This is a genomic window from Zobellella iuensis, assembly GCF_016746085.1.
Lineage (GTDB): Bacteria > Pseudomonadota > Gammaproteobacteria > Enterobacterales > Aeromonadaceae > Oceanimonas > Oceanimonas iuensis.
Window position 1 is genome coordinate 397,186 of the sequence record NZ_JAERTZ010000026.1, and the last position, 55,614, is coordinate 452,799.

General features: G+C 63.4%; 57 protein-coding genes (2 of these 57 cut by a window edge). 21 read left to right on the top strand and 36 right to left on the bottom strand.

Going from position 1 to position 55,614, the window contains the following annotated elements; genetic code table 11:
- Positions 1-665, top strand: partial view of a nucleoside-specific channel-forming Tsx family protein gene (locus JKV55_RS15840; protein ID WP_202087750.1) — the 3' portion only. 184 nt of this gene lie to the left of the window's left edge; only the last 665 of its 849 coding nucleotides appear in the window; the start codon falls outside the window, past its left edge; it ends in the stop codon at positions 663-665.
- 32 nt (positions 666-697) lie between these two features.
- Here the strand turns inward: JKV55_RS15840 and JKV55_RS15845 are convergent, their stop codons facing one another.
- The gene (locus JKV55_RS15845; RefSeq protein ID WP_202087753.1) at positions 698-1,180 is read right to left on the bottom strand and encodes a YajQ family cyclic di-GMP-binding protein; all 483 of its coding nucleotides are present in this window, start codon (positions 1,178-1,180) and stop codon (positions 698-700) included.
- A gap of 128 nt (positions 1,181-1,308) precedes the next feature.
- Here JKV55_RS15845 and JKV55_RS15850 point away from each other — a divergent pair, with 128 nt between their 5' ends.
- The gene (locus JKV55_RS15850; RefSeq protein ID WP_202087755.1) at positions 1,309-2,229 is read left to right on the top strand and encodes a ketopantoate reductase family protein; all 921 of its coding nucleotides are present in this window, start codon (positions 1,309-1,311) and stop codon (positions 2,227-2,229) included.
- A gap of 5 nt (positions 2,230-2,234) precedes the next feature.
- Here JKV55_RS15850 and thiI read toward each other — a convergent pair whose 3' ends face one another.
- The 3 genes from thiI to pomA all read right to left on the bottom strand — a co-directional run bounded on the left by thiI (position 2,235) and on the right by pomA (position 5,440).
- The gene (gene thiI / locus JKV55_RS15855) at positions 2,235-3,683 is read right to left on the bottom strand and encodes a tRNA uracil 4-sulfurtransferase ThiI (RefSeq protein WP_202087756.1); all 1,449 of its coding nucleotides are present in this window, start codon (positions 3,681-3,683) and stop codon (positions 2,235-2,237) included.
- 108 nt (positions 3,684-3,791) lie between these two features.
- Positions 3,792-4,637 carry a flagellar motor protein MotB gene (locus tag JKV55_RS15860; protein WP_237332938.1) on the bottom strand — a complete coding sequence of 282 codons (846 nt, stop codon included), beginning with the start codon at positions 4,635-4,637 and terminating at the stop codon, positions 3,792-3,794.
- 47 nt (positions 4,638-4,684) lie between these two features.
- The gene (pomA, locus tag JKV55_RS15865) at positions 4,685-5,440 is read right to left on the bottom strand and encodes a flagellar motor protein PomA (RefSeq protein ID WP_202087758.1); all 756 of its coding nucleotides are present in this window, start codon (positions 5,438-5,440) and stop codon (positions 4,685-4,687) included.
- A gap of 216 nt (positions 5,441-5,656) precedes the next feature.
- Between pomA and xseB the strand changes: the two genes are divergently transcribed.
- The 3 genes from xseB to dxs are packed head-to-tail and all read left to right on the top strand — an operon-like array spanning position 5,657 to position 8,682.
- The gene (xseB, locus tag JKV55_RS15870; protein WP_202087759.1) at positions 5,657-5,905 is read left to right on the top strand and encodes an exodeoxyribonuclease VII small subunit; all 249 of its coding nucleotides are present in this window, start codon (positions 5,657-5,659) and stop codon (positions 5,903-5,905) included.
- Entirely contained in the window at positions 5,902-6,795 is an 894-nt protein-coding gene (gene ispA / locus JKV55_RS15875; RefSeq protein WP_202087760.1) for a (2E,6E)-farnesyl diphosphate synthase, read from the top strand. The genes xseB and ispA overlap by 4 nt, the downstream gene beginning before the upstream one ends.
- A gap of 21 nt (positions 6,796-6,816) precedes the next feature.
- Positions 6,817-8,682 (top strand): 1-deoxy-D-xylulose-5-phosphate synthase, encoded by a 1,866-nt coding sequence (gene dxs / locus JKV55_RS15880; protein ID WP_202087761.1) that lies wholly within the window; start codon positions 6,817-6,819, stop codon positions 8,680-8,682.
- A gap of 65 nt (positions 8,683-8,747) precedes the next feature.
- On the opposite strand, the gene JKV55_RS15885 is transcribed toward dxs, so the two are convergent.
- The 4 genes from JKV55_RS15885 to kynA are packed head-to-tail and all read right to left on the bottom strand — an operon-like array spanning position 8,748 to position 12,927.
- Positions 8,748-10,148 (bottom strand): sodium-dependent transporter, encoded by a 1,401-nt coding sequence (locus JKV55_RS15885; RefSeq protein ID WP_202087762.1) that lies wholly within the window; start codon positions 10,146-10,148, stop codon positions 8,748-8,750.
- A gap of 41 nt (positions 10,149-10,189) precedes the next feature.
- Positions 10,190-11,428 carry a kynureninase gene (kynU, locus tag JKV55_RS15890; RefSeq protein ID WP_202087763.1) on the bottom strand — a complete coding sequence of 413 codons (1,239 nt, stop codon included), beginning with the start codon at positions 11,426-11,428 and terminating at the stop codon, positions 10,190-10,192.
- Positions 11,425-12,057, bottom strand: a complete 633-nt coding sequence (gene kynB / locus JKV55_RS15895; protein ID WP_202087764.1) for an arylformamidase — start codon at positions 12,055-12,057, stop codon at positions 11,425-11,427. The genes kynU and kynB overlap by 4 nt, the downstream gene beginning before the upstream one ends.
- A 12-nt stretch (positions 12,058-12,069) precedes the next feature.
- A complete protein-coding gene (kynA, locus tag JKV55_RS15900) occupies positions 12,070-12,927 on the bottom strand; it encodes a tryptophan 2,3-dioxygenase (protein ID WP_202087771.1) in 858 nt (285 codons plus the stop codon).
- Between the two features lie 104 nt (positions 12,928-13,031).
- Here kynA and JKV55_RS15905 point away from each other — a divergent pair, with 104 nt between their 5' ends.
- Positions 13,032-13,934, top strand: a complete 903-nt coding sequence (locus JKV55_RS15905; RefSeq protein ID WP_202087772.1) for a LysR family transcriptional regulator — start codon at positions 13,032-13,034, stop codon at positions 13,932-13,934.
- Here the strand turns inward: JKV55_RS15905 and JKV55_RS15910 are convergent, their stop codons facing one another.
- From JKV55_RS15910 to JKV55_RS15930, 5 genes are read right to left on the bottom strand one after another with little or no spacing between them, the layout of a single operon-like run.
- The gene (locus JKV55_RS15910; RefSeq protein WP_202087773.1) at positions 13,935-14,846 is read right to left on the bottom strand and encodes a SphA family protein; all 912 of its coding nucleotides are present in this window, start codon (positions 14,844-14,846) and stop codon (positions 13,935-13,937) included. It abuts the gene before it with no gap.
- A 58-nt stretch (positions 14,847-14,904) separates the two neighbouring features.
- Entirely contained in the window at positions 14,905-15,435 is a 531-nt protein-coding gene (locus JKV55_RS15915) for a flavin reductase family protein (protein ID WP_202087774.1), read from the bottom strand.
- A 1-nt stretch (position 15,436) separates the two neighbouring features.
- Positions 15,437-16,678 (bottom strand): styrene monooxygenase/indole monooxygenase family protein, encoded by a 1,242-nt coding sequence (locus tag JKV55_RS15920; RefSeq protein WP_202087775.1) that lies wholly within the window; start codon positions 16,676-16,678, stop codon positions 15,437-15,439.
- Positions 16,679-16,713: 35 nt separating this feature from the next.
- On the bottom strand, positions 16,714-17,502 hold the full coding sequence (locus tag JKV55_RS15925; RefSeq protein WP_202087776.1) for an SDR family oxidoreductase: 789 nt from the start codon (positions 17,500-17,502) through the stop codon (positions 16,714-16,716).
- Positions 17,503-17,516: 14 nt separating this feature from the next.
- The gene (locus tag JKV55_RS15930) at positions 17,517-18,752 is read right to left on the bottom strand and encodes a dienelactone hydrolase family protein (protein WP_202087778.1); all 1,236 of its coding nucleotides are present in this window, start codon (positions 18,750-18,752) and stop codon (positions 17,517-17,519) included.
- 310 nt (positions 18,753-19,062) lie between these two features.
- Between JKV55_RS15930 and JKV55_RS15935 the strand changes: the two genes are divergently transcribed.
- On the top strand, positions 19,063-20,043 hold the full coding sequence (locus JKV55_RS15935; RefSeq protein ID WP_202087781.1) for an AraC family transcriptional regulator: 981 nt from the start codon (positions 19,063-19,065) through the stop codon (positions 20,041-20,043).
- Positions 20,044-20,101: 58 nt separating this feature from the next.
- On the opposite strand, the gene JKV55_RS15940 is transcribed toward JKV55_RS15935, so the two are convergent.
- The 14 genes from JKV55_RS15940 to antA all read right to left on the bottom strand — a co-directional run bounded on the left by JKV55_RS15940 (position 20,102) and on the right by antA (position 32,812).
- Positions 20,102-21,361, bottom strand: coding sequence for a TRAP transporter large permease (locus JKV55_RS15940; RefSeq protein ID WP_202087783.1), 1,260 nt, complete (start codon positions 21,359-21,361; stop codon positions 20,102-20,104).
- On the bottom strand, positions 21,358-21,909 hold the full coding sequence (locus JKV55_RS15945) for a TRAP transporter small permease (RefSeq protein WP_202087785.1): 552 nt from the start codon (positions 21,907-21,909) through the stop codon (positions 21,358-21,360). Before JKV55_RS15945 ends, JKV55_RS15940 begins: the two co-directional genes overlap by 4 nt.
- Positions 21,910-21,968: 59 nt before the next feature.
- Positions 21,969-22,955, bottom strand: a complete 987-nt coding sequence (locus tag JKV55_RS15950) for a TRAP transporter substrate-binding protein (protein WP_202087787.1) — start codon at positions 22,953-22,955, stop codon at positions 21,969-21,971.
- Positions 22,956-23,042: 87 nt separating this feature from the next.
- Positions 23,043-23,828, bottom strand: a complete 786-nt coding sequence (gene dmpE, locus JKV55_RS15955) for a 2-oxopent-4-enoate hydratase (protein ID WP_202087788.1) — start codon at positions 23,826-23,828, stop codon at positions 23,043-23,045.
- Between the two features lie 9 nt (positions 23,829-23,837).
- The gene (locus tag JKV55_RS15960) at positions 23,838-25,298 is read right to left on the bottom strand and encodes a 2-hydroxymuconic semialdehyde dehydrogenase (RefSeq protein ID WP_202087789.1); all 1,461 of its coding nucleotides are present in this window, start codon (positions 25,296-25,298) and stop codon (positions 23,838-23,840) included.
- A gap of 115 nt (positions 25,299-25,413) precedes the next feature.
- A complete protein-coding gene (locus tag JKV55_RS15965) occupies positions 25,414-26,337 on the bottom strand; it encodes a catechol 2,3-dioxygenase (protein ID WP_202087790.1) in 924 nt (307 codons plus the stop codon).
- A gap of 5 nt (positions 26,338-26,342) precedes the next feature.
- Entirely contained in the window at positions 26,343-26,684 is a 342-nt protein-coding gene (locus JKV55_RS15970) for a 2Fe-2S iron-sulfur cluster-binding protein (RefSeq protein WP_202087791.1), read from the bottom strand.
- Between the two features lie 179 nt (positions 26,685-26,863).
- Positions 26,864-27,055, bottom strand: coding sequence for a 2-hydroxymuconate tautomerase (gene thmT, locus JKV55_RS15975; RefSeq protein ID WP_202087792.1), 192 nt, complete (start codon positions 27,053-27,055; stop codon positions 26,864-26,866).
- Between the two features lie 67 nt (positions 27,056-27,122).
- Complete coding sequence (dmpH, locus tag JKV55_RS15980) at positions 27,123-27,914, bottom strand: 2-oxo-3-hexenedioate decarboxylase (protein ID WP_096779772.1); 792 nt, start codon at positions 27,912-27,914, stop codon at positions 27,123-27,125.
- Positions 27,911-28,942, bottom strand: a complete 1,032-nt coding sequence (gene dmpG / locus JKV55_RS15985; RefSeq protein ID WP_202087798.1) for a 4-hydroxy-2-oxovalerate aldolase — start codon at positions 28,940-28,942, stop codon at positions 27,911-27,913. The genes dmpH and dmpG overlap by 4 nt, the downstream gene beginning before the upstream one ends.
- A gap of 13 nt (positions 28,943-28,955) precedes the next feature.
- A complete protein-coding gene (locus JKV55_RS15990) occupies positions 28,956-29,864 on the bottom strand; it encodes an acetaldehyde dehydrogenase (acetylating) (RefSeq protein ID WP_202087800.1) in 909 nt (302 codons plus the stop codon).
- A gap of 39 nt (positions 29,865-29,903) precedes the next feature.
- Complete coding sequence (gene antC / locus JKV55_RS15995; RefSeq protein ID WP_202087802.1) at positions 29,904-30,917, bottom strand: anthranilate 1,2-dioxygenase electron transfer component AntC; 1,014 nt, start codon at positions 30,915-30,917, stop codon at positions 29,904-29,906.
- Between the two features lie 17 nt (positions 30,918-30,934).
- Positions 30,935-31,420 carry an anthranilate 1,2-dioxygenase small subunit gene (antB, locus tag JKV55_RS16000; RefSeq protein ID WP_202087805.1) on the bottom strand — a complete coding sequence of 162 codons (486 nt, stop codon included), beginning with the start codon at positions 31,418-31,420 and terminating at the stop codon, positions 30,935-30,937.
- Between the two features lie 3 nt (positions 31,421-31,423).
- Entirely contained in the window at positions 31,424-32,812 is a 1,389-nt protein-coding gene (gene antA / locus JKV55_RS16005) for an anthranilate 1,2-dioxygenase large subunit (protein ID WP_202087806.1), read from the bottom strand.
- 300 nt (positions 32,813-33,112) lie between these two features.
- Between antA and JKV55_RS16010 the strand changes: the two genes are divergently transcribed.
- Positions 33,113-34,093, top strand: a complete 981-nt coding sequence (locus JKV55_RS16010; RefSeq protein ID WP_202087807.1) for an AraC family transcriptional regulator — start codon at positions 33,113-33,115, stop codon at positions 34,091-34,093.
- A gap of 9 nt (positions 34,094-34,102) precedes the next feature.
- Here JKV55_RS16010 and JKV55_RS16015 read toward each other — a convergent pair whose 3' ends face one another.
- Positions 34,103-34,693: a DUF4202 domain-containing protein gene (locus tag JKV55_RS16015; RefSeq protein WP_202087808.1), complete on the bottom strand. Its 591-nt coding sequence runs from the start codon at positions 34,691-34,693 to the stop codon at positions 34,103-34,105.
- 206 nt (positions 34,694-34,899) lie between these two features.
- Here JKV55_RS16015 and hmpA point away from each other — a divergent pair, with 206 nt between their 5' ends.
- Together hmpA and JKV55_RS16025 are read left to right on the top strand one after the other, a co-directional pair.
- The gene (hmpA, locus tag JKV55_RS16020) at positions 34,900-36,096 is read left to right on the top strand and encodes an NO-inducible flavohemoprotein (RefSeq protein ID WP_202087809.1); all 1,197 of its coding nucleotides are present in this window, start codon (positions 34,900-34,902) and stop codon (positions 36,094-36,096) included.
- 279 nt (positions 36,097-36,375) lie between these two features.
- Positions 36,376-37,278 carry a SphA family protein gene (locus JKV55_RS16025; RefSeq protein WP_202087810.1) on the top strand — a complete coding sequence of 301 codons (903 nt, stop codon included), beginning with the start codon at positions 36,376-36,378 and terminating at the stop codon, positions 37,276-37,278.
- A 30-nt stretch (positions 37,279-37,308) separates the two neighbouring features.
- Here JKV55_RS16025 and JKV55_RS16030 read toward each other — a convergent pair whose 3' ends face one another.
- Positions 37,309-39,012, bottom strand: coding sequence for a sigma-54-dependent Fis family transcriptional regulator (locus tag JKV55_RS16030; RefSeq protein ID WP_202087811.1), 1,704 nt, complete (start codon positions 39,010-39,012; stop codon positions 37,309-37,311).
- Positions 39,013-39,350: 338 nt separating this feature from the next.
- On the opposite strand from JKV55_RS16030, the gene JKV55_RS16035 reads away from it, so the two are divergent.
- The 10 genes from JKV55_RS16035 to JKV55_RS16080 all read left to right on the top strand — a co-directional run bounded on the left by JKV55_RS16035 (position 39,351) and on the right by JKV55_RS16080 (position 47,642).
- A complete protein-coding gene (locus tag JKV55_RS16035) occupies positions 39,351-39,650 on the top strand; it encodes a phenol hydroxylase subunit (RefSeq protein ID WP_202087812.1) in 300 nt (99 codons plus the stop codon).
- Between the two features lie 26 nt (positions 39,651-39,676).
- Positions 39,677-40,663 carry an aromatic/alkene monooxygenase hydroxylase subunit beta gene (locus tag JKV55_RS16040; RefSeq protein ID WP_202087813.1) on the top strand — a complete coding sequence of 329 codons (987 nt, stop codon included), beginning with the start codon at positions 39,677-39,679 and terminating at the stop codon, positions 40,661-40,663.
- A gap of 13 nt (positions 40,664-40,676) precedes the next feature.
- Positions 40,677-40,946: an MmoB/DmpM family protein gene (locus tag JKV55_RS16045; RefSeq protein ID WP_202087814.1), complete on the top strand. Its 270-nt coding sequence runs from the start codon at positions 40,677-40,679 to the stop codon at positions 40,944-40,946.
- 14 nt (positions 40,947-40,960) lie between these two features.
- A complete protein-coding gene (locus JKV55_RS16050) occupies positions 40,961-42,466 on the top strand; it encodes an aromatic/alkene/methane monooxygenase hydroxylase/oxygenase subunit alpha (RefSeq protein ID WP_202087815.1) in 1,506 nt (501 codons plus the stop codon).
- Between the two features lie 54 nt (positions 42,467-42,520).
- Positions 42,521-42,883, top strand: coding sequence for a phenol hydroxylase subunit P4 (locus JKV55_RS16055; RefSeq protein ID WP_202087816.1), 363 nt, complete (start codon positions 42,521-42,523; stop codon positions 42,881-42,883).
- A gap of 9 nt (positions 42,884-42,892) precedes the next feature.
- On the top strand, positions 42,893-43,954 hold the full coding sequence (locus JKV55_RS16060; RefSeq protein WP_202087817.1) for an NADH:ubiquinone reductase (Na(+)-transporting) subunit F: 1,062 nt from the start codon (positions 42,893-42,895) through the stop codon (positions 43,952-43,954).
- Positions 43,955-44,000: 46 nt separating this feature from the next.
- A complete protein-coding gene (locus JKV55_RS16065) occupies positions 44,001-45,137 on the top strand; it encodes a muconate/chloromuconate family cycloisomerase (protein ID WP_202087818.1) in 1,137 nt (378 codons plus the stop codon).
- Positions 45,138-45,173: 36 nt separating this feature from the next.
- A complete protein-coding gene (catC, locus tag JKV55_RS16070; RefSeq protein WP_202087819.1) occupies positions 45,174-45,464 on the top strand; it encodes a muconolactone Delta-isomerase in 291 nt (96 codons plus the stop codon).
- 55 nt (positions 45,465-45,519) lie between these two features.
- Positions 45,520-46,461, top strand: a complete 942-nt coding sequence (gene catA / locus JKV55_RS16075) for a catechol 1,2-dioxygenase (RefSeq protein WP_202087820.1) — start codon at positions 45,520-45,522, stop codon at positions 46,459-46,461.
- Positions 46,462-46,805: 344 nt separating this feature from the next.
- A complete protein-coding gene (locus JKV55_RS16080) occupies positions 46,806-47,642 on the top strand; it encodes an HpcH/HpaI aldolase/citrate lyase family protein (RefSeq protein ID WP_202087821.1) in 837 nt (278 codons plus the stop codon).
- Positions 47,643-47,675: 33 nt separating this feature from the next.
- Here JKV55_RS16080 and JKV55_RS16085 read toward each other — a convergent pair whose 3' ends face one another.
- Together JKV55_RS16085 and JKV55_RS16090 are read right to left on the bottom strand one after the other, a co-directional pair.
- Complete coding sequence (locus JKV55_RS16085; RefSeq protein ID WP_202087822.1) at positions 47,676-50,249, bottom strand: putative bifunctional diguanylate cyclase/phosphodiesterase; 2,574 nt, start codon at positions 50,247-50,249, stop codon at positions 47,676-47,678.
- A gap of 140 nt (positions 50,250-50,389) precedes the next feature.
- Positions 50,390-50,683 carry a hypothetical protein gene (locus JKV55_RS16090; RefSeq protein ID WP_202087823.1) on the bottom strand — a complete coding sequence of 98 codons (294 nt, stop codon included), beginning with the start codon at positions 50,681-50,683 and terminating at the stop codon, positions 50,390-50,392.
- A 101-nt stretch (positions 50,684-50,784) separates the two neighbouring features.
- Here JKV55_RS16090 and JKV55_RS16095 point away from each other — a divergent pair, with 101 nt between their 5' ends.
- Positions 50,785-51,708, top strand: a complete 924-nt coding sequence (locus JKV55_RS16095; RefSeq protein ID WP_202087824.1) for a lytic transglycosylase domain-containing protein — start codon at positions 50,785-50,787, stop codon at positions 51,706-51,708.
- Between the two features lie 32 nt (positions 51,709-51,740).
- Here JKV55_RS16095 and JKV55_RS16100 read toward each other — a convergent pair whose 3' ends face one another.
- The 5 genes in view from JKV55_RS16100 to JKV55_RS20170 are tightly spaced (at most 14 nt apart) and all read right to left on the bottom strand, a layout consistent with a single transcriptional unit that may run on beyond the window.
- The gene (locus JKV55_RS16100) at positions 51,741-52,682 is read right to left on the bottom strand and encodes a flagellar motor protein MotB (RefSeq protein WP_202087825.1); all 942 of its coding nucleotides are present in this window, start codon (positions 52,680-52,682) and stop codon (positions 51,741-51,743) included.
- A complete protein-coding gene (motA, locus tag JKV55_RS16105) occupies positions 52,682-53,542 on the bottom strand; it encodes a flagellar motor stator protein MotA (protein WP_202087826.1) in 861 nt (286 codons plus the stop codon). The genes JKV55_RS16100 and motA overlap by 1 nt, the downstream gene beginning before the upstream one ends.
- Positions 53,542-54,264, bottom strand: coding sequence for a FliA/WhiG family RNA polymerase sigma factor (locus tag JKV55_RS16110; protein WP_202087827.1), 723 nt, complete (start codon positions 54,262-54,264; stop codon positions 53,542-53,544). The genes motA and JKV55_RS16110 overlap by 1 nt, the downstream gene beginning before the upstream one ends.
- 8 nt (positions 54,265-54,272) lie before the next feature.
- Entirely contained in the window at positions 54,273-54,764 is a 492-nt protein-coding gene (locus JKV55_RS16115; protein WP_202087828.1) for a flagellar basal body-associated FliL family protein, read from the bottom strand.
- A gap of 14 nt (positions 54,765-54,778) precedes the next feature.
- Positions 54,779-55,614, bottom strand: partial view of a flagellar hook-length control protein FliK gene (locus tag JKV55_RS20170; protein ID WP_202087829.1) — the 3' portion only. The gene runs 199 nt beyond the window's last position; 836 of the gene's 1,035 nt are visible here — the last part of the coding sequence; the start codon falls outside the window, past its right edge; the stop codon is at positions 54,779-54,781.

A 55,614-nucleotide genomic window follows, 5' to 3' on the forward strand; every position in this document is an offset into this window, starting at 1 on the left:
AAATGGAATTCGGCGGCCGCTCGGGCCTGTTCGATCTCTACGGTTACCTGGATGTGTTCGACATCTTCGACAGCAAGGGCGACGACCGCTACGGCGGCGACAACTTCTTCTTCAAGTTCGCGCCCCGCCTGTCCCTCGATGCCCTGACCAAGACCGATCTGTCCTTCGGCCCGGTGCAGGAACTTTACATCGCCACCGTCACCAACGTGGCCGACAGCGGTGCCTTCGGTGGCCTGTTCGAACATTACGTGGGCCTGGGCTCCGATATCCAGATGCCCTGGTTCGGCAAGATGGGGCTGAACCTCTACGGCCGCTATGTGCGCGAAAACTACGGCGCCCCGGACGAGGGCAAGTGGGACGGCTACATGCTGTCCACCAACTGGTTCAAGCCCTTCTACCATTTCGACAACGGCAGCTTCGTGGCCTACCAGGGCTACCTGGACTACAAATTCGGCGCCAGCACCATAGGTGCCGAGGCGGGCCGCACCAAGGACGCCCTGGAATGGTTCAACGGCATCTACTGGCATTCCGACCGCTACGCCGTGGGCTACGGCCTCAAGGCCTACAACAACATGGCCTTCTTCAAGGACGGCAGCGACGGCACCGGCTTCACCCAGGATACCTCAGGCGTGGGCCACTACTTCGCCGTCACCTACAAGTTCTGATAAGACAAAGGGGCCATTCGGCCCCTTCCCATTCAATCCCGGAAATTGTTGAACTGCAGCGGCTGCTCCAGCTCGCTCTGGCGCAGCAGGGCGATGACCTCCTGCAGTTCGTCGCGCTTCTTGCCGTTGACCCGCACCTGATCGCCCTGAATGGACGCCTGCACCTTGATCTTACTGTCCTTGATAAGCTTCACCAGCTTCTTGGCGAAGGCGCTGTCGATGCCCTGCTTGAACTCCACATCGAGGAAGTAGCGCTTGCCCGAATGTACCACCTTCCCTTCTTCCATCACATTGGTGTCCACATTACGCTTGATCAGCTTGGCGCGCAGTATGTCCAGCATCTGCTGCAGCTGGAACTCCGCATCGGCACCCAATTTGACCTTGCCGTCGTTCAGTTCAAAACTGGCTTCCACCCCGCGGAAATCGAAGCGGGTTTCCAGCTCGCGGTTGGCATTGTCCACCGCGTTACGGACCTCGTTCATCTCTACTTCAGAGACAATATCAAAAGACGGCATCTTGGCTCCTTTACTGCACTGTGGCGGCCGGTAAGGCCACAAAAAAAGTCGCTGGCATCGGCGGCGCTTCACGGCTACCGTATAGCTTCAAGTAGAAAGTGATAATAACAAATATCAGGGGAAGAGCGATGACAGAGTGGACCATTCTGGGGGCCGGCGCCTTGGGCTGCGTCATGGCCGGGCTGCTGCGCCGGCAGGGCGAGCCGGTCTCCTTGCTGTTGTCCGAGCGCCATCGCGGACACCTGCATCCCAGCCTGGACCTGATCACCCTGAGCGGTCGCCATCAACTCATCCACACCCGGCCGTGCTTCGCCGAGCAGGCCGGGCAGATCCGCTGCCTGCTGGTGGTGACCAAAGCCTACCAGGTGGTGGAAGCCCTGCAGGGATTGCACAAGTTACCGGAAAGCACCCCCATCATACTGCTGCACAATGGCCTGGGCGTGGCCGCGCAGGTACAGGCGCTGTATCCGCGCAACCCGCTGATTGCCGCTGTCAGCAGCCACGGCGCCATGAAAGAAGGCGACTGGCTGGTCCGCCATACCGGCAAGGGCGAAACCTGGCTGGGGCCCATCAATGCCGCGGCCGCCGGCCACGCCGGCCTGGTCTCGCCGCTGGCCGCCGCCCTGGGTCACGCCCAATGGAGTGAAGACATACTTCGCTTACAACACCAAAAACTCGCCATTAATGCCGTCATCAACCCGCTCACCGCCTGCCACAACATCCGCAACGGTCAGCTGCTGGAGCCGCGCTTTGCCGATGTGCTGGAACAATTGAGCGAAGAGGTGCATCAGGTGATGCTGAAACTGGGCGGGCAGGAGCAGCTGGACGATTTTCGGCGGCGCCTGCACAAGGTCATCGAGCTGACCGCCACCAACTACTCTTCCATGCACCAGGATCTGGCCCACGGCCGACGCACCGAAATCGACTACATCACCGGTTACGTGATCAACAACGCGAACGAACTTCCGGTCCCCGTGTGCCGGCAGCTGTATCGGGAAATACAGCGCCGCAGCGGCAAGCCTCCCCGGCGGCGAACCTCAAACGGATAAAGCCCTTACGGGCGATACACCTTCACATTGTCAAACCCCTGCTCCTTCAGGTGGATCGCCTGCAACCGGCTCATCACCCCCCGGGCGCAGTAGAGCAGATAGGTCTTGCCGGGATCCAGCTCGGAGAAATGATGCGCCAGTTTGAAGAACGGCATATGCACCACCTGGTGACCGGCCACCGCCAGCGGCGCATCTTCCTCTTCTTCCGGCGCACGGATATCGAGGATCACCTCTTCGGCATCCTCGCCCTTGCTGAACTCCACCTCCGGCAGCACCCAGGCCTTGGCCAGCTCGCGCACATCTTCCACGAAAGACGCCTGGATGGCGGTGTCGAGCACCCCGAAGTCGAAATTCGCCTCTTCCTGCTCCACCTTGGCCAAATCCGCCTTGATGGTCGGTTTTTGCGAAATCACGCCGCAATATTCCGGCATTTTTTCGGCATAGGCGGCAGTGCCTATCTGCCGGGCCACATCGATGATGTCCTGCTTGTCGGCGGCGATCAGCGGTCGCAGGATCAGGGTGTCGGTCACCCGGTCAATCACATTGAGGTTGGTCACCGTCTGGCTGGACACCTGGCCCATGGACTCGCCCGTTACCAGGGCGCCAATCGCCAGCTTCTCGGCCACGGCGGCGCCGGCACGCATCATCATGCGCTTGAGCACCACCCCCATATGGCCCTTGTCGATTTTCTCGAGGATTTCCGCTACCACCCCTTCGAAGGGCACGGAAATAAACTTAACCCGGTGTGAAGAGCCGTACTTCTGCCACAGGTAGTGCACCACTTCGCGCACCCCCGCCTCGTGCTCCTGCCCTCCCAGGTTGAAGAAGCAGTAATGCACCCGGCTGCCACGCTTGATGAACTGGTAGGAGGCCACCCCGGAGTCATAGCCACCGGACATCAGGCTGAGCACGCTCTCCTGGGTGGCAATCGGGAAACCGCCGAGCCCGGCGTGCTGTTCGCTCACCAGGAACAGACGATCACCGTCCAGCTCCAGGTTGACCTGCACCTCCGGATTCTTGAGGCGCACCCCGCCGGTTTCACACCGCTGGTTCAGGCCACCGCCCACATAGCGCTCTACATCCAGCGAACTGAACGGCTGCTGACCGCGACGCTTGGTCCGCACACAGAAGGTTTTGCCGGCCAGCTTGTCGCCGAACATCTCCACGGTCAGGGCCAGAATGTCATCCAGGGACTCGACCTTGCATTCCTTGACTTCCAGAAACCACTGAATGCCAGGGATGCAGGCCAGCGCCGACACCATGGCCTGGCGGTGCTCTTCGGTCATGATATTGGTGCGCACGATCAGCTTGTCCCAGTCGGCGCGGATCTTGACGTGCTCATCCACCGGCTTGAGCACATTGCGGATATTGCCCTGCAAGATCTTGCTCATGCGCTGACGCACCGACTTGCTCTTGATGGTGATTTCTGGGTGCAGCTTGATAATAAATTTCATAGTTCGGTACGTCCGGGACAACACAAAAACGAAAGCCCGGCATTATACAACAAAGCCGGGCTTTCGCTTAAAAAATAGCGGGAGCGCATCAATTCGCGGCGGGAGCCGTCAGGGGGCGTTCAACTCCAGCGGCGAGGTGAACTTGGGTTTGCCCTGGGAGATGGTGATTTCCACCCGCCGGTTGCGCCGCCGGTTTTCCGCCGAATCGTTGGGCTCCAGCGGGCGGGAATCCGCCAGGCCGATCACCGCCATGCGGCCATCGTCGAAGCCCTCCACCCGCAGCAGTTGATCCGCCACCGCCAGGGCCCGCTGGGCAGACAGCTCCCAGTTGGAGCGAAACAGCTCGTTGCTGGTCCGGATGTCATCGGTATGGCCGGACACCAGTATTTCGCCGGGCAGGTCATTGACCAGGCTGCCAATTTTGCGCACCACCGGCCAGAACTGGGGCTGCAAAAAGGCGGAGCCGGCCGGGAAAGAGGCATTTTCCTTGATGCGGATAATCACCTGCTGGCCCAGGGCTTCGATTTCAATGGCATCCTGCTCTATCGATGAACTCAGCTGTTCGGCCAGCTCCCGGGCCAGGGCCATGGTTTGCGGATCCGTCTGGGGAATGTCGGGGTCATCGCTGCCGCTCAGGTTGCCGCTTTCCCGACTTTGCCCGGCCGCCCTGTCCGACTCCCCGGGCTGAAAGTCCAGCTCGGCCAGGGTAGAGTCGGTCGTGTGCTGCATGATCACATCAATGGGGGTAGGTTGGGGCTGGCCCGGACGAAACTCGAGGGCGATCACCGAGGTGCCCTTGGGGATCTCGGACACCTCCAACTGGTTCTGTACCCCGAAAGCAAATTTCATGCTGCCGGCAATCTGCTTGAACTTGAGCACGTCCATTTCGGCAAAGGCCAGCAACAGCACGAAGAAGCTCATCAGAATGGTGGCCAGGTCGGCGAAGGTGGCCATCCAGGCCGGGGCGCCGGCCGGTCCCGCTTTTTTTTTCTTGCCGGCCACTATTCCTCCCTGGGCCGCTTGCTGTCGGCCAGGTAATTCTCCAGCAGGCTCTGCAATACCCGCGGATTCTGCCCGTCCTGGATGCCCAGGATGGCGTCGAGGATCAGGGTGCGGTTAAGGCGTTCTTCGCCCGAGCGCAGCTCGAGCTTGTCGGCGATCGGCAAGGCCACCATATTGGCCAGCATGGCGCCATACAGGGTGGTCAGCAGGGCAATCGCCATGGCCGGGCCTATGGCCTTGGGATCGTCCATATTGGCCAGCATGGCGACCAGGCCGATCAGGGTGCCTATCATCCCCATGGCCGGCGCCACATCGCCCAGTGACCGGAAAATACGCGCCCCTTCGGTTTGCCGTTCGGCGGTCAGATCGATGTCTTTTTCCAGCGCCGCCTTGACCACATTCTGCTCATGGCCATCCACCAGCATGTCCACGGCTTTTTGCAAAAACGGATTGGTGATGTTCGCCTCTTCCAATGCCAGGAATCCGCCCTTGCGCGCGGAGTCGGCCAGTTGCACCACCCGCTCGATCAGGTCTTCGGGCTTTTCCAGCTTGAACATGAACGCCTTGGCCGCCACCTTGGCCGCGCCCAGAAACTGGCCCAGGTTGAACTTCATCATCACCACGAACAGGGAGCCGACAAGCACAATAAAAATCGACGGCACGTCCACATACATGGTCATGCCGCCCCCCAGCACCATCGCCATGGCGATAAAGGCCATGGCACCGATCAATCCGATTAGTGTCGCCAGATCCAAAGCAGGGTCCTCATTGAGTGGTTGCGGGCATTAAAGGGCGCCAATATTACCCTGTCAGGACGCGCCTTGTCGCTTCCGTTGTTATCGGCCGGCTCAAAATTTCTTTAGCTCAAAACCCCGCCCGGGCCTCGCAGAGTATCTATATCTTTCGCCAAACCCCGAACGGGAATGTTACTATTGCCGACAATTTTGCTAGCCGAACCACAGAGGATCCCCGTGGCCACCAAAAAACCGGAAAACATGGATTTTGAAAGCGCCCTCACGGAACTGGAAAGCCTGGTCAACCAGCTGGAAGAGGGAGAGCTGAGCCTGGAGCAGGCCCTTAAGTCCTTCGAGCGGGGCATCCAGTTGGTACGGGCGGGTCAGCAGCGGCTGAGCCAGGCCGAGCAGCAGGTACAGATACTGCTGCAGCAGGAAGAAGAGCAACTGGTTGCGTTCAACCCCGGCCAGGAGGACATCAGGTGAGCTTTACCCTGCTGCAACAGCAATACGGCGAGCGGATATCGGGGGTATTGAGCCATGCCGTCGCAAGCCTGGACGACCTGGCGCCGGAGCTGAAGGCCGCCATGGAATACGGCCTGCTGCAGGGCGGCAAACGGGTGCGCCCCATGCTGGTGTATGCCAGCGGCGAACTGTTCGGCCATGTCAGTGCACCGGCCCTGGACGCCGCCGCCGCCGCCGTGGAATGCATCCACGCCTATTCGCTGATCCACGACGATCTGCCGGCCATGGACAACGACGACCTGCGCCGGGGCAAGCCCACGGTGCACAAGGCCTTCAACGAGGCCACCGCCATCCTCGCCGGCGACGCCCTGCAAACCCTGGCCTTTGAACTGCTCAGTAGTCACGGCGGCCACCAGCTCGGCGCCGAGCGCCGGCTGCGCATGGTGCAGGAGCTGGCCCGCGCGAGCGGCTATGGCGGCATGTGCGGTGGCCAGGCCCTGGACATCCGGTGTGAAGGCAAGGCCATTGACCAGGCTACACTTGAAACCCTGCATCGCCATAAAACCGGGGCCCTGATCCGCGCCGCGGTGCGCCTGGGGGCGCTCTGTGCCCAGGACGTGGACGAGCCCCAACTGGCGGCCCTGAGCCGTTATGCCGAGGCCATCGGCCTGGCCTTTCAGGTGCAGGACGACATTCTGGACATTACCGCCGACACCCAGACCCTGGGCAAGACCCAGGGCAAGGATCTGGTGCAACAAAAAAGCACCTACCCCGCCCTGCTCGGGCTGGACGGCGCCCGCCAACTGGCCGAACAACTGCTCGGGCAGGCCCAGGCGGCGCTGGCGGAGATTCCCTACAATACCCAAACACTGGAAGCATTCGCCCACTACATCGTCAAGCGCGAATTTTAGGGCGAGGATAATAATAAGCCTATGAGTCTGAATATTGCCGATTACCCGACCCTGGCGCTGGCCAACCTGCCGGACGAACTGCGCAGCCTGCCGCAAGACCGGCTGCCCGCCCTGTGCAACGAACTGAGGGCCTACCTGCTGCATTCGGTGAGCCGCAGCAGCGGCCACCTGGCCTCGGGCCTGGGCGTGGTAGAGCTGACGGTGGCGCTGCACTACGTCTACAACACCCCCTTCGACCGCCTGGTGTGGGACGTGGGCCACCAGGCCTATCCGCACAAGATCCTCACCGGCCGGCGCGAACGCATGACCAGCATCCGCCAGTACCAGGGCCTGCACCCCTTCCCCTGGCGGGAAGAGAGCGAATACGACACCCTGTCGGTGGGTCACTCCAGCACCAGTATCGGCGCCGCCTTAGGCATGGCCATCGCCGCCGATGACGAAAACCGGGGCCGCAAGGTGGTGGCGGTGATCGGCGACGGGGCCATGACCGCCGGTATGGCGTTCGAGGCCCTCAACCATGCGGGCGACATCCACAAAGACATGCTGGTGGTGCTCAACGACAACGAGATGTCCATCTCCGAAAACGTGGGCGCGCTCAACAACCACCTGGCGCGGATCATGTCCGGCTCCCTCTACAGCACCCTGCGCGAAGGGGGCAAGAAGGCGCTGGAAATGGTGCCGCCCATCAAGGAGCTGGCCCGCCGGGCCGAAGAGCACCTCAAGGGCATGGTGGTGCCCGGCACCCTGTTCGAGGAGTTCGGCTTCAATTACGTCGGCCCCATCGACGGCCACGACATCAACACCCTGGTGGACACCCTGCGCAACATGCGCAAGCTCAAGGGCCCCCAGTTCCTGCATGTGATGACCCGCAAGGGCAAGGGCTACCTGCCCGCCGAGCAGGATCCCATCGGCTACCACGGGGTGCCCAAGTTCGACCCCAACCACCATCAGTTGCCCAAGAGCGGCGGCGGCAGCCTCTCTTACTCCGCCATTTTCGGCAACTGGCTGTGCGACATGGCCAAGGTGGATCCGCGGCTGATGGCCATTACCCCGGCCATGCGCGAAGGCTCGGGCCTGGTGCGTTATTCCCGGGAATATCCCCAACGCTACTTCGACGTGGCCATTGCCGAGCAGCATGCGGTGACCCTGGCGGCGGGCCTGGCCATAGAAGGCAAAAAGCCGGTGGTGGCCATTTACTCCACCTTCCTGCAACGGGCCTACGATCAACTGATCCACGACGTGGCCCTGCAGCACCTGGATGTGCTGTTCGCCATCGACCGGGCCGGCATCGTCGGCGCCGACGGCCCCACCCACCAGGGCGCCTTCGATCTCGGCTTTTTACGCACCGTGCCCAACATGGTGATCATGACCCCCGCCGACGAAAACGAGTGCCGGCAGATGCTCTACACCGGCTACCAGCACCCGGGCCCGGCGGCGGTGCGCTACCCGCGCGGCAACGGCTGCGGCGTGGACATCGAAGAGCAGATGACGGCCCTGGAGCTGGGCAAGGGCCGGCTCATGCGCCAGGGTGCAGGAGTGGCCATGCTGAACTTCGGCACCTTGCTGGCAGAAGCGCAGCTTGCCGCCGAACGGCTGGATGCCACCCTGGTCGACATGCGCTTCGTCAAACCGCTGGATGAAGCCCTGCTGCTGTCGTTGCTGGATGACCACGAACTGCTGGTAACGATAGAGGAAAACGCCATCATGGGCGGCGCCGGCTCGGCGGTGAACGAGTGCCTGATGCGCCACAAACGGCCACGGCCGGTGCTGAACCTGGGCCTGCCGGATCGCTTTATCGAACAGGGCAGCCAGCAGCAGATCCTGGCCCTGCTGGGGCTGGACGCCGACGGCATGGTCAAGGCCATAGAGGCATATCGGCAACGCTGAAAGCGCGGGGCTGTAATAAAGGGGAGCCAGGCTCCCCTTTATTACATCTAGGGATAATGGGGCCCTCAGCCAAAGACGCCGATGGCGTTGAGAAACATTAGCACGATAAACACCGGGCTCAGGTAGCGGATGGTGAAGCGCCACAGCCGGTAGCCCGGGCCCCGGCCCAATTCCTGCTCGGTGGCGGTGCGGCTCATCACCCAGCCGGCGAACAGGGCGATAAAGAGCCCGGACAACGGCATGATCCAGCTGGAGGTGAGGTAGTCCAGGCCGCCGAAGAAGGTCTTGCCGAACAGGGTATGTTGCTCCCACAGGTTGAAGGAGAACACGGTGCCCAGGCTCAGCAGCCACATCAGTACCCCCGAGCCCAGGCAGGCCCGCGCCCGGCTGATGCGGTAGCGCCCGGTCAGCCAGGCCACCGCCGGCTCGATCAGCGAAATGGCCGAGGTCAGCGCCGCCACCGACAGCATCACGAAGAAGAGGGCGCCGAACAGCGCGCCCAGCGGCATCTGGCCGAAGGCGATGGGCAGGGTTACGAACAGCAGCCCGGGGCCGGCGCCCGGCTCCAGGCCGTTGGCGAACACCAGGGGGAAGATCACCATGCCCGCCAAGAGCGCCACCAGGGTGTCCAGCAGGCCGATGGTCAGCGCCGTTTTGGCGATGGACACCTTGCCGGGCAGGTAGGCGCCGTAGGTCATCATGCCGCCCCCGGCCAGGCTCAGGGTGAAGAAGGCGTGGCCCAGGGCCACCAGCACGCTGTTACCCGAGAGCTTGCCGAAGTCCGGGTTGAACAGGAATTCCAGCCCCTGCATAAAGTGGCCCGTGGTCATGGCGTAGCCCACCAGCACCAGCAGCAACAGGAAGAGCCCGGGCATCATCAGGTTGACCGCCCGCTCCAGCCCCTGCCGGACCCCCAGGGCGACAATGCCCAGGGTCAGTGCCAGCACCAGGCTGCCCCAGAAGATCAGGGTCAGCGGCGATCCCAGCAGGGCACCGAAGTGGGCGCCCACCTGCTCGCCGGAGGCGGCGTTGAAGGTGCCGGCGCCGGTGTCGAAGATATAGGCCACCGCCCAGCCGGCCACCACCACGTAGAAGCTGAGCAGCAAAAAGCCGGTGAGCACCCCCACCCAGCCGAGCCAGCGCCAGCGGGGCGACGCCCCCGCCTCCCCGGCCAGGGCGGCCATGGCATGGGGCGGGTTGTGGCGGCCGCGCCGGCCTATCATCACCTCGGCCATCAGCAGCGGTATGCCGATCACCAGGATGCAGGCCAGGTACACCAGCACGAAGGCGGCGCCGCCGTGCTCGCCGGTGATGTAGGGGAATTTCCAGATATTGCCGAGCCCCACCGCCGAGCCGGTGGCGGCCAGCACGAAGGCCATGCGGCCGGACCATTGGGGGCTGGCGGCGGTGGACGCGGCCACCTGGCCCAGGCCGCCGAGCGGCCGGGTCAGACTGTTGTTTTCCATAACGGTGTTCTCCTTGGGGGTAATGAGGTTGGTGGCCGGGCTCAGGTCACCGCGGTCAGTTTGCGGAACTCGGGCTGCTTCCACTCTTCCCGGCGCATCACCTCGGCCAGGGCCTGCACCGTGTCCCACAGATCCACGTAGCGGGTGTAGAGGGGGGTAAAGCCGAAGCGCAGTATGTCGGGGGCGCGGAAGTCGCCGATGATGTTGCGGGCGATCAGCGCCTGCATGATGGCGAAGCCCTGCTCATGGGTGAGCGACACCTGGCTGCCGCGCCGTTCGGCGTCCCGCGGCGAGGCGAGCCCGAAACCAAAGTCCCCGCAGTGCGACTCCACCAGCTCGATGAAGATCTCCCCCATCCGGCGGGACTTGGCGCGGATCTGCCCCATGTCGGCGGAAACCATCAGCTCCACCCCCACCTCCAGCACGCTGGTGGCCAGCACCCCGGTGGTGCCGCACAGGCCGCGCCGGATGCCGGCGGCCGGCTCGAATCTGTCCTGCATGGCGAAGGGATTGGCGTGGCCGAACCAGCCGCTCAGGGGCTGGCGGAAGTCCTCCTGGTGGCGGCGGGCCACGAACAGAAAACCGGGGGCGCCGGGGCCGCCGTTCAGGTACTTGTAGCCGCAGCCCACGGCGAAGTCGGCACCGGCTCCGTTCAGGTCTACCGGCACGGCGCCGGCACTGTGGCTCAGATCCCACAGCATGAGCGCGCCCACGGCCCGGGCCCGGGCGCTGAGGGCGGCCATGTCGAACATCTCGCCGGACTTGTAGTGCACATGGGTCAGCACCACCAGGGCGGTGTCTTCGTCGATAAGCGTTTCCAGCGCCTCCCGCGGCGCCGTTTCCAGCCGCACGCCGGGCCGGAACCGCTCCAGCCCCTGCAGGATGTAGAGATCCGTGGGGAAGTTGCCGGGTTCGGAGACGATCTTGCCGCGTCCCGGGCGCATCTCCAGCGCCGCCGCCGCCAGCTTGAACAGGTTGACCGAGGTGGAGTCGGCCACCACCACCTCGCCCCGCTCGGCACCGATCAGGCGGGCTATTTTGTCCCCCACCCGCTCGGGCAGGCTTATCCAGTCGTGGGTGTTCCAGCTGCGGATAAGGCCCCGGCCCCACTCCTGCTCCACCACCTCGGCGGCGCGCCGGCGGGCGGCCCCGGGCAGGGCGCCCAGGGAGTTGCCGTTCAGGTAGATAAGCCCCTCTTCCAGCTCGAACTGTTGCCGGTAAGGGGCCAGGGGATCGTCCCGATCCAGCCGGGCCAGATGGTCGCGGGTCAGGGTGGTCATGCTTCAATACTCCTTAGCAGGGCGCGCACGGGCGAGGCGTCCAGGTGCGCCAGTTTCAACGGGGGTGCTATCAGTTCGTAATGGCCGGGCTCGATGTCGTCCAGCACCAGCCCTTCCAGTATGGCCATGCGGTGATGCCAGACCCGCTGGTGGGCGTCCAGGGTCTTGGCGTCCTGGGGATCCAGCGAGGGGCTGTCGACCCCGATAAGGCGGGCGCCCCGCTCGGCCAGCAGATCGATGGTGGCAGCGGCCACGGCGGTAAAGTCCGCCCGCCATTGCTGATGGGGAAAGCGGCCGCAGGTTTTCAGCAGCACCCGCTCCAGCCGCGCCGGCAGCCCGGCGGGCAGGTCGCCGGGCTCCACCCGGCCGCGGGCATGGGTCAGGTCCAACACCAGGCAGGGGCCGACATAGGCCTCCAGCGCCACCTCGGCCATGGCCTGGCCCTCGGCGTGGTAATGCAGGGGCGCGTCGGCATGGGTGCCGGTGTGGGTGGACAGGCACAGCCGCGCCACGTTCACCGGGCAGCCGTTTTCCATCACCCAGCTCGGCTCGGCACCGTAGGGGGTGTCGCCCGGCCACACCGGTATGCCGGGACGCAGGGTTTGGGAAATGTCCCAGAGTCGGCTCATCGGTACTCCTCGTCAGATGCTGGTGCGAACCGCCCAGAGTTCGGGGAAAAAGGTCAGGTCCAGCGCCTTCACCAGGTAGGAAACGCCGCCGGTGCCGCCGGTGCCCTTCTTGTGGCCGATGATGCGCTCCACCGTCTTCATATGGCTGAAGCGCCATTTCTGGAAGTTGTATTCCATGTCCACCAGCTTCTCGGCCAGCTCGTACAGATCCCAGTGCTGCTCGGTATGGTGGTAAACCCGGGACCAGGCGGCCTCCACCTCGGCGCAGGCCTGGTAGGGCTGGGACCAGTCCCGCTCCAGGCAGTGGGCGGGCAGCGCGAAACCGCGCCGGTGCAGCAACTGCAGGCTGATGTCGTAGATGCTGGGGGCTGCCAGTATGGCGCTCAGGCGCCGGTAATGCTCCGGATGGGCCCGGTGGGCCTCCACCATGCGGGCGTTCTTGTTGCCGAGCAAAAACTCCAGCTCCCGGTACTGGTAGGACTGAAAACCCGAGCTCTGCCCCAGGCTGCCGCGAAAGCGGGCATAGTCGGCCGGGGTCATGGTCACCAGCACTTCCCAGGCCTTGATCAACTGCTCCTGGATGCGCGCCACCCGCGACAGCATCTTGAACGCCGGTTGCAGCTGGTCCCGGCGGATATGCTCGGCGGCGGCATGGGCCTCGTGCAGGCACAGCTTGATCCACAGCTCCGACACCTGGTGGATGACGATAAACAACATCTCATCGTGCTCGGCGGAGCGGGGCCGCTGGCAATGGAGCAGGGCGTCCAGATCCAGGTACTGGCCGTAGCTGAGGTCCTGTTGCCAGTGCACCCCTTCGTTGTCCAGATCCACCATGCCCTGGCGGGCGGTGATCGATTCCTTGCCGCGCATAACCAACATCCTGTTAACAATTGGAAGATAACTTGAGTTTACGCCGCCCCCGGCCTTGGTGTAAATTTCATTAAAATTCACTTTTCAATTAAATAAATTAATAGATGAGCGTTCGAGTCAGTACCCGGCATATGCAGATGATGGTGGCCCTGAGCGAGGCCGGCAGCCTGGTGGAAGCCGCCCAGTTGCTGGGCCTGACCCAGTCCGCCCTGAGCCACCGCATCAAGGAGGCGGAGCGGCTGCTCAACACCGAGCTGTTCTACCGCCAGCACAAGAAACTGGTGCCCACCAGCGCCGGCAAGCGGCTGCTGCATTCCTCCCGGCTGGTGCTGGCGGAGCTGGAGCGGGCCGAGGCCGATATCAACAAGCTGTCGGTGGGCATAGAGCACGTGGTGCGCCTGGGCAACGAGGCCTACGGCGGCTACCACTGGCTGCCCGCCTGCCTGGCCGCCTTCGGCCGGGAGCAGCCCAGCATCAGCGTGGAGATCATCCCCGATGTCTCCCTCGATCCTTACACCGCCCTGCGCACCGGGCGCATCGACCTGGCGCTGACCTCGGGCCAGCCGCCCGAGGGCTTCCAGTGCCGGCGGCTGTTCCGGGACGAGATGCGGCTGGTGCTGCCCGCGGGGCACGCACTGGCCGGGGAAGACTGGGTGAGCGCCGGGCAGGTGGCGGCCCACACCTACGTGACCTACCACACCCAGCCGGGCAAGGGACGGGAATACGAGCAGTTGTTCAGCCACTACCGGCTGTTGCCGGCCCGGGTGATCCGGGCCGGGGTGACCGAGGCGGTGATCGCCCTGGTGAAGGAAGGCTTCGGGCTGACCATCATGCCGGAGTGGGTGCTGGCGCCCTACCTGGCCCAGGGCGGGCTGAGCACGGTGCGGGTGACGGAAGAAGGGCTCCACCTGGACTGGCAGCTGCTGCTGCGCAGGGACGAGGCCCCCGACTCCCCCACCGCCCGCTTCGCCGACTGCCTGGCACGGGTGGCGCCGGGCACCCGTTGATCAGAGCGGTATCACCACCTTGGCCCAGAAGGCATCGCCTTCTGGCCGGTTTTCCACCGCAAACTCCTTCTGATATTTAAAGCTGACGGAGAAACCGGCGCCGCCGTCATACTTCAGCGAGGGGCCCATGGCCAGGGCCTGTCCCTTGCTGTTCTCCAGGGTGATGCCGTGCAGCTTGTCCTTGGTCAACTGCTTGTAGGCATAGCCGCCCATGCCCAGGATCCAGTGCGGGTTCAGGCCATAGCCCAGCGAATAGTCGGCGTGCAGCTCCTGGCCAGAGCGGTAGCGGCTGTCCGGGTTCCTGAAGTTGTAGTCGTACATCAACTTGATATCCCAGTTGAGCCCGCCGGATTGCATATAGCTCACCGCCGCCACCGGCTGGATGGTCCAGTGGTTGCGCCCGATATTGGCCAGATCGTTGGGGTTATAGCCGCCGGTGGGAGCGAATACGTCCAGCGACACCGCCGAGTGCAATTGCGGGCTATGGTGGTAGGCCAGCCCCAGGGCGGTGATGTCGATGTCCCCCAGCCCCTGCTTGCTCTGGTGCCTGCCGTTGACCATCAGGCTCAGATCCACCAGGGGGAGCAGCACCGCCGAAAACACCTGCCCGCCCAGCAGTTGCCGCTCGCTGACCCACAACAGCCGGGGGGCCAGCACGTTGGCTCTGAGCTTGAAATCCACCGGCAGGCGTTCACCGTCCGGGCCGTTCAGCCGGTTTGCCGAATAATGATTGGCATACAGCAACGGATAAAAACCGGCCGGCGGCAGCGCGCCCATGCCGAAGTTTTCCGCGCCCATGGGATAGATGGAGCCGCCGTTTTCGGTTGCCGATACCCAGGCCGGCGCCGCGGCGCCCAGCATCAGGACACACAGCAGCCGAGCCGCTCTTTTATTATTTTTTACCGTCGTCATCTGATCATCCTTATTCAGAACACCTTGCGGCCATGGTCAGGCTCATGGCCGCCTCCCTTTAAGCACTCCGGGCTTCCAGGGCGTTGAACTGGCCCTTGAAAAACAACATCGGCTCCCCCTGCTCGCAGCGAAATTCCTGTACCCGGCCGACGATCAACAGGTGATCGCCCAGGCAACGGGTAAACTCCACCTCGCACTCGAACTGGGTCAGGGTATTGGCCAACAAGGGCACCTGCCGTTGATTCAGGCGATACTCCACCCCCGAAAACTTGTCATCGCTGGCCCGGGCAAACTGCATGGCGAGATCTTCCTGCCCCTGGCACAACACGTTGACCGCGAAGGGCAGCCCTTCCTGGAAGGCGGCCAGGCTGGGGGAATTCAGCGACAGACTCCACAGGATCAGCGGAGGATCCAACGACAGGGAAGAGAAGGAGTTGGCGGTAATGCCCACCATGGCATCGCCCTCGCCGGGAGCAGTGACCACCGTAACCCCGGTGGCGAAATGCCCCATGGCGTTGCGCAAGGCCCGGGTATCCATGGCCGGCTGGAGGGGCTGTTCCGCCTTCAGTAAGGTAGTGGCGCTCGTCATCTTATGCTTCCTTCTTCAGGTGCTGGCCAATCAGGTAGCGGCACGCCTCGGGCGAGGTCCACCAGGGGAAGTAGTCGGGCGGGTTGTCGAAGCCGTTGGCGATCATGGCGGCCAGCTCCGGTGCCTGTTGTGCCGCCCCCAGCAGCTCGAGCAGGTGCGGCTCCGGCGGCCGCAACATGGTGTTGGTCCAGGTCACCACGTCTTCGGCATAGCTCCAGTAACGCTCGAAGGTCTGCTGCATCCACTCCGGGGTGAAGGGCTCATCGGCGCGGGCGATAATGGCATCCAGGTAGAGCTTGCTGCACTTGGCGGCGTTGTTGGAGCCCTGACCGGTAATGGGGTCGTTGACCACCACCGCATCGGCCATGCCGAAGATACAGCGTCCGGACGGCAGCCGGGCCACCGGCTTGCGAATGGTGGGCGGAAAGCGCCCGGCCAGGATGCCGTTGTCGTCGGTCAGTTCCAGGTGCCGGCAGCGGCCGGCCTGAGCCGGGGCAAAGCGGCGTACCAGCTCCAGGCTGCGCTGCAGGTGCTGTGCCGGCGTGGTCACGTCCTGCCAGCAATCCATGGGGCCGCCCGGAATGCCCTCGAACACCATGATTTCACAGGGTCCATTGACGGTCAGCGCCGGGAACACGAAGTATTCGCCGACCCCGGGCACCAGGTTGAAAGCCACCCGGGAAAAGGGCTCACTGGGCTCCATGCCCTTGACGTAGGTCAGGGCCAGGGCCCGCTGCGGCTTGTCGAAGGCGGAACGCTCCGCATCGCGCTCGAACAGCCGCACTATCTCGCCCTTGCCCGCCGCCAGCATCACCAGATCATGGCTGGCGGCCAGCTCTTCCAGGGTGTCGATGCCCGCGTCCAGCAGCACCAGCTCCCCGCCCTTCTGCTTGAACACCTCCATCCACCTGGGCATTTTCAGGCGCTGATCCACCGACTGGGCCGGTTTATCCAGCCTGGCCGCCCAGTCGATCAGGGTACTCCCCGCCGCCTCGGGATCCGGCACCGTCAGGCCGATCCCTTCCACCGGGGGGCATTCCTCCTCCCAGAAGTTCAGCCCCAGATCCCGCTCCGTCTGCAGGGCATTGTTGAACATGCACTGGCTGGACATCACCCGTCCGTTGGCGATCTCTTCCCCGCTGCGGTTGGAGACCAGGGTGACCCGGTAACCCTGATCCAGCAGACCGATCGCGGTCTGTAAACCGGACTGGCCGGCGCCCACAATGGCAATACGTCGTGTCATGACTGTTTCCTTGTCTGTGATTGAGAAATAAAGAACTACTCGGCCAACCGCGGTATCGCCGGTCGACTCTGCTCCGGCCCCATGGCCGAGTAGCCGCCGTCCACCGCATAGTCGGCCCCGGTGACAAAGCCGGCCTCGTCCGAACAGAGGAAGCACACCACATTGGCCACCTCCTCCGGCCGGCCCAGCCGCCCCAGCAGGTGGTAATCCGCCGCCACCCGGTCAGCCTTGGCGCTGTCTTCGCCGCTGAGTTCGGCAATCACCCGGGACCAGGTCCAGCCCGGCGACACCGAGTTCACCCGGATCCGCTCGGGCGCCAGATCCAGCGCCATGCAGCGGGTCAGGTGCAGCATGGCGGCCTTGCTGACCGGATAGAGCCAGCGGCCGGTCTGGGCCACCCTGGCGGAAATGCTGGTGAAGTTGACCACGGCCCCGCCGCCCCGGCGACGCATGGCCGGCAAGGCCGCCCGGGTGGCCATGGCGGCGCTGACCAGGTTGACGTCCAGCGCCGACAGCCAGGCGCTTCTGTCCGCCTGCAGGCCGTCGTCCTGGTAGCTGCAGGCCAGGTTGACGAGAAAGTCCACCCCGCCGAAGCGGGCCTCGGTCGCCTCCATGGCGTCGAGCAGCTGTTCATCCCGGGTGATGTCCGTGGCCAGGAACAACACCCGCTCGCCCAGCCGTTCGGCCAGCGCCTCCCCCTGGGCCCTGTCCACATCCAGCACCGCCACCCGGGCGCCCCGGGCCACCAGCTTTTCCACCAGCGCCTGGCCGATCAGGGTCGCCCCGCCGGTCACCACCGCCGTCTTGTTACTGAAATCGTGCATGTCGTCGCTCCCGCTCAGGCCTTGTCTTCGCTTTGCTGCCAGCTCGCCATCAGGGTGTTGGACGGCAAGGACTCGTCCAGCAGCTTGGCGGCGGTTTCCCGTCCGGCCACCGGCAAGCCGGTGGGATCCAGCAGGCCGACCTGTACCAGCAGGGAGGCCTGATCCCAGTAGATGTGTTCGTGGTAGAGCTTGTCGCCCCGGAACTTCACCACCGCCACAAACGGAATTTCCACGTAACGCCCGGTGGGCGCCACGCCCGGCAGCAGCCAGTCGATTTCACAGCTGTGGGTAAAGCTGAAGAGCAGCTCGTCCACAATCTGGGTGTCGCCGATGGTGCGGGAAATGGGCGTCAGCCGGGTGTCGGGCGGGTTGCTGTCGACGAAATGATGCTTGTAGAAACGGTAGAGCTGCTGGTAGCCGACGCCCCCCGTCATGGTGGGAATGTGGTTGACGTAGGGCTCGGCCACCATGGTGGCCATGGTGTCGTCCACATTGCGGGTATCGAACTCATACTCGCAGTGCTTGTCCCACAGCGCCGACAGATCGTAGTGCGGGCCTATGGCGCGCCGCAGCGCCGACACCGAGCGTTGATGGGCCATCAGGGCCGAGGGCTTGTGGTAATGGGGCGAGCCGGCCCGGGCAAAGGCATGATCCACGCCCGGATACAGGTAGAGTTCGGCGGCGTCGTTATGTTCGAAATGGCGGTAAATCGCCTCCCTGGCCTCGGCCGGACAGTATTCATCCTGGCCGGCAAAGTGCAGCACCAGCCGCCCCCGGATGCCCTCGGCCTCGTGCAGGTGCTGCTCTATGCCCATGCCGTAGTAGCCGATGGCGATGTCCACCGGGCAACGACAGGCGGCAAGGTAGGCCAGCCGGGCGCCCAGGCAGAACCCCAGCACGCCGATGCCGCCCTTGACCTCCGGCCGTCCTTTCAGGGTGGCAATGGCGGCTGCGATATCCTCGATGCCTTTGTCCTGATCAAACCCCTGGTACAGGCCGAAAGCCTGCGCGAAGTCTTCCGGGCTGTAACCGAGTTCGACCCCGGGCTGCTGGCGCCAGAACAAGTCGGGCGCCAATACCACATAGCCTTCTTCGGCGTAGTAATCGGCGATGTCGCGGATATTGGCGTTAACGCCGAAGATTTCCTGGGCCAGTATCAGGCCGGGACCGGATCCGGAGGCCGGTACCGCCAGATAACCGGAAAAGCTGCCGCTGCCGTCCCGGGCGCGAATATCAATTGAGCTACCCATCTTGTCTCTCCTTTGCCTTGATGTCGGGGTAGCTACATCCTAATAACAAAGATTCAACAATGCGGGCCGCTCAGTGCCGTGACTATCCGGTCAGCGCAGCTATCTGAGGTTGTTTTTATCGGCGAGCAAGGGCGCCAGGACGAGAGCAGATCCATTCCGTGCAGCCGGGATCCCTTCCCTGCACAAAAGCGCCCGCAATGATCCCCATCAAGGAAAAAGCACTTAATTTAACAATATTTAAACATGTACAATGTCATCTCGCCCGTGAGCCCGCGGCGGCACCTGCCGACACATCGATAAGGAGGTCTCTGTGTCATCTTTTCCCCCCGGTCCCCAAGGCTGGCTGAACGATCCCGAGCTGTTGCTGCTCGCCTCCCAGGATCCGGCGGAGGTGCAGCACACCATCGCCACCCTGTTCAAGCCCCATCGGCTGATCATCCCGGATGGCACCGACCGGCTCGATACCTGCCTGCACAGCATTCCACTGGGCCAGCTGTCCCTCAACCGGCTCAGTTACGGCAACGAAGTCTGTATCCAGCCCGGACGGCTGGACGACTTTTTCCTGATCCAGATGCCGCTCAAGGGGGCGGCGCAGATCCACGCCGGCACCCAGGACTTCCACTCCCAGGGGGACAGAGGGGCCATCATCAGTCCGACCCTGCCGTTGGACATGATCTGGAGCCAGGACTGCGACCAGATCATGCTGAAAATAGACCGGCAGAAACTGGAACAAAGCTGTAGCAGCTACCTGGGCCGCCCCATCAAGGCACCCCTGGTGTTCGACCTCTGCCTGAGCTGGCAATCGGACCTCTGCTGGCACGGCATGATGCAGTACCTCAGCCAAATGGTGAAACAGGCCGATTACCCCGCCTTGCTCAAAGGCCAGCTGGAACAACTCATTATCCATACCCTGCTGCTGACCCAGCCGCACAACTATTCCCAGGATTTAAACAAGGCCTCCTCGGTCGCACCGCGTCATGTAAAAAAGGTGGAGGACTATATTGACGCTCATGCGGAGCAGGACATCAGTCCGGCCATGCTGGCCGAGCTGGCGGGAGTCAGCCTGAGGACCCTGTATAGCGGCTTCAGGAGTTTCAGGAATATCACGCCGATGGAGCACTTGAGAAACGTCCGGCTGCACCGTGTCAGAAAAGAGCTGCTCGAGGCGGCAACCAGCCGCTCCATTACCGACATCGCCACCTATTGGGGATTCGGTCATATGGGCAGGTTCAGCGCCGAATATAAAAAGCTGTTCGGTGAAAACCCGAACGAAACCAGAAGAAAAGCCTGAACCGGCGGCAACAGGGAGCAGAAAAACAGCCCGCACCGGGGTGCGGGCTGTGCTGCCATCACAGCAACATGGTCACCAGGCTGCCTTTCCAGCTCAGCAGCACCAGGGTCACCAGGGTCGCCAGCAGGAAGGGCAGCAGGGCGCGGAAGATGCTCAGGGGGGAGGCGCCGGTCATGGAGGAGGCGATAAAGAGCCCGGCGCCCACCGGCGGGGTCAGCAGGCCCATCACCAGGGTCAGGCACACCACCACCCCGAACTGATAGGGGCTGATGCCGAACTGCAGCTGGGCGATGGGCAGCAGTATGGGCACCACCAGGATCAGGGCGGCGATACCGTCGAGCACCATGCCTACCAGCAGCAGTATGCCCACCACCATCAGCAGGAACACGAAGGGATCCGAGGTCTGCTCGGCGATCCAGGCGGCGGCGCCCTGGGGTATTTCCTCGAACACTATCACCCAGCCGAACACTCCGGCCGCCGCGATCAGCAGGATCACCATGCCGGAGTTGATGGCGGTACGCTGGAGGATGCCGAACAGGTGGGAGAACTGCAGATCCTTGTACACGAACTTGCCGATCAGCAAGGCACCCAACGACGCCAGCGCCGCCGACTCGGTCGGGGTGGCCAGGCCGGTGAGGATGCCGCCGATGATCAGCACCGGGATCAATCCTGCCGGCAGCCCCATCAGCAGGTATTCCAGGGCCTGCTTGCGGTCGGGCCAGTCCCCTTTCGGGTACTGGTGGACCAGCCCCATCAGGCTGATGACCAGGAAGAACAGCAACGACATGATAAGCCCGGGGATGATGCCGGCGATAAACATCTCGGCGATGGGCACCTGGGCCAGTACCCCGAACAGCACGAACAGCATGGACGGGGGAATGATGGGCGACAGCAGGCCGCCGGCGGCGGTAATGGCCGCCGAGAAGGGCTTGTCGTAGCCTTCCTTCTCCATCGCCGGCACCATAGCCCGGGACATGATGGCGATCTGCGACGCCGCCGAGCCCATGATGGCCGCCATCATCATATTGGCCACCAGGTTGATATAGGCAAGTCCCCCCCTAAAGCCGCCCACCAGGATCCGCGCCAGGTTGATCAGCCGCTTGGTCAGGCCGCCTTCGTTCATCAGCTCGCCGGCCAGCATAAAGAGGGGAATGGCCAGCAGGCCATAGCTCTCGATGGCCCCGAACAGCTGCTGGGGATAGGAAGCAAACAGCACGGTACTGCCGGAAGAACCGATATACCAGATGGCGGTCAACGCCAACACCAGGGCGATGGGCACCGCGGTAAACAGCAGTACCAGGAATACAACCAGGGTCATGTGGGCTCTCCCGTCATTGTCTGTTGCGAACCGCTCAGGCTGTCAAACAGGTTGAGCAGGGCATGCATTCCCAGGGACAGGGAGAACACCGGCAGCACCAGCCAGACCCAGAACTTTTTGATGCCCAGGGTATTGGTGTTTTCCGCATACATAAAATTGAAGGTTTCCGACTGAAAGGCCTGAAAATCGAACCCGGCCTGTATCAGGGCCAGGGGGCTGTACCAACGCCAGCACAGCACAAAGAGGATCAGGGCAAAGCCCAATATCATCAGGTCACTGAACACCGTCAGCCAGCGCCGCAGGGCGACCGGCAGCAGGTCGGTGAGGATGGTAACGGAAACACCCCGGCGCTTTTTCAAGACCGCCGAGGTGCTGATAAAGGTCATCCATACCATGCAGTAGATGGCCAGTTCGTCCACCCAGTAGATCGCCTGCCCCATGGCCCGGGTGACGATATTGAGCAGCACCAGCAAGGTGACGGCCCCGGCCAGCAAGGCCGCGACCGTCATTTCCGCCGACGCTACCTTATCCGATATGCGCTTAAGCATTACTCCACTCTCCCCGGCCCCGGCATGAGCTGCCGGGGCCTCTTTTGTTACAAATCGGCTCAGCTGCCCTTGACGTCCTGGGCAGCCTGGCGCAGTCCGTCCAGCGCCTTGGCCTTCTTGGACCAGGTGGCTTCCCAGCGCTGGATGGCATCGGCGAAGGTGGCGCGATCCGCCTCGACTATCTGGATGTTCAGATCACGCAGTTGCTGCTCCTGATCCCGCTCCTGTTGCCGGAACTGATCGATCACCTTGTCCAGCTGGGCCTTCATCAGGGTCTGGATCAGCGTCTTGTCGTCATCGCTCAGCTCGCGCCATACCCGGCCGGACACCACGCCCACCATGGGGAACATCATGTGGTTGGACAGCAGCAGGTGGTTGGCCCGCTCGTAGAATTTCAGCACCAGGATGGAGTCGAAATCCATGTCGATGGCATCGACCTGGCCGTTGGCCAGGGCGTCGTACACGCCGGGCAGGGGCAGCGGCGTGGGCGCCGAGCCCAGGGCGGTATAGAAGTCGCGGATGGGCTCGAAGGGGGTGATGCGCAGTTTCTTGCCCTTCAGATCCCCGGGGCCTTCCACCGCGGCCCGGCTCAGCACCTGGCGCATGCCGGCCATGCCGTAGCCGATGCCCACCACGCCGACGCTGCCCGGCAGTTGATCCAGCAAGCGGGAAGCCGCGTCCGACTGCAGCAGGGCGGCGGCCTGATCGATGTCCTCCACCAGGTAGGGGGCATAAAGGGCGCCGAAGTCGGGCACCCGGTTGGAGATCTCGGCGATGGTCAGGAAGGCCATGTCCAGGGCGCCGGTTTGCAGCTGTTGCACCATCTGGGCTTCGTTGCCCAGTTGCTGGGAGGGAAATACCGACACCCTATGCTGGCCGTGGGACTGATCGCGCAGCTCCTGGGCGAAGTCGGTGGCCGCCTGGGTCCAGATATGGGCCGGCGGGGTGATAAGGCCGAGGCGGAAATCCCGGGCCTGGGCGGTGACGGAACCCAGTGCCAGGCCGGCGGCCGCTACCAGGGTGAGTGCTGTTTTGAATCTGGTCATGTTCAACTCCATTATGATGTTATTCAGTCCGTTTATGACTCACGGTTGCTGCTGCCGGGGCCGGGCCTGCCGGCCCCCACAAGGAACTCAGCTAAAGCGCACCGAGGCGCTGCCGATGCCGCCGACGGACACCGTCAGGTAGTCCCCGGCCTGCACCGGCTCCAGCGGCACCAGGGCGCCGGACAGGATCACCTCGCCCGCCTTCAGCCCGATGCCGCGCATCCCTAAGGTATTGGCCAGCCAGGCCACGCAGTTCACCGGGCTGCCCAGGGCCGCCGCCCCGGCACCGGTGCTGATGATGGCGCCGTTCTTTTCCACCACCATGCCGCAGGTGGCCAGGTCGAGCTTGCGCGGGCTCACCGCGGTGTCGCCCAGCACGAACACCCCGCAGGAGGCGTTGTCGGCAATGGTGTCCTGGATGTTTATCTGCCAGTGCTCGATGCGCGAGTCCACCACCTCGAAGCAGGGCAGCACGCACTCGGTGGCGGCCAGCACGTCGGCGGCGGTCACCCCCGGGCCCATCAGGTCGCGCTTGAGGATAAAGGCGATTTCGCCCTCGGCCCGCGGCTGGATAAGCTGCTGGCTGATGGGCACTTCCTGGCCCTGGCTGTACACCATGGCGTCGGTGAGAAAGCCGAAGTCCGGCTGGTCCACCTTGAGCATGCTTTGCACCGCCTTGGAGGTAAGGCCGATTTTCTTGCCGATGAGCCGCTCGCCGTCGGCCAGGCGGCGGTCGAGCAGGTGCAGCGAGATGTGATAGGCATCGTCGATGCTGATGTCCTCGACGCGGCGAGTGAGCGGCGCCAGGGGCTCGCGCTGGCGCAGGGCCCGGTAGAGCTCGTCGCCGTGGTGGATAATCTGTTCCTGGTTCATGGTCGCTCCTTACAGCTTGATGCAGATGTTCTTCAGCTCGGTGTAGAACTCCAGGCCGTGCACCCCGCCCTCCCGGCCGATGCCGGACTGCTTGGCGCCGCCGAAGGCGGTGCGCAGGTCACGCAGGAACCAGCTGTTCACCCACACGATGCCAGCTTCCATCTGCTCCGCCACCCGCACCGCCCGGCTGCTGCTCTCGGTCCAGATGGCCGCGGCCAGGCCGTAGTCGGTGTCGTTGGCAAGTGCAATGACTTCCTCTTCGCGGTCGAACGGCCGGATGTGGCAGCAGGGCCCGAAGATTTCCTCGCGGATGACCCGGGCGTCGTCGCTCAGGCCGGTCCAGATGGTCGGCTCGACCCAGGCGCCGCCGTTGAGCTCGGGCCCCATGTCCGGGATGCCGCCGCCGATTTCCACGGTGGCGCCCTCCTCCACCGCCAATTGGTAGTAGGACAGCACCTTGTCCCGGTGCTCCTGGCTCACCAGCGGGCCGAAGTTGGCCTGCGGGTCCTGCGGCCGGCCGAGTTTCAGCTTGGCCACTTCCTCCTTCATCCGGGTCAGGAAGGCGTCGAAGATGGGCCGCTCCACGTACACCCGCTCGGTGCCCAGGCACACCTGGCCGCAGTTGACGAAGGCCGAGCGCATGGTGCCCTCCACCGCCTTCTCCAGGTCGCAGTCGGCGAACACGATACCGGGGTTCTTGCCGCCGCACTCCAGCGAGATGTTGCGCAGGCCCACGGCGGCGGCCTTCATGATGGCCTCGCCGGTGCGGGTCTCGCCGGTGAAGGTGATGGCGTCCACCAGCGGGTGGGTGGTGAGGAACTCGCCGGCGGAGTCGGGGCCGAAGCCGTGCACCACGTTGAACACCCCGGGCGGCACGCCGCACTCGTTCATCACCTCCCCCAGCAGGGTGGTGGTGGCGGGGGTTTCTTCCGACGGCTTGACCACCACGGTGTTGCCGCAGGCCAGGGCCGGGCCCACCTTCCAGGTCATCAGCAGCAGCGGCAGGTTCCAGGGGGAGATAACGGCAATCACCCCCTTGGGGCTGCGGTGGCCGACGTTGAGCGCGCCTTTGCCGTCCGGGGTGTCCAGGCGGAAGCCTTCGGTGGGGTGGTTGGCCAGGGTCTCGGCGAAGGCGGTGAAGTTGGCGGCGCCGCGCGGGATGTCGATGTGGCTGGCGATGCTGTAGGGCTTGCCGGTGTCGCGGCACTCGGCCTCGAGGAATTCGTCGAAACGCTCGTTGATGCGGTTGGCGACCTTGTGCAGCAGGGCAGTGCGCTGGGCCTGGGTGAGCTTGCCCCAGGGGCCCTTGAGCGCGGCCCTGGCGGCGCGCACGGCGGCATCGACCTCGTCACGGCCGGCCTCGTGCACCCGGCCAATCAGGCTGTTGTCCACCGGGCAGCGGCTGTCGAAGGTCTTGCCGCTGGCGGAAGCGACGTACTCGCCGTTAATAAAGTGCTTGAATTCGTTCATGTGTTGCTCTCGTCATGGATTGCCCCGGCGCCGGGGCCTGGACTCCCGCCTGCGCGGGAGTGACGGTATTGACTTCCAGCTTCTGGCTTCCAGCCTCAAGCTTCTCGCTTCCAGCTCAAGTCAGCACGGTCAGGAAGCGCTCGTTCAGCTGGCGGTCGTGGTAGAAGATGGCCTTGCCCAGCTTGTCCGCGTCCCAGGTAATGGGCGGGTGGTCCGGGTAGAAGGCGTCGCCACCGCAGAACACCTCGTTGCGGTTGCCCGAGGGGTCGAAGAAGTAGATGGTCTGGCCATGGGTGATGCCGTGGCGGGTGGGGCCGATGTCGATGGAGGTGTTGGTCATCGAAATCAGGTCGCCGGCACGCAGCACGTCTTCCCAAGTTTCCAGGAAGAAGGAGGCGTGGTGGAACTTGTTCTTCTCCGCATGTTTGATAAAGGCCACGTCGTGGGACTTCATCGACACGGTGAGGAACTGGGCCACCCGCTCGCCGTCAGGGGTCAGCACCTGCTCGCACAGGTCGAAGCCGAGCACCTCGTGGAACAGCTGGAAGGTACCGTCCAGGTCGTCGCCGTACAGCAGGCAGTGGTCGAAGCGCTGGGCCTTCATGCCCTTGAGGTCACGGGGCCAGGCTTCCGGGTTGTGGTTGCCGATGCCGTAGCGGCCGGGCTGGGCCTTGCTGGCGAACAGCTCGAAGGCATGGCCGGTGGGCGCGGTGAAACGCAGCCGGCGGCCGCAACCCTTGAGTTCGCCTTCGGGGATGTCCTCCACCGCCACGCCGTAGGCGAGCAGGTCCTGGTGCAGGCGGTCGAGGGTGGCCTCGTCCAGCACCTTGAATGCCATAAAGTCCATGCCGGGCTCGTCGGCCTCGCGCAGCACCACCGAGAACTGGTCCACTTCGGTCCAGCCCTTGAGGTAGACCCGGCCTTGGTCGTCCCGGTCGGTTTCAATCAGGCCGAGCAGGTCCCGGTAGTGGGCCAGGGCCTCAAACATGTTCATCACGCGCAGTTGCACGTGGCCGGGGCGGATTACACCTTTTTTCATCGTCCTTACTCCTTTATCCATGTCCATTGCAAAGCCGGGCCACCGGGGTATCCAGGTAGGGTGGCCAGCTCGATATCCAGGTCGCCCTCGGGCAGCACCCGGCAGGCCAGGGCGTAGCCCTGCTCGGCCTGCTCAAGGCTGACGTGGCGGCGACTCATGCATTGCCGTTGGTAGGGGCCCTGCAGGATGCGCACCCGGCACAGCCCGCAACCGCCGCCGCGGCAGCCCACCGGCACCGGCCGCGAGAGCCCGGCCTCGGCCCCGGCGAGCAGGCTTTGCCCGGGGGCGACCCGGAACTGCTCGCTCGGCTTATCCGGGTGGTGCAGGGTGATGGTGTAGTGGGGCATCCTGGCCTCCTGTGGTTTGCTTGCTATCGGGCTTGCAGTCAGTGTCCGGGGCTGGCGGGTTCAGCACGCCGACTCGCCGTGAACCCCTCCCTGGGGGCTCGACAGCGCCATCCATGGCGCCAACGGTCGGCTTGGCTGAGCCCGCCATCCCCTTCCAGTAAGTGGGGTGACAATCGCGGCTAACGCCCCCGCTTTTTGGCCGACTGGCCGCCGATGCCGAAGTGCTGTTTGGGCAGCTCGTTAATCAGCACCCGCACCGACTCCCGCGGCGCATCAAGCGCCCGCACCAGGGCGGCGGTCACTTCCTCGATAACCGCTTCCTTCTGGGCGTCGTTGCGCCCTTCCATCATGTTCACCAGGACTATCGGCATGGCGGCGTCTCCTTATGTGGCTCTGTTGTTTGTCACGTTATCGCGCTGTCTGGCGGTCGCGGCGGTGTTACACCACCCGCCCGCTGATGCTGCCCAGCCCCTGGTAGTGCACCACGAAGCTGTCGCCCTTCTGCACCGGCACCGCCGCGGTGATGGCGCCAATCATGATGAAGCTGCCCGCCGGAATGACCTCGCCGCGCTCGGCCAGCATGTTGGCCAGCATCGCCACCGAGGCCGCCGGGTGGCCCAGCACCGCCGCGCCCGCGCCGGTCTGCACCACTTCGCCGTTGACTTCCATCACCACCCCCAGGGTTTTCAGGTCCAGCTCGCTCGCCTCGGCCATGCGCCCGCCGGTGATAAAACGGCTGGAGCTGGAGTTGTCGGCAATCACGCTTTTCAGGTCGAACTTGAAGTCCTTGTAGCGGGAGTCGATCACCTCCACCGCCGGCAGCACAAAGTCGGTGGCGCGCAGCACGTCGCCGATGTGGCAACCCGGGCCCTTCAGCTCCGCCTTGGTGACGAAGGCCAGCTCGGCTTCAATCTTGGGGTGGATAAGCTCGTCGAACTTGATGTCGCCGCCGTCCGGTACGCTGAAGTAGTCGGCCAGAAAGCCGTAGCAGGGGTGCTCCACCCCCATCTGCGCCATCTTGGCCCAGGAGGTCAGGCCCATCTTCATGCCCACTATCTTGGTGCCCCGGGCCTCCTTGCGGCGGCGGATTTCCCACTGGATGTCGAACGCATCCTGGTAGCTCATCTCGGGGTAGTCGTCGGTGATTTTGGTCACCTCATAGGCCTCGAGCTCGGCGGTTTCCAGGTGTTCGGCCAGGTGCTCAATCTGTGCTTGGGTCAGCTTGCTCATCGTTTTAGTCCTTGTTGTTTGGCCAGGGTCAGGGCCAGGTCTTCAATCATGTCTTCCTGGCCGCCGACGGTGCCGCGACGGCCCAGCTCCACCAGGATGTCCCGGGCGGACACGCCGTACTTGGCCTCGGCGCGCTGGGCGAACAGCAGGAAGGAGGAGTAGACGCCGGCGTAGCCCAGGGTCAGCGCATCCCGGTCGACGCGGATGGGCTGGTCCATCATCGGCACCACCAGGTCCTCGGCCACGTCCATGATGCGGTACAGGTCGATGCCGGTATCGACGCCCAGCCGGTCGAGCACCGCGCACAGCACTTCCAGCGGGGTGTTGCCGGCGCCGGCCCCCAGGCCCGCCACCGAGCCGTCGATGTGCACGGCACCGGCCTCGATGGCGGCCAGGGAGTTGGCCACCGCCATGCCCATGTTGTGGTGGCCGTGGAAGCCCAGCTCCACCGCCGCCGGCAGCTCGGCGCGCAGCAGCCCCAGGCGGGCGGTCACGTCATCGGGCAGCAGGTAGCCGGCGGAGTCGGTGACGTAGATGCAGTTGGCGCCGTAGTCCACCATCAGCCGGGCCTGCTCCAGGATCTTCTCCGGGCTGCCCATGTGCGCCATCATCAAAAAGCCGACGGTGTCCATGCCCAGCTTGGCGGCCAGGCCGATGTGCTGCTGGGACACGTCCGCTTCGGTGCAGTGGGTGGCCACCCGGATGGTGCTCACCCCGAGGTCCCGCGCCATGCGCAGGTGGTCGACGGTGCCGATGCCGGGCAGCAGCAGGGCCGAGACTTTGGCCTGCGTCATCCGCGGCACCACCGCCTTGAGGTAGTCCTCGTCGGAATGGGCGGGGAAGCCGTAGTTGACCGAGGCGCCGCCCAGGCCGTCGCCGTGGGTCACTTCAATCAGCGGCATGCCGGCCTGGTCCAGGCCGGTGGCGATGGCCACCATCTGCTCGAGGGAAATCTGGTGGCGCTTGGCGTGCATGCCGTCGCGCAGGCTCATGTCGTGCAGCACGACCTTCTTGTCTTTCAGGTTCATCTCGCTTGTCTCCTTAGCCCCGGGCCGGCAACGTAATGGCGCCGTTGGCCGCTTCTTCCGCGAACAGCTCGGCGGTGCGCAGGGCGGCGGCGGTCATGATGTCCAGGTTGCCGGCATAGGTGGGCAGGAAGTCGCCCAGGCCGGCCACTTCCATGAACATGGAGACCTTGTTGCCGTCGAACACCGGGCCGTTGACCAGGGTGTAGCCGGGCACGTACTGGCGCACCTGCTCGACCATGTCCAGCACCGAGCGGGTGATGGCGGCCTGGTCCGGCTCGCCGTCCACCAGGCAGTGCACGGTGTCGCGCATCATCAACGGCGGCTCGGCCGGGTTGATGATGATGATGGCCTTGCCCTGGCGGGCGCCGCCCACCGACTCCACCGCGCCGGCGGTGGTGCGGGTGAACTCGTCGATGTTCTGGCGGGTGCCGGGGCCGACCGAGCGGGAGGCGACGGTGGCGATGATTTCGCCGTAGGCGACCGGCTGCACCCGGCTGACGGCGGCCACCATGGGGATGGTGGCCTGGCCGCCGCAGGTGACCATGTTGACGTTCATCTCGAGCCGGGCGGCGTGCTGCTTGAGGTTGACCGGCGGCACGCAGAAGGGGCCGACGGCGGCGGGGGTCAGGTCAATCATGATGACCCCCAGTTCGTTGAGCTTGCGGCTGTTCTCGGCGTGGACATAGGCCGAGGTGGCATCGAAGGCGATGCGGATGTCGTCCGCCAGCACCTGGGGCAGCAGGCCGTCGACGCCGGTGTCGCAGGTCTTGATGCCCATCTCGCTGGCACGCTTCAGGCCCTCCGACGTGGGGTCGATGCCCACCATCCACACCGGCTCAATCCAGTCGGAGCGCAGCATCTTCATCAGCAGGTCGGTGCCGATATTGCCCGGGCCTATGATGGCCGCCTTGAGTTTGTTCATTGGTAGATCTCCAGAATGCGTTGTGACCATGGCGCCGGATCAGCTGGACACGAATTTTTCGAAGTAGAGCCGGTGTTCGGCCACGGGGGTGGCTTCCAGCCAGGTCTGGGTGGCGTCGATCATCGGCGGCGGCCCGCACAGGTAGGCGTCGAAGGGCTGCTGCAAAAAGTCCTGGTCGAACAGGTCGCATACCACGCCGCGCTTGCCCTGCCAGTGCTCGGAAGGCTTCATCACGATGACCTCGTAGTCGAAGTCGGCCAGCTTTTCCCTGAAGGAGTCCAGCCGCTCCAGCTCGCTCAGATCCTGATCCTGGGTCACGCCGTAGCACAGGCGGATGGCGGGCGGGCAGTCGCCCTGCTCCGCCAGCCGCTCCAGCATGGCGAGGAAGGCGGACAGGCCGGTGCCGCCGGCCACCATCAGCAGGGGGCGCTCCACCTCTCGCAGGTAAAAGGCGCCCATGGGGGCCTCGAAGCGAATAGCGTCGCCCACCCGGCAGCGCTGGCGCAGGTAGTCGCTCATTACCCCGCTCGGCAGCAGGCGGATCAGAAAACGGACAAAACCTTCTGCCGTCGAGTGGTTGGCGAAGGAATAGGCCCGCCACTCATCCGTGCCCGGCACCTGTACCCGCGCATACTGCCCGGGCAGGTACTTGAGCCGACCGCCCTCGCCTTGCAGCTTGATTTCGATAAGGGCAGCCGCGTCCGACACCTGTTTGAAGGCGCTGACGGTGCCCTCAAACAGCTCGGTGGACACGCTGCACAGGGTGGAGTCCACATCGAAATAGAAGGAGCCGGATGACGTCAGGCGGGTCTGGCAGGCCAGGATATGGCCGGCCTCGAGTTCCTTTTCGCTCAGGGCTTCGTCATCCACGTACTCGAGCTCGACCTCGCCGGACTCGCAGCGTCCGCGGCAGGTGGCGCAAACCCCTTCCCGGCAGTCGACCGGCAGCTTGACGCCCTGGCGCAGGGCGGCATCCATCAGCAGTTCGTTTGGCTTCACCTCGATGAAGCGGGTGTTTCCATCACGGAAAACGATGGCGGCAGAATAAGACATAACAACCTCGGCCCAAGTTAGACGTGATAGAAATCCAGTACCGAATCAATCTTGTCGTTCAGCAAAATGGACTGCTTGTAGGTGATCTTCCAGTCGCCCCCTTCCCGACGCAGCCGGTAATTGGCGGTGCCGAAGAAGTGGTGGCTTTCACCGAAACGGTAGTAATGGGTGACCCAGTTCACCTTCACCAGGAACCGGCCGTCTTCTTCCTGCCGGTAGCGCAGGTTGTCGATCAGGTGCAGGGTACGCGGCATGGGGGTGCAGGCCGCCGACTTGCCGGTGCGGATGCGGAACACCCGGTCTTCGATGCCGCCCCGGTTGGGGTAGTACATCAGCGACATTTCCCGCTTGGGATCCTGGGTGTAGCTGTGCTCGCTGTCCCACTGGGGAATGTGGAATTCACATTCGGGGGCGAATTGCTCCAGGTAGTTGTCCCAGTCCTGGTTGTCGCAATACTCGGCAACCCGGTAAAGAAACTGCTCGAGTGACAGTTGATGTTCCATGGCTTACACCTCCTCCTGACGTGCTTTTTTCTTCTTCAGTCCTTCCCGCATCATCTGCTGCCAGGCGCCGTGCTGGTTCACATAGAGACCTTCGTGGGTGAACTCGACCCCGGTGATCGCGGGCTGGATGCCCAGCACCTTGCTGTTGGGGGTCTCGCCGTATTGCCAGGTCTGGTAACCCCGGGAAATGTCGCTCCAGGGTGAAATGCGGGCCTCGAAACCGCGCTGGGACTCCTTGAACTCCACCAGATCGTCGGGGGTACCCATGCCGGAGACGTTGAAGAAATCCTCGAACTGACGGATGCGGTTTTCCCGATCCGCGGCCGACTCGTCCTTCACGCCCAGGCAAAGACTGATCACCTCGGTCTTGTTCCAGGCCACCGGGCGGATGATGCGCAGTTGGGAGCTGATCTGATCCATAAAGAACAGGCTGGGGTAGATGTTCAGGTTGCGCAGCCGGTGCATGGTCCACCTGGCCCGCTCTTCCGGCAGTTGCTCCAGCAGGCGCGGCATCACGGTCCGGTAACCGGGGCGAACCTCGGGGTTGGGCATGTCGCTGAACAGCAGGCTGTGGCCATGGCGGAAGGAGAACCAGCCATCGTCGGTGTCCTTATCGCCGGCCCCCAGCTTGCTGTAGTCCAGGGTGTCGCCGGTTCCGCCCTGCTTCTGGGCTTCCAGCTCGCGGCGGTGCTGCACCGTGCTGACATAGTTGTAATGCACGGTGCTGACGTGGTAACCGTCCAGGCCGTTTTCGTTCTGCAGCTTCCAGTTGCCGTTGAAGGTATAGGTAGACTGGCCGGGCAGCACTTCCAGTTCGCCGGTGGCGGACTGCTCCACCATCATGTCGAAGAACAGGCGGGTGTCGCCGAGGAAGTCTTCCAGGCTCAGGGTGGACTCGGTGTCCAGGCTGATAAAGACGAAGCCCTTGTAGCTGGCGATGCGCGCCTGGCTCAGACCGCGGCGGGACTTGTCGAAATCGGCGGGGTATTCGCTGGGCGCCTTTACCTTCACCAGGCGGCCATCGGACTTGTAGCACCAGGCGTGGAAGGGGCAGGTAAAGGTGGACTGGTTGCCCTTGCACACCCGGGTCAGGGTCGCGCCCCGGTGCTGGCAGGTATTGGCCAGGGCATGGATCTCACCCTTGCCGTCGCGGGTGATGATCATCGGCTGACGACCGGCCTGCATGGTGATGAAGTCGTTGGGGTTGGGGATCTGGCTTTCGTGGCAGGCAAAGATCCATTGCTTCTCGAAAATCAGTTCCATCTCGAGATCGAACAGTGCCTTGTCGGTAAAGATGTCCCGGGCGACGCGGAACACGCCATCATCGGGACGAAAGTCCAGGCTGCTCTCGATGAATGCTTGCCACTGGGCCAAGTTTCTCTGGGTGCTCATGGGGTCCTCTCCTTTTGAACCTGATTGCCATGGCTGCCAATCTAGCGCTTCGGGGAAAGGGGCAATATTCAGTTTTCGGGTTAACGATATGCAGTTTTTATGGATCTAAATTGTTAATCGGAGTGAGCTTCATAATGCCGGTGTCAGCCGACGCCCCCTGCCCGCCCTTGGTTGACAGCCGCGGGTAAAGAGCCCAAGATGCCGCGTAAAACAGATGTTAAAAAAATAAAAAATCATTAACTCATCACGGCCGGATGCCGGCGATGACGAGGCTGGAAGCACTGTCCGAGAGGGAATACCATGAGCCAGTACCACCACAGGGTACAGCGACAATTTCTGGCCGCGGAGCTGAACAGCATCAGTTCGGCCCGCGACTGGATGAGGAGCGTCTGCGGCCCCCACGATCTGGAAATTCTAAAGCCCAACGAGCTGCTGTTTCGCCACCAGGGCGCCGTGCTGGGCCAGCTCTCCTTCGGCGTGATTGAATATTCCACCGCCGCCCATGTCAAAACCCAGGATCTGCTGCACAGCTACAGCATCAGCCTGCCGCTGGCCGGCAGTCAGTATGTCGAACACAAAAAGGACAGGATTGAATCCAACCCTGAACTGGGTTTAATCATTTCCCCCGGCCATCCGGTCAGCCTGATACTGGGCGCCGATTGCCGCAAGCAGCTGGTGCGCATCTCCCGCACCGCGGTAGAGCAGAAGCTGGCGTCGCTGCTGCACCGGGAAATCACCAAGCCGGTGATCTTCGAGCCGGGGATAAGGCTGAACGAGGGCATGGGCGACTGGTGGAACACGGTCGCCACCCTGCAGGGCATGCTGCAAAACCAGAGCAGCCTGTTCGACTTTCCCCACGTCTGGGCCTCTTTCCAGGACACCCTGATCACCGGCCTGCTCTATGCCCAGCCGCACAACTATTCCCGCGAGCTGGAAGACCGGCAACTCAACAGGCCCGCCTATCTGCACGAACTGGAAGTCATGATGCAGGAAAATCTGGATAAATCGCTGAACCTGTCGGATTTTGAACAACTGGTGGGCATCGGGCGCGAACGGCTGTACAAGGACTTCCACCAGGTTTACGGCTGCTCGCCGGTGGCGTACTTTCGCAACCTGCGTTACGAGGAAGTGCGCCGGCGCCTGCAGCAGGCCGATGCCGGAGAAAGCGTCTCCAGCATCGCCATGGACTGCGGTTTTACCCAGTTGGGCCGCTTCGCCAAGGACTACCAGCAGCGCTTCGGCGAGCTGCCCTCGGCCACCTTCGGCAAGGCCAGGCGCTGAGCGCCCGGCTCAGGCCGCCAGGGCCTTGCCTACCAGGCTCTGTACCGGCGGGCTGAGCGACACCTTGAGGGCGGTGGCGTGGCCCGCTTCCGACATCTTGCCCCAGGTCTTGCGGATAATGTCGAGCAGCTTTTCCTCTTCGTGCTTGGTGGCGAAGTCTTCCAGGTAATAGTGGATAAACACCAGGCAGATCACGTCTTCCAGGGTTTGCACCTCGTCGTCGCGCTTGAGCTGTTTCTTCAGCAGCAGGGCCTTCACCCGCTCCTGCTCCTCTGCGCCGTAACCGGCATTTTCCATCAGTTTGGCGGTGAGTTCGCCGTGATATTTCGCCAGATCGGTGCGCCAGTGCTTGTAGCCGGCCCTGTCCATGGGGTAGTCGGTACGGGGCACCGTCCAGCGCCGGATGTGCTGGGCCCGGGCGGCGATTTGCAGCAATTCGGAGGCGTTCGGCGCAAATCGGGCCAGTTGCTCGCTCATACGCAGGCTGTAGAGGTATTCCTTGGGCCAGCTCTGGCCGTCGGCCTGCTCCTGGTGGGGATCCTGGCGGTTTTCCGCGTCGATGGCGTTCAGCACCAGCTGGAGGCGGGAGTCTTGAGTCATGGGGGCGTCCTTATCGTTGATCGTGGGCAAATAACAGTATTGTTGTCGCTAAGCCCACAATTGCAAAGGACAAATGCCGTTTTCTCCGCTTCCCCACTGGCCGGACCATGCATAAAAGCCGCAGGATCTTATTGATGCATATCAAATGTACCTATAAGATGCGCGAAAAGTTGCATTTAACATATCAATTAAAACGGAGAAGCAAGATGCTGGACGCCCGCACCATCGACATCATCAAGAGCACCATTCCCCTGCTGGAGTCGGCCAACACCGCCCTGACCGAGCACTTCTACCGGCGCATGTTCCGCGACAACCCGGAGCTGAAGGACGTGTTCAACCTGAGTCACCAGGCGTCCGGCCGTCAGCCGGCGGCCCTGTTTGCCGCCGTGCTGGCCTATGCCAAAAACATCGATAACCCGGCGGTGCTGGCCACGGCGGTGGAGCGCATCGCCCACAAGCACACCGGCTTCGCCATCCAGCCGGCCCAGTACGACATCGTCGGCCACCACCTGCTGGAAACCATCAAGGAACTGGCCCCGGACGCGGCCACCCCCGAGGTGATCGACGCCTGGGCCCAGGCCTACGGCGCCCTGGCCGGCATCTTCATCGGCCGGGAAGAGCAGATCTACCGGGCCAACGAGAGCAAAACCGGCGGCTGGCGCGGCACCCGTGCCTTTGTGGTGAAGGAAAAGCGGGCCGAGAGCGGGCAGATCACCAGCTTCCTGCTGGTCCCGGCCGACGGCGGCGCTGTGGCCGGCTACCTGCCCGGCCAGTACCTCAGCCTGCACCTGGATGCGGCCGAACTGGCCCACCAGGAATACCGCCAGTACTCCCTGTGCCAGGCTCCCAACGGCCGGGATTACCGTATCGCGGTCAAGCGCGAGCCCGGCGGCACCGGCTCCAGCTTCCTGCACGATCATGTACAGGAAGGCGATGTGCTGCAGCTGCTGCCGCCGGCGGGAGACTTCTTTATGGCGGTAACGGCAGACACCCCTGTGGTGCTGATCTCCGGCGGCGTGGGCCAGACCCCGATGCGCGCCATGCTGGATCAGTTGCTCAGGCAAGGCCACCCGGCGCCCATCCACTGGCTGCACGCCTGCGAGAACGGCGCCCAGCACGCCTTTGGTGACGATATCCGACAACGCCGCCAGGCCCACGCCAACCTGGAGACCCACGTCTGGTACCGCGAGCCCGCCGCCCGGGATCGCCCGGCGGAAGATTTTGACGCCGCCGGCCTGATGGATCTGAACAAGGTCAAGGAGCGCATCCTGCTGCCCGGCGCCCACTACTACTTCTGCGGCCCCCTGCCCTTTATGGCCATGGTCAAGGACACCCTGTCCGCCTGGGGCATCGCCGACGAGCAGCTGCACTACGAGGTGTTCGGCCCACACCAACAGCTCTGAGGGCCCGCCGCCATGCCACTCCCTGTGGCATGGCGGCGTTATCATTTCATCAATCCCTCGCCCGCCACTTCATCATTTCAGCACCTACCGCCCTATCCCTCTTTCCGGAAAATAAAAAAGAACTTTTAAAACAATGAATTAAGATCACCATCAAAGTGGCACAGATGTTGATAAAAGGTTAACGGCATCTTGTGCCATCGCTGGAAACCAACACAGCAGAGATGCTTGAGCATGCCACTAGGCCTGCTCAAGCATCCCTTCAAACAACAAGGAGAAGTTATGACACTGGCATGCGCAACCATACCGGGAAACAAACCCAAACATAGCCGGCGGCTTAAAGCGGCCACCCTGGCCTTGGCCACCCTGTGCGGCCCGGCCCTGGCCGCCAACGGCCACTATGTGCCCGGGGTGGAGGGCCTCAAGGGCCCGGTGGTGCCGCCCGCCGGCACCTATTACCGGGGCTATCTGGTACACTACGATTTTGACGAAATCAAACTGCCCAATGGCGACACGGCCCCACTCAAGGGCAATGTGACCGCCCTGGCCAACCGCTTTATCCACATTACCGAGCAACAGCTGCTCGGCGCCGATTACGGCTTCGAAACCATCATTCCGGTGCAGCGCAACGACTTCGACTTTGCCAACAGCAAGGAATCCGGCGTGGGCGACATCTTTATCGGCCCCTTGGTGCTGGGCTGGCACGGCCAGCAGTGGGACGCGGTGTTCGCCGCCGGGATCTGGCTGGATACCGGCGACTACAGCAGCACCGAGCCCGCCTCCATCGGCAAGGGTTACAAGACCACCATGCTCACCCTGGGCGGCACCTATCACTTCGACGCCGCCAAGAGCTGGTCCGCTTCCGCTCTCTCCCGCTACGAGATCAAGTCGAAACAGGACGAGACCGGCATCACCCCGGGCGACAGCTGGCTGGTGGAATGGGGCATCGGCAAGCGGCTGGACAACGGCCTGGAGCTGGGACTGGTCGGCTACGATGCCTGGCAGCTGGAAAACAGCAAGGGCGCGCCGGCCGGCAAGGCCGAAAAACACGCCCTGGGGGTGGAGGCCGGCTATTTCTGGCCCTCGCTGATGCTGGGCCTGAACGCCGCCTACCTTAACGAGTACCAGGTGAAGAACGGCCCCAGTGGTGATCTGTTCCGCCTGACCCTGACCAAGGTGTTTTAAGGCGCGGGAGCCGGCCCACGCCGGCTCCCCTTATTCCTGCTCCAGCTTCTTCATGCGATAGGCCAGCGCCGGCCGGGTCAGGCCCAGGATGCGGGCGGCCCTGGAGACGTTGCCCTCGGCGGCCTTGAGGGCGTGGCGGATCAGGCTCTGCTCCAGGTTTTCCAGGCTGAAGTCCTCGGTCAGCAGCTGGGCGCACCAGGCCTCCCTGTCGCCGTCTTCGGTGTCGGCCGTTTCCTGCAGCGAGCCGTCCTGACGGACCTTGCCCACCGCCGAAGCGCTGTCTTTGAAGGTGGGGAAGAGGCTGCACACCTCTATCTCGTTGTTGTTGTCGGTGAGGATGATACCGCGCTCGATCAGGTTTTCCAGCTCGCGGATATTGCCCGGCCAGTCGTACGCCAGCAGGGCTTCCCGCGCCTTGTCGGTCACCCCCAGGATGCGCTTGTTGTACATGGCCTGGTAGCGATTGAGGAAATGCTGCACCAGCAGCGGTATGTCTTCCCTGCGCTCCCGCAGCGGCGGGATATGTACCGGGAAGATGTTCAGCCGATAGAAGAGATCCGCCCTGAATCGCCCTTCCCGCACCGCCTGCTGCAGATCCTCGTTGGTGGCGGTGACCACCCGCACATCGATCTTGCGGGTGCGCACATCCCCCACCCGCTCCAGTTCGCCTTCCTGCAGCACCCGCAACAGGCTGGCCTGGGCCCGGGGCGACAGCTCCACCACCTCGTCCAGGAAGATGGTGCCGCCGTCGGCCCGCTCGAACTTGCCCTCCCGGCTCTGGGTAGCACCGGTATAGGCACCCTTCTCCACCCCGAACAGCTCCGCCTCGATCAGATCCGGCGGTATGCAGGCGCAGTTCACCGCCACGAAGGCCTTGTCGGCCCGGTCGCTGGCCACATGCAGGCCACGGGCGAACACCTCCTTGCCGACCCCGGTTTCCCCCAGCAGCAACACCGTCACCCGGCTGTGGGAGGCCCGCTGGATAAGCCGGCACACCTGCCTGAAGGCGGACGACTGGCCGATGGAGTTGAATACCCGGTAATCGTCTTCGGACTCGTCACCCACGCTGTCGCGCAGCTTGACCAGCTCGCTCCTGAGCGCGAACAGCTCTTCCGCCACCGGATCCGGCAGCATGAATTTCTCGATTTCCGCCTGGTCTTCCCACTCCTGGGCCGGCTTGCCGACGATGCTGCAGTGCTCGTCGCCCATGGCCACGCAGTTCACTTCCTTGTAGATGATGGTCCGGCCCATGAAGTAGCTGGTGTAGCCGCTGGCATAGCCGAGCAGGGTCCAGCAGATGGGCTCCTCGGCCTGGCCGAACTCGTTCTGATGAACGTCCGCCTCGTAGGAGTTGAACCAGTCGAACTCACCGAGGAAGTGGCCCGAGTCCATGTCCAGCTCCAGCCGGGTGGGCACCACCTTGACCATGCCCCGGATGCCGTGCATCTGGGGGCCGGCCATAAAGCACTCTTCCCGGGCGATATGGGGGCGCAGCTTGCGGGCGATTTCGGCATCCCTCATACCGGAGTGATAGCCGAAACGCATCAGGAAGCGCTGGGCCCGCTGCACGCCAAGGGTTTCGATAAGCTCCTTACGCAGCAACCCCATCACGCTGGCGTGGATCAGCAGCATGCGCTGCTCGTTGAACCAGATTTTGCCCTGCTCCCCATCGAAGCGGATGCCCGCGATCAGATCGCCGGTTTCGGGGATATTCAGGTTTTCGAGATCTCGCATCGGGCTCTTCACTCCCTGTCCATGGCCATCACGCCTTCCCTCGAAGGCAATGCCTGGCCACCAGTCTTGCCGGCTAGTGTATGGGGCCCGCCCCCTGTTATCAATTGCTCAAATAATTAACACCAAAACAACAAAACTAATCAAATGATCAAATCCCTCCTCGTCCCCGGCTCCCAACCCTCGCCTTACTGAAACGAAGAAATAAAAATAAATTCTTATAAATCAAACAAATAAATAAACACACCATCATTTCACCCAGCCTGGCACAGGCGTTGCTCTACCAAGACAGAAGTTAATTAAAGGTTACGCACCGTAAACAAGCTGCAGGAGTTTTAAGGATGAGTGCCACCCGGACACAACCAGGGCAAGACGTCGCCGCCCCGGCAAGCGAGCTGACCAAATATATCCGCGTGCGAAGTCGCCCGGATGCCCGCTTCGTCGAGTTCGACTTCGCCATCAACGATCCCGGCCTGTTCGTCGAGCTGGTACTGCCGCGGGACGCCTTCGAGACCTTCTGCGCCACCAATCAGGTAGTGGCCATGACCCGGGAGCAGACCGAGGCCATCGACGCCGAGCTGGACAAGTGGCGCTACGGCGAAGAAACCCTGATGAGCCGCAACCGCGACCAGGCCCAGTAACGAATCCCCCGCAAGGAGTAAGCAAGATGACACTGGAAATCAAAACCGCATCGGTGGAGCCGATACGCCAGACCTTCGCCAACATCAGCCGCCGTTTCGGCGACAAGCCGGCGACCCGCTACCAGGAAGCCACCTACGATGTGCAGGCCGAGACCAACTTCCACTACCGCCCCCTGTGGCAGCCGGAGAAGGAACTCAACGACAAGAGCCGCACCGCCATCGAGATGGCGGACTGGTACAGCTTCCGGGATCCGCGCCAGTTCTATTACGGCGCCTATGTGCAGCAGCGGGCCCGCATGCAGGAAGGCGCCGAGAACAACTACGCCTTCTTCGAGAAGCGCGAGCTGGCCGCCAACCTGGGCGACGAACTAAGGACCGCCGTCACCCGCTTCCTGCTGCCCCTGCGCCATGTGGAGCAGGCCGCCAACCTCAATCATATGTACGGCGCCGACTACGGCTACGGCACCGCCATCACCCAGGCCCAGATGTTCGCCGGCATGGATCGCTTAGGCATGGCCCAGTACCTGTCCCGCATCGGCCTGCTGCTGGACGACAACAGCGGCGATTCACTGGCCCGGGCCAAGGCGCACTGGATGAGCGATCCGGCCTGGCAGGGGGTGCGCGCCCTGTGCGAGGAAACCCTGGTCACCAAGGACTGGTTCGAGCTGTTCCTGGCCCAGGCCCTGGTGCTGGATACCCTGCTCAATGAGCTGTTCTACCGCCGGTTCGACGCCTGGCTGGTGGCCAACGGCGGTCGCGATCTCGGCCTGCTCACCGAATTCATGCAGGACTGCCACAAGGATCTGGCCCGCTGGAGCGACAGCCAGTTCAAGGTCTCCGCCGGCGAAAGCGAGCACAACCGCCAACAGTTGCGGCAATGGGCCGAGCGCTGGCGGGGCAAGGCCGCCGACGCCCTGGCGCCCCTGGCCAGGGAGATGCTGGGCGAAGGCGCCCTGGATGCCGCCCTCGCCGAACTCGACCAACGCATCGCCAAAGCCGGCTTCAACCAGTAAAGGAAGCAAGACAATGTCAAAGGTTTATCTCGCCCTGCAGGACAACGACCTGTCCCGCTACATAGTCGAGGCCATCGAGGAAGACAACCCCGGGGCCACCATCCACCATCAGCCGGCGATGATCCGCATCGAAAACGAGGATCGGCTGGTGATCCAACGCGCCACCGTCGAGGACAAGCTGGGCCGGGACTGGGACGTGCAGGAGCTGCACCTCAACCTGATCACCCTGGGCGGCAACGTGGACGAAGACGACGATCGGCTCACGCTGAGCTGGAACAGCTAAGGGAGGAACGACTCATGGCTGCGAAAAAACTGAACATCAAGGACAAATACCGTCTGCTGACCCGGGATCTGGACTGGGAATTCTCCTACCAGGACCGCAAGGACGCCTTTCCCTTCGAGGAGTTCGAAGGCATCAAGATCACCGACTGGTCGAAGTGGGAAGATCCCTTCCGCCTGACCATGGACGCCTACTGGAAATACCAGGCCGAGAAGGAGAAGAAGCTGTACGCCATCTTCGACGCCTTCGCCCAGAACAATGGCCAGCTCAACATCTCGGATCCGCGCTACGTCAACGCCATCAAGATCTTCCTCACCGGGGTCAGCCCGCTGGAATACCAGGCGTACCAGGGTTACGCCCACGTGGGGCGCCAGTTCGGCGGCATAGGCGCGCGCATCGCCTGCCAGATGCAGTCCATCGACGAGCTGCGCCATGTGCAGACCCAGATCCACGCCATGAGCCACTACAACAAGTTTTTCGACGGCTTCCAGGACTGGACCCACATGCACGACCGGGTGTGGTACCTGTCGGTGCCCAAGTCCTTCTTCGAGGACGCCCGCTCCGCCGGTCCCTTCGAGTTCCTGCTGGCGATCAGCTTCTCGTTCGAATACGTGCTGACCAACCTGCTGTTCGTGCCCTTTATGTCCGGCGCCGCCCATAACGGCGACATGGCCACCGTCACCTTCGGCTTCAGCGCCCAGTCCGACGAGGCCCGCCACATGACCCTGGGGCTGGAGATCATCAAGTTCCTGCTGGAGCAACACGAAGACAACCTGCCCATAGTACAGAAGTGGATCGACAAGTGGTTCTGGCGCGGCACCCGCTTGCTGTCCATCGTCGCCATGATGATGGACTACATGCTGCCCAACAAGGTGATGTCCTGGAAGGAGGCCTGGGAGCTGTACTTCGAGGAGGCCGGTGGCGCCCTGTTCAAGGATCTGGCCCGCTACGGTATCCGCATGCCCAAGTACAGCGAAGTGATCGAGAAGGAGAAGGATCACATCTCCCACCAGGCCTGGTGGATCTTCTACAACTTCGGCCACGCCGCCGGTTTCCACACCTGGATCCCCACCGACGAGGAGCTGGACTGGCTGAGCGAGAAGTACCCGGACACCTTCGACAGGTACTACCGCCCGCGCTGGGAGCTGGCCAGGAAGATGGAGGCCGAGGGCAAGCGCTTCTACAGCAACGGCCTGCCCCAGCTGTGCCAGGTGTGCCAGGTGCCCATGACCTTTACCGAGATGGACAGCGACCCGGGCCAGATCAGCTACCGCTCCGTCCTGCACGAGGGCGAGCGCTACCACATGTGCTCCGACGGCTGCCACGACATCTTCTGCGACGAGCCCGAGAAGTTCGTGCAGTCCTGGCTGCCGGTGCACCAGATACTGCAGGGCAACTGCGGCGGCCCCGGCCTGGAGGAGGTGCTGAGCGACTACTACCGCATGAACATCGGCGCCGACAACATGGACATCAAGGACTCGCCCGACGAGCGCCGCTGGAAACAGTGGAAAGGCGTGGCCTGACCCGGGCCCATCAACCGGGGCCGGACAGGGCCCCGTTACAAGGAGACAGTCATTATGGCGGTTATCGCACTCAAGCAAGACTACAAGGGTGAAGTCAGGGACGCCCGGGCCAACTTCGGCGGCAACATCCTGGTGTACATCGGCTGGGATCAGCACCTGCTGTTCTGCTCGGCCAAGACCTTTCCCCTGTCCCCGGCCATGAGCTTCGGCGATTTGCTGGACAAGGTGATGCCGGAAGGCTTCGGCCAGCACCCGGATTTCGAACAGATCGACTGGAGCCGGGTGCAGTGGCGGCTCAACGGCGAGCCGCTGCATCCCACCCGGGAGCAGCCCCTGGAGCAGCTGGGCTTCGATCACAAATCCCTGCTGCGGTTCAAGACCCCGGGCCTGAACGGCTACAAGGGCACCGGCGTTTAAGGAGGCGTTATGAGCTACGAAGTCACCATAGAGCCCACCGGCGACGTGATCGAGGTGGAAGAGGGCCAGACCATTCTGGACGCGGCCCTGCGCCAGGGAGTGTGGCTGCCCTTCGCCTGCGGCCACGGCACCTGCGGCACCTGCAAGGTACAGGTGGTCGACGGTTTCGCCGACGTGGGCGAGGCCTCGCCCTTCGCGTTGATGGACGTGGAGCGGGAAGAAGGCAAGGTGCTGGCCTGCTGCTGCAAGCCCGAATCCGATCTGGTGATCGAGGCCGACATCGACGTGGATCCGGACTTCGCCGGCCATCCGGTGCAGGACTACCAGGGCACGGTCACCGGGATCACCGCCCTCTCCCCCACCATCCGCGGCATCCGCATCGAGCTGGATCGGGACATGGTCTTCCAGGCCGGCCAGTACATCAACCTGCAGGTGCCCGGGGTAACCGGCAGCCGTGCCTTCTCCCTGGCCAACCCGCCCGCCGCCAAACGGGAGATAGAGCTGCATGTGCGCAAGGTCGAGGGCGGCGCCGCCACCACCTGGCTGCACGAGCAGCTCGAGGTGGGCGACCGGCTGAGCCTCTCCGGCCCCTATGGCCAGTTCTTCGTACGCAAGTCCGACGAGGGGGGCGCCATCTTCATCGCCGGCGGCTCCGGCCTGTCCAGCCCCCAGTCGATGATCCTGGATCTGCTGGCCGAGGGCGACCGCCGCCCCCTCTACCTGTTCCAGGGCGCGCGCAACGTTGCCGAACTCTACAACCGGGCGCTGTTCGAGCAACTGGCCGCCGAGCACGACCACTTCCACTACATACCGGCGCTCAACGCCCCGCTGCCGGAGGACGACTGGCAGGGCTTTACCGGCTTCGTGCATGAGGCGGTGGCCGAGCATTTCGAGCAGCGCTGCGGCGGCAACAAGGCCTACCTGTGCGGGCCGCCGCCGATGATCGACGCCGCCATCACCACCCTGATGCAGAGCCGGCTGTTCGAGCGGGACATCCATATGGAGCGGTTCTTCACCGCCGCCGACGGCGCCCAGGAGCAGCCCCGCTCCGCCCTGTTCAAGCGTATATAGGGAAAAATGGCCATGAAGAGATTAAAAAGCAAACAGGAGAGACGACATGCCGGCAACTATTCAGTCTGTTGAGGCCATCCTGGTCGACATCCCGACCATACGCCCGCACCAGCTGTCCATGACCACCATGGGCGTCCAGACCATGGTTATCGTACGGATGAAAGACTCTGCCGGTCTCGAAGGGCTGGGGGAGGCCACCACCATCGGCGGCCTGGCCTACGGCCCGGAAAGCCCCGAAAGCGTCAAGCTGACCATAGATACCTATCTGGCTCCCCTGCTGCTCGGCCAGCCGGCAGACAACATCAACTCCCTGAGGGTCAGGCTGAATCGCCACACCCGTGGCAACAACCTGGCCAAGTCCGCCATCGAGACCGCCTTGCTGGATATGCTGGGCAAGCGCCTGAACCGCCCGGTTTCCGACCTTCTGGGCGGCGCCGTACAGCGGCATATTCCCGTACTCTGGACCCTGGCCAGCGGCGATACCGCAAAAGATATCGATGAAGCCCTGGGCCTGATCGCGGCCAGGCGGCACTGCGATTTTAAACTGAAGATCGGTGCCCGCGCGCTGATGGACGACGTGCGCCATGTGGCGGCCATCAAGGCCGCCGTGGGCGACAGCGCCAGCGTACGGGTCGACGTCAACCAGGCCTGGGATGAAGCGACCGCCGCCAAAGGCATGGCCGAGCTGCAGGCGGCCGGCATCGACCTGGTCGAGCAGCCGACCCCGATGACGGATCTGGCGGCGCTGGTGCGCCTCTCGGAAAAGTTCCACCTTCCCATTCTGGCCGACGAAGCCGTGGCCGATGCCTCCGACATGTTCAGCCTGGCCTCCGCCGGTTTTTCCGGCGCGGTAGCCCTGAAGATCGCCAAGGCAGGAGGGCCGCTCCAGGCGCTGGAAGTAGCGACCGTGGCCAGTGCGGCAGGGGTCGGCCTCTATGGTGGCACCTTGCTGGAAGGCACCATCGGCTCCGTTGCCGCGCTGCATGCCTGGTCCACGCTCGAAAAAATTCATTGGGGCACCGAGATGTTCGGCCCGCTGCTGATGAAGGACGACATCGTGGTCAGGCGATTGAACTTTCATGACAACGGCGTCGAACTGCCCGCCGGTCCCGGTCTGGGCATGGAGATAGATGAAGACAAGCTGGCCTACTACAGCAGAAAAAATGAGTACCGCCGGAAATAAACACCGACGCAAAGATGTTCAGACGGAGAAGGAATCATGCTGTTTAAAGTCGAGATGAAGGTAACTATCCCCCATGACCTGCCGGCCGACGTGATTGCCGACATCAAGGCGCGGGAAAAAGCCTACGCCCAAGCGCTGCAGACCCAGGGCAAGTGGCGCCACCTGTGGCGGATAGCCGGCAGCTACGCCAACGTCAGCATCTTCGATGTGGCCGATAACGCCGAACTGCAGGAGCTGATAAGCGGGCTGCCCCTGTTCCCTTATATGGACATCGGTGTTGCCCCCTTGTGCCGGCATCCCTCGTCCATTCACGAGGACGACCGCTAACCATCGGTCCTATTCCACAACCAAACAAGTCACAAACCCGCAAGGAGCTAAAGCAATGTCAGTCAAAACCATGAAAACTCAAGAAGTCATCGAGCTGCTGGAAAAAGTAGCAGGATTCGATCGGTCCGGTGGTCACGACAGAGTCAAGACCATCATCCACCGTGTGGTGCACGATGTATTTCAGATCATCGAAGATCTGGACATTACTCCGGAAGAGTTCTGGAGTGCCGTGTACTACCTCAACGAGCTGGGTAAAAACGGCGAAGCCGCCCTGCTGGCCCCGGGTCTGGGCATGGACAAGTACCTGGACATCCGCATGGATGCCGAAGACGAGCAAGCCGGCCTGACCGGAGGTACCCCGCGCACCATCGAAGGTCCGCTGTACGTGGCCGGCGCGCCAATGAGCGAGGGCTTCGCCCGCCTGGACGACGGTACCGAGACCGGTGCCGAGATCATGTTGCTCAAGGGGGTGGTCACCGACGAAAACAATCAGCCGCTGGCCAATGCCATCGTCGATGTATGGCACGCCAACACCAAGGGCGCCTACTCCTACTTCGACGCCTCGCAAAGCGAATACAACCTGCGCCGTCGCATCAAGACCGACGCCGAGGGGCGCTACGTGGCACAGTCCATCATCCCGTCCGGCTACGGCTGCCCGCCCGAGGGCTCGACCCAGGCCCTGCTTACCCGGCTGGGTCGTCACGGTCAGCGCCCGGCACACATCCACTTTTTCATCTCGGCCCCCGGTTACAAGCACCTGACCACCCAGATCAACCTGGCCGGCGATAAATACACCTATGACGATTTCGCCTTTGCCACGCGCGATGAGCTGGTGGTGGAAGCACGCCCGGTAGCCCATTCAGCGGCAGGCGAGCGCCATGGCGTGACCGGTCCGGTCACCGAGGTGGAATTCAACATCCGGCTGGTGTCTACCGACAGGCAGGATCGACAGACCATGCACGAACGTCAGCGCGTGCTGGCACAAGCCGACACCTGATAGTCCACTTGAGCAGCGGGCAGGGAGTCGACCGGCCGAGAGGCCGGTCGATCATTCCAGCCACCATCAACCGCCATGATGACCTCGATAAACAGAGGATGTGACTCATAGGCTCGCCAACCGGACCGACTCGACACACAGATCCTCGGCGCGGTAGCAGCCGGCCTTGCTATCCCCCCTTCTAACCCGCTACAAAAGATCTCAAACAGGTTCCAGGCGGAGGTCAAACAGCAGCGCCGATCGCACAACACCAATCCGGCTGTTTACAGCAGCACCGCCCATGGTCTAAATAGAAGTCTCCTTGCGGATCCCCGGGCCGAGGGCCCGGATTACTGGGGCTTTTTATGGATATCAACGCTCTGCAAACCCTGTTGTTCGTGCCGGCCAACCGGCCGGAACGCTATGAGAAGGCGCTGAATGCCGGCGCCGACGCCGTTATCGTCGATCTGGAAGACGCGGTGCCGGCGGCGGAGAAGGACGGCGCCCGCGCCACCCTGGCCGGCTGGCTGGACGCTCGGCCTCCCGCCTCGGTGCTGGTGCGCATCAACGGCACCGGCAGCCCCTGGTTCACCCAGGACACCCTGCTCTGCCGCTCCCCGGCCATCGCCGCCATAGTGGTGCCCAAGGCCGAAGACCCGCACGCCCTGGCGGAGCTGGCCAACCTCACCGACAAGCCGCTGCTGCCCTTTATCGAGTCGGCCCTGGCCTTCGCCCGCCTCGATGACATCGCCGCCGCCACCGGGGTGAGGCGGCTGCTGTTCGGCAAGCTGGATCTGGCGGTGGATCTGGGCATGGACTACCCGCCGCCGGAAGGCGAGCCCCACGACGAGTCGGCCTTCCTGTTCGCCCGCAGCCAGTTGGTGATGGCGTCCCGCGCCCACGGCCTGGCGGCGCCGCTGGATGCCATCTACACCGCCATCCACGACCAGGAGGGGCTGATGAACTATGCCCGCCAGGCCATGCGGCTGGGGTTCGGCGGCGTACTGCTGATCCACCCCAAGCAGGTGGGGCCGGCGCAAGAGGCCATGGTGCCCACCCAGGCCCAGGTCGCCTGGGCCTGGCGCATACTGGACGCGGAACGGAGGGTGAACGGCGCCGTGGTGGCGGTGCGGGGCAATATGGTGGATGCCCCCGTCATGGCCCGGGCCAGGCGCATCCTGCAGCAAGTGGCGGAAGAGTAGGCGCCCGCCGGCGGCGCCCGCAACAACAACGGCTCAGCCCATCCGCGCCATCACGGACGCCAGCTCCGGCGTCGGCCGGCCGATATGGTAGCCCTGGGCATAGTCGATGCCGGTGGCCCGCACCAGCGCCAGCACCTCTTCGGTTTCCACGTATTCGGCCACCGTCTTCACCTCCAGCTGGCGCGCCAGCTGGGTGATGCTGCTGACGAAGGCCATGTCCCGGCTGTCGTTGGCCATGTTGGCGATAAACTCGCCCTCGATCTTGACGAAGTCGATGGGCAGGTGCTTCAGGTAGTGAAATGAGGAGAAACCCGAGCCAAAATCGTCGATCGCTAGCAAAAATCCGGCATCTTTCAGGGCCCGGATGAATTTCTCCAGCAGCACCATGCTCTTCACCGTGTCCCGCTCGGTGATTTCGAACACGATCCGCTCCGGGGTCATGGCATATTGAGTCACCAGGCCATTGACCCGGGCCAGGAAGTCGTTGACCAGCACCGCCCGGGGCGACAGGTTGATAAACAGCAGGCCCCGGTAACCGGTGTCGCGCACCTGGCCGAAGGCCTTTTCCATCACTATGTAGTCGAGCAGGTGCACCTTGCCCATGGACTCGGCGATCTCGATGAACTCGCCGGCGTTCATCAGGCTGTCGTCCGCCAGACGGATCCGGCTGAGCACCTCCACCGCCCCTGGCTGGCCGTCGGCCAAGGGCAGTATGGGCTGGAACACCGGCAACAGGGTACGCTGCTCTATGGCCTGGTTCACCAGCTGGGTTTTTTCGCTCATATCGCGGAAGATGTCCGCCACATCCTGCTCTTTCGGCAGGCTGACCCGGTTCTTGCCCTGGGCCTTGGCGCGGTACATCAGGTTGTCCACGAACATGAACAGTTCCTTGGCGTTGTCCGCATGATCGGGGTAGATGCCCACCCCGATGGAGCAGGTGGTCTTGAGGGCACTGCCGTCGTGCTCCATCACGAAACCGTCCAGCGCCTTCAACACCCGTTCGCTCACCCGGTCGGCCTTGTCCAGGTCGGCTTCCGGCAGCACTATGACGAACTCGTCGCCGCCGTAACGGGCCAGCACGTCGCCGTTGCCGAGCTGCTGCTTGAGCAGCAGCGACAGCTCGGTCAGCAGCCGGTCGCCGCTGGCGTGGCCGTAGCCGTCGTTGACCGACTTGAAGTTGTCCAGATCCAGCAGCAGCATGGCCACCGGATAGCCGTGCCGGCGGCTGCGGTCCAGCTCGTAGTCGAGCAGCTCCCAGAACATGCGCTGGTTGTAGAGGTTGGTGAGCGGATCCCGGGTGGCGTAATACTCCAGATCCCGGGTGTATTTGTAGATGGCCTTGACCGAGCCCACCACGTTGAGCAGGGTGGAGAGGATGCTTTCCAGCACCAGCACCTTGGTCTTGTCCTTGACGATGTCCGCCTGTACCCCTATGCCGACGATACCGCCGATCTTGGGGGTTTCCACCAGCAGCGACTTGGTCTGCAGCTCGATGTCGTGGGCATCCAGTTCGATCACCACGCTGCCGCCACCCTGCACCATGTTGTGGTGCAGCTTGAACTCACTGTGGCTGAAGAAGGAGTCCTGGGCCCGGAGCCGGGCCAGTACCGCCCGTTCCATCATGTCGCGGGTGCGGGGGCTGGGCGGATGCAGCCAGAAGATCTCCAGGTCGAACAGCTCGTCGTCCACCTTGAAGATGGAGAACATGGTGTAGATGTCCAGCACCCGGTTGATGTCGAGCATCAGCACGTTGACGTATTCCCGCCAGTCGCGCACCACTTCCGAGGTGATCACGAACTTTTCCAGCAGGCGGATTTCGAACTCCAGCAGATCCTTGTCCACTGCGATATTGCGCAGCTTGTCCGCCAGCTGCTCCACCTGGCCGAAGATGTTGTTCATCTCCTTGAAGCGGAACTGGCGGCGATCTTCGCCCATGCGCGACAGATCCGACAGGCTTTCCACCTGCTCTATGCTGCGGGACAGGTGCTGAACCGAATCGTTGATATGCAGGCTGACCCGGCGCACCGCCCAGAAGGCGAACAACAGCGGCAACGGTGACAGCAGCAGCAGGTAATAGAGCAGGTTGCGATTGGCCAGCCCCAGCTGGGGCGAAAGATCCTGGCCGACCTCGATCACCCCCAGGGTATCCCCCAGCCGGGCGTTGGTATGGCAGGCCAGGCAGTTCTCGCTGGCATTGAGCGGATAGAGGTAGCGCAGGTGCTCGCCCCGGTCGAAGGCGGCGATGGTGCCGCTGTGCAGCGCCTGTTGCAGGGCCGCATCCGGCGTCGGTTGCTCGATATCGCCGAAACGTTCATTGACCAGTTCCCCCCGGTACAGGCCGATATGGAAGCTGCCGCCGGCGCTGCCCGCCTCCAGTTGCGCCAGGAAAGACTCCAGCTGGCCGCGGGTCCAGCCCTGGCTCATGATCATATACATGGAGTTGAAGGTATTCTCCGCCACCGAGGCCGCCACCTGCCGCGCGTTTTCCCGGATGCTGCTCTGATAGGCCTGATTGGCCACCAGCAGCAACAGCAGGAAGCCGATAACGGAAAACAGCAGGGTGCGATTCAACAGATAACGCTTGATCGTGGTCGGGCGTCCGGCCATGGCGGGGTACTCTCCTTGTCACCAAAGCGCAGACTATACCCAAGGGGATAACAGTATGCATGGTGAATGCGGCGTTTTATTGATGTACATCAACAATAAAAACAAGGCATTAACATCCGGAGCCACGGCGGTTGCCGCGCTCAGGATGTAAGGACAGAGCCGACCAGCAGCAGGCACAGTATCAGGCCTGCCAATACCACAGGGTAAATCAGATAACCATCGTTGCTGCGCCGGGCCTCCAGATACATCAGCCGGGTGATCACCAGCTGGTAAAGCACCAGCAACAGACTGATCGGCACAAAACTGCCAAGGCCAAGGGCCGGGAGTTGCAGGCCATAGCCCAGTAACAACCCCAGGTTCACCAGGATCAGATAGAGGGTCACCTTGTGCAAGATACGCCCCAGCCCGGGATTATCGACTCTATTGGCTGCCATCGCTTCGCCCGTTAACGCTCCGCCCGTCCTTATTACTTCATTTATAACGACCACCGGGCCCGAAAATAAAGTTCTGGTATATAAATTGCCTTACCTCTGGCATGAAAAATACGTGCCTGACCATCGTTATATTGCTCGGATTACTGTCCACCACCCGGGTTGCGGCCCTGGCATTGCCGGACAGCGTCTACTCGCACCCGAAAGTACAACAAGAGCTGGATTACCTGCGCCGGCACCCGGCGCATCTGCAACGCAGCCGGGAGCGGGCGGAAACCTGGCTTCCCCATCTGCTTCCGCTGCTGCGCCAGCAGGCCTTGCCTTCCAGCCTCGCCTGGCTGCCGGCGGTGGAAAGCGCCTACCTGCCGGGGGCGGTGTCGCCGGTGGGCGCCGCCGGCCTGTGGCAACTGATGCCCGCCACGGCGCAACGTTTCGGCGTTCTGATAGACGAAGAGTTTGACGGCCGCTTTGCTCCCCTGGCCGCCAGCCGCGCGGCCATCGACTACCTGGCCTGGCTGCATCGCCACTTCGAGGGTGACTGGCTGCTGGCCCTGGCCGCCTATAACGCCGGCGAAGGACGGGTCAGGCGCGCCATGGAGCGCAGCGGAAGCCGGGATTTCTGGCAGTTGCCGCTACCCGAGGAAACCCGGAAATATGTACCCCGCTTCCTGGCGGTGCAGCGGCTGATGCCGTCGCCCGGGATAGGCAGCGCCCCCGTGCTGCGGGAGCACCGGGTGGAGGGACCGATTTCCCTGCCGCAGCTGGCCGCCCGGCTGGGGGTGACCATAGCACAACTGAAAAGCTGGAATCTCGGCCTGAAGGGAGAGCGGTTGTCGCTTCGGCGGGAATATTCGATCCTGGTCAAGACCGCGGGGCAGGACGACGGCGACGGCTTTATCGGCATCCCGCCCCAGCCGCTGTTTATGGCCAGAGCGGCGGGGCTGGATCTCTCTTCCTCCGCCGGCCTGTTCGGCGAGGCGGACGCCCTGTTCGACTTCGCCCCGCCGCCGGGCTGGCCGGGGTACTGAGGCCGACTGAAGTCGACCCTACCAGTGCCGTGCTACTGAGCGGCCACTTCCGGCGGCGCCGGCCGTTCGCTCAGCCGGGCACTCTGCTCGGCCTTGTTGAACACGCCGTTCGGCAGGCCGGCGTCGAACAGCTGCTCCAGCAACTGCTCCGCCGGCCGGCTCAGCAGCAGCAGTTCGACCCGGCGGTTGGCGCCCGAGGTCGGCTGCTGCTTGTCGAGCAGCGCCTGATCCGACATGGCCACCACCTGCAGTACCCGACCGGCCGGCATGCCGGACAGCTCCAGCAGCTGACGCACGTTCTGGGCGCGCGCTCCGGACAGGTCCCAGTTGGAGTAGTGCTGGCTCACGTAGCGCACCGAATCGGTATGGCCGGAGATAATCAGCCGGTTTTCCACCTTGTCGAATATCGGCGCCAGCTCTTTCAACAACCCCTCAAAATCCGCCGACAACCGGGCGCTGCCCCGGCTGAACATGGGCTTCTGGCTGTGGTCATGGATTTGCACCCGCAGCCCCTCCGGCACTATGTCCAGCAGCAGGTTGCCTTCCATGCCGCGGCGTTCGGCCAGTTGGCCGATCAGCATGGCCAGCAGCTGGCGATCCTGCTCGGACTCAAAGCGTCCCCTCGATAAGGCCGTGATCGCCAGCTCCTCGCCGGCCAGGGCCACGGTGTCGTGCCGCGGGGTTTCCTGCCCCGGGAGCTGATCGATGGGCATCCCCTGCAAGTCCACCGGGAAAGGGGTGCCCCCCAGCAGGTAGGGGCTGGGAGACCCTTCGAACACCGAGTAATCGCGCAGGCTGGTCGACACCAGTTCCCGCTCCTGCTCGCTCGACACCGCCAGTATCCACAGCACCATGAACAGCGCCATCATGGCCAGGGCGAAGTCGGCAAAGGCGACTTTCCAGGCGCCCCCATGGTGACTGTCGTGCTTGCCGCGTGACTTGCGCTTGACGATAACGGTGCCGTGATCGCGCATCAGGAGGCTTCCCTTTCCGCGACCCAGGACTCCATCTCGATAAAGCTGGGCTTGATGTCCTGCTCAATCAGCTTGCGTCCTGCATCCACCGCCAGCAGCGGCGACTTGCCGCCAACATGGGATACCAGCACGGCGCGCACGCACTCCAGGGCGGTGATGCGCCGCCCCACCCACTGCTCCATGGCATTGCTCATGGGGCTCAGCAGGCAATAGCAGGCAAAGATCCCGAGGAAGGTGCCGACCAGGGCCGCCGCCACATGCAAACCGATATAGGTCAGGGGCCCGTCCAGGTGCTGCATGGTGATGATGATGCCCATCACCGCCGCCAGTATGCCGAAACCGGGCATGGCATCGGCCGTCTTGGCCAGGGCCTGGGACGGCTTGAGCATGCTCTCCTCCAAGGCCTCTATTTCCTGCTCCAGCAGGCCTTCCAGCTCATGGGCGTTGAGCTTGCCCATGCCCAGCATGCGCAGGTTGTCGATAATAAAACCGAGCAAGACCGGATTACCGGCCACCAGGGGATGACGGCCGAACAGGGGGCTGTCCTTGGGCGACTCCACATGGCCGTCCAGCGCCTTCAGCCCCTTGGCCCGGGTTTCCTCCAGCAGTTGGTGCAGCAGCGGCAACAGCTGGCGGTAAAGCTCCGCATCCTCCTTGTTGCCCTTCGACACCGCCTTGAGCTGCAGCCATATGCCCTTCAGCACCGCCATGGAGTTGCCCATGATCAGCGCCCCCAAACCGGCGCCGACGATGATCACGATTTCCGCCGGCTGCCACAGGGCCATCAACTGGCCGTTGGCCATGACAAAACCGCCAAAGACACAGATGAAAACGACCAGGATCCCTACCAGCTTCTGCATTACTGTTCTCCATTCGCCGTGAGTTCACGGTTCAACAACGCCAGGCACTGCTTGTGCAACTGGCACACTCTCGATTCGGTGAGATCCAGCACCAGGGCTATCTCCTTCATATTGAGTTCGTGCTGGTAATAGAGCGACATCAGCCGCTGTTCCCGCTCGGGCAGCCGTTCCAGCAACCCGGTAATGGTTCTTTGCTGCTCCAGCCGGCTGAACGAGGCCTCCTGGGCCGGCTCCACCCCATGTTCCAGCAGCTGCTGCAGGCTCTCCATTTCCGCCATCTGGCCGGCGTAAATGATGTCGCGCAGTTCACCGATGTCGACGCCCATGGCCTGGGCCAGCTCCGGCTCGCTGGGACGGCGCCCCAGCCGGCGCATCAGCTCCCGTTCGACCTGGCTGCACTGGTGGCTCTGCTGGCGCAGCTGGCGCGGCCGCCAGTCATGGCGGCGGAGTTCGTCCAGAATGGCGCCGCGGATCCGTTTGAAGGCAAACGCCGCGAATCCCTCATCGGGCGGGCCCCCATAGCGGCGCAGGGCTTCCAGCAGCCCCATGATGCCGATCTGGGCCAGGTCGTCCGCATCGATCACGGTGCCGGCCTGGTTTTTAAGCTGTCCCAATACGCGCCTGACCAGCGGCATATACTGGCTGAGCCAGTGGCTTTCGTGTTCAACCCTCGCCAGCGGCTGAGCATCGTCAGCCGTGGACCAGTCCAGCTCCAGCAACATAACAACCCCTATTGGATAACCAGCTTGGTGATCAACACCCCTTCCACCGAGGGAGCATAGCCATAGCTTTGCAACCGCTGGTTGAGCGCCGTTTGCAACTCCTGTTCGAACTGCCCCATGTCCTGCAACTGCCCCTGTACCCGCTCGTGATCAAAACCACTGAAATAGCCGAGGGTGGTGTTGCGCAATGCCGGCAATACGCCCTCCCACAGTTGCAGCTGCTCCGCCTGCCGGCTCATCAGGGCCAGCTCCAGCACCATGTAATGGTTGCGGCCGCTGCCGGGCAGTCCTATCACAAACTGATCCAGCTGCTTGAAGCGGGGTTCGGACACCGGCTCGGGCCTGGCCTTTTTCTCCAGTAAACCGGATACCAGCTCGCCCTTGGCCCAGCTTTCCCGGTAATCGGCCAGCACGAAGGTGCCGGTCCACATGCCGCCCAGCAGGGCGGCCAGTACCAACAGCAGTACCATCAGGGTCTTGGCTCGGGATTTTTCTGCCACTTTCGCTTCCTCTGTTATACCAGGGCATTGATCCAGTCCCGGGAGCGGGCACCGCTCCCGGTGTTGTTTTCTTCTTCGGCGACGGCGTTGGCGATGGCCATGTCGTCACTGTCTTCCCGCCCCTGGCGATCGCCCTGGCCCACGTTCACCTCCACCCCACCGGCATGGTGGGGCAGCAGTTCGGCCCGCAGCCGGTCGAGCTGGGAGGCCAGCGCCTCGCGTACCGCACCCTGGCTGGCGTTGAGCTGGATATGCAGCCGGTCGCCTTCCACCCGCACCGTCAGCTCCAGCCGCCCCATTTCCGGCGGGTCCAGCTTGATCCTGGCCTGCTGCACCTGCTGATTCAGCTGCATCTCCACCTTTTCCTTGAGGCTGTGCAGCAGCTGCTGGCCCAGGGCCGCCTTGTTGCCGGCGGCGCTCTGTTCCACCTTGATGGCGGCCCATTCATGCACGGCGGACGAGGGACGTTCCGCCGCCGAAAAAGGCGGTGGGCTGGTCATGGGCGAGGCGGCTCTTTCCCCCTCTTGGGAAACCTGGGGAACGACCGGCGGCAAGGCGGAAGCTTTGAGCGCCAGTTCCCCCTGCAGGGCCAGGGCGCTGGTGCGCCGGCCGGCAGAGGCATCGGATTGCGCCGGTGGTGCGCTTTGGTGGCGGGCGGCAGGGACAGCCCCGCTGTCGGCGAAATGGCGGAGCCCCAAGGTCATGGGGGAAGCGGTTTCCCCGGGGGCCGGGCGTGCGCCGCCCGCTTCCGCCGGGGCGGCCACCGGGGTACCCGCCACGGGAAGCGGCTCCGGCCAGGCCGGCGCTGCCGGCGACACGGGGTGCATGCCTTCGGCCTGGACAACCGGCT

Coding starts and splice junctions, on each gene's coding strand:
- dxs (WP_202087761.1), top strand. CDS start 6,817: ATGAGTCTGAATATTGCCGATTACCCGACCCTGGCGCTGGCCAACCTG.
- JKV55_RS15945 (WP_202087785.1), bottom strand. CDS start 21,909: ATGCTTAAGCGCATATCGGATAAGGTAGCGTCGGCGGAAATGACGGTC.
- catC (WP_202087819.1), top strand. CDS start 45,174: ATGCTGTTTAAAGTCGAGATGAAGGTAACTATCCCCCATGACCTGCCG.
- antC (WP_202087802.1), bottom strand. CDS start 30,917: ATGTCTTATTCTGCCGCCATCGTTTTCCGTGATGGAAACACCCGCTTC.
- JKV55_RS16060 (WP_202087817.1), top strand. CDS start 42,893: ATGAGCTACGAAGTCACCATAGAGCCCACCGGCGACGTGATCGAGGTG.
- JKV55_RS16065 (WP_202087818.1), top strand. CDS start 44,001: ATGCCGGCAACTATTCAGTCTGTTGAGGCCATCCTGGTCGACATCCCG.
- JKV55_RS16110 (WP_202087827.1), bottom strand. CDS start 54,264: ATGTTGCTGGAGCTGGACTGGTCCACGGCTGACGATGCTCAGCCGCTG.
- JKV55_RS15990 (WP_202087800.1), bottom strand. CDS start 29,864: ATGAACAAACTCAAGGCGGCCATCATAGGCCCGGGCAATATCGGCACC.
- JKV55_RS15860 (WP_237332938.1), bottom strand. CDS start 4,637: ATGGCCACCTTCGCCGACCTGGCCACCATTCTGATGAGCTTCTTCGTG.
- JKV55_RS16025 (WP_202087810.1), top strand. CDS start 36,376: ATGACACTGGCATGCGCAACCATACCGGGAAACAAACCCAAACATAGC.
- JKV55_RS15925 (WP_202087776.1), bottom strand. CDS start 17,502: ATGCACGATTTCAGTAACAAGACGGCGGTGGTGACCGGCGGGGCGACC.
- thiI (WP_202087756.1), bottom strand. CDS start 3,683: ATGAAATTTATTATCAAGCTGCACCCAGAAATCACCATCAAGAGCAAG.
- dmpH (WP_096779772.1), bottom strand. CDS start 27,914: ATGAGCAAGCTGACCCAAGCACAGATTGAGCACCTGGCCGAACACCTG.
- JKV55_RS15970 (WP_202087791.1), bottom strand. CDS start 26,684: ATGCCCCACTACACCATCACCCTGCACCACCCGGATAAGCCGAGCGAG.
- JKV55_RS15920 (WP_202087775.1), bottom strand. CDS start 16,678: ATGACACGACGTATTGCCATTGTGGGCGCCGGCCAGTCCGGTTTACAG.
- JKV55_RS15960 (WP_202087789.1), bottom strand. CDS start 25,298: ATGAACGAATTCAAGCACTTTATTAACGGCGAGTACGTCGCTTCCGCC.
- JKV55_RS16085 (WP_202087822.1), bottom strand. CDS start 50,249: ATGGCCGGACGCCCGACCACGATCAAGCGTTATCTGTTGAATCGCACC.
- motA (WP_202087826.1), bottom strand. CDS start 53,542: ATGCAGAAGCTGGTAGGGATCCTGGTCGTTTTCATCTGTGTCTTTGGC.
- JKV55_RS16080 (WP_202087821.1), top strand. CDS start 46,806: ATGGATATCAACGCTCTGCAAACCCTGTTGTTCGTGCCGGCCAACCGG.
- JKV55_RS15850 (WP_202087755.1), top strand. CDS start 1,309: ATGACAGAGTGGACCATTCTGGGGGCCGGCGCCTTGGGCTGCGTCATG.
- JKV55_RS15845 (WP_202087753.1), bottom strand. CDS start 1,180: ATGCCGTCTTTTGATATTGTCTCTGAAGTAGAGATGAACGAGGTCCGT.
- JKV55_RS15965 (WP_202087790.1), bottom strand. CDS start 26,337: ATGAAAAAAGGTGTAATCCGCCCCGGCCACGTGCAACTGCGCGTGATG.
- JKV55_RS15950 (WP_202087787.1), bottom strand. CDS start 22,955: ATGACCAGATTCAAAACAGCACTCACCCTGGTAGCGGCCGCCGGCCTG.
- JKV55_RS15905 (WP_202087772.1), top strand. CDS start 13,032: ATGAGCGTTCGAGTCAGTACCCGGCATATGCAGATGATGGTGGCCCTG.
- hmpA (WP_202087809.1), top strand. CDS start 34,900: ATGCTGGACGCCCGCACCATCGACATCATCAAGAGCACCATTCCCCTG.
- JKV55_RS16095 (WP_202087824.1), top strand. CDS start 50,785: ATGAAAAATACGTGCCTGACCATCGTTATATTGCTCGGATTACTGTCC.
- catA (WP_202087820.1), top strand. CDS start 45,520: ATGTCAGTCAAAACCATGAAAACTCAAGAAGTCATCGAGCTGCTGGAA.
- kynA (WP_202087771.1), bottom strand. CDS start 12,927: ATGCGCGGCAAGGAATCGATCACCGCCCGCCAGGGCATGGTGGATCTG.
- JKV55_RS15885 (WP_202087762.1), bottom strand. CDS start 10,148: ATGGAAAACAACAGTCTGACCCGGCCGCTCGGCGGCCTGGGCCAGGTG.
- JKV55_RS16015 (WP_202087808.1), bottom strand. CDS start 34,693: ATGACTCAAGACTCCCGCCTCCAGCTGGTGCTGAACGCCATCGACGCG.
- dmpE (WP_202087788.1), bottom strand. CDS start 23,828: ATGAACCAGGAACAGATTATCCACCACGGCGACGAGCTCTACCGGGCC.
- JKV55_RS16040 (WP_202087813.1), top strand. CDS start 39,677: ATGACACTGGAAATCAAAACCGCATCGGTGGAGCCGATACGCCAGACC.
- antA (WP_202087806.1), bottom strand. CDS start 32,812: ATGAGCACCCAGAGAAACTTGGCCCAGTGGCAAGCATTCATCGAGAGC.
- JKV55_RS16100 (WP_202087825.1), bottom strand. CDS start 52,682: ATGCGCGATCACGGCACCGTTATCGTCAAGCGCAAGTCACGCGGCAAG.
- JKV55_RS16010 (WP_202087807.1), top strand. CDS start 33,113: ATGAGCCAGTACCACCACAGGGTACAGCGACAATTTCTGGCCGCGGAG.
- JKV55_RS16050 (WP_202087815.1), top strand. CDS start 40,961: ATGGCTGCGAAAAAACTGAACATCAAGGACAAATACCGTCTGCTGACC.
- JKV55_RS16055 (WP_202087816.1), top strand. CDS start 42,521: ATGGCGGTTATCGCACTCAAGCAAGACTACAAGGGTGAAGTCAGGGAC.
- JKV55_RS15940 (WP_202087783.1), bottom strand. CDS start 21,361: ATGACCCTGGTTGTATTCCTGGTACTGCTGTTTACCGCGGTGCCCATC.
- thmT (WP_202087792.1), bottom strand. CDS start 27,055: ATGCCGATAGTCCTGGTGAACATGATGGAAGGGCGCAACGACGCCCAG.
- JKV55_RS16035 (WP_202087812.1), top strand. CDS start 39,351: ATGAGTGCCACCCGGACACAACCAGGGCAAGACGTCGCCGCCCCGGCA.
- JKV55_RS15930 (WP_202087778.1), bottom strand. CDS start 18,752: ATGGGTAGCTCAATTGATATTCGCGCCCGGGACGGCAGCGGCAGCTTT.
- JKV55_RS15910 (WP_202087773.1), bottom strand. CDS start 14,846: ATGACGACGGTAAAAAATAATAAAAGAGCGGCTCGGCTGCTGTGTGTC.
- kynU (WP_202087763.1), bottom strand. CDS start 11,428: ATGACCACCCTGACCCGCGACCATCTGGCCCGGCTGGATCGGGACGAT.
- JKV55_RS16090 (WP_202087823.1), bottom strand. CDS start 50,683: ATGGCAGCCAATAGAGTCGATAATCCCGGGCTGGGGCGTATCTTGCAC.
- kynB (WP_202087764.1), bottom strand. CDS start 12,057: ATGAGCCGACTCTGGGACATTTCCCAAACCCTGCGTCCCGGCATACCG.
- JKV55_RS16030 (WP_202087811.1), bottom strand. CDS start 39,012: ATGCGAGATCTCGAAAACCTGAATATCCCCGAAACCGGCGATCTGATC.
- antB (WP_202087805.1), bottom strand. CDS start 31,420: ATGGAACATCAACTGTCACTCGAGCAGTTTCTTTACCGGGTTGCCGAG.
- dmpG (WP_202087798.1), bottom strand. CDS start 28,942: ATGAACCTGAAAGACAAGAAGGTCGTGCTGCACGACATGAGCCTGCGC.
- JKV55_RS16045 (WP_202087814.1), top strand. CDS start 40,677: ATGTCAAAGGTTTATCTCGCCCTGCAGGACAACGACCTGTCCCGCTAC.
- JKV55_RS15915 (WP_202087774.1), bottom strand. CDS start 15,435: ATGACGAGCGCCACTACCTTACTGAAGGCGGAACAGCCCCTCCAGCCG.